Source organism: Bacteroides sp. 2_2_4, from assembly GCF_000157055.1.
Lineage (GTDB): Bacteria > Bacteroidota > Bacteroidia > Bacteroidales > Bacteroidaceae > Bacteroides > Bacteroides ovatus.
In genome coordinates this window covers 1-57,671 of record NZ_EQ973362.1, presented here as the reverse complement: position 1 = coordinate 57,671, position 57,671 = coordinate 1, and the positions used below count along the sequence as shown (strand labels likewise).

At 43.7% G+C, this 57,671-nt stretch carries 34 protein-coding genes (1 of these 34 running past the window's edge); 23 read left to right on the top strand and 11 right to left on the bottom strand.

Annotated features, from left to right (window positions below; all coding sequences use genetic code 11):
- Both BSCG_RS10770 and BSCG_RS10775 read right to left on the bottom strand, forming a co-directional pair.
- A protein-coding gene (locus BSCG_RS10770; protein ID WP_004313031.1) for an endonuclease/exonuclease/phosphatase family protein crosses the window boundary here: on the bottom strand, window positions 1–264 show its start. The gene continues 687 nt to the left of window position 1, outside the view; only the first 264 of its 951 coding nucleotides appear in the window; it begins with the start codon at window positions 262–264; its stop codon lies off the left edge, out of view.
- A 53-nt stretch (window positions 265–317) separates the two neighbouring features.
- The gene (locus tag BSCG_RS10775; protein ID WP_004313032.1) at window positions 318–2,600 is read right to left on the bottom strand and encodes a GH92 family glycosyl hydrolase; all 2,283 of its coding nucleotides are present in this window, start codon (window positions 2,598–2,600) and stop codon (window positions 318–320) included.
- Window positions 2,601–2,810: 210 nt separating this feature from the next.
- On the opposite strand from BSCG_RS10775, the gene BSCG_RS10780 reads away from it, so the two are divergent.
- The 7 genes from BSCG_RS10780 to BSCG_RS10810 all read left to right on the top strand — a co-directional run bounded on the left by BSCG_RS10780 (window position 2,811) and on the right by BSCG_RS10810 (window position 18,517).
- Window positions 2,811–6,851 (top strand): response regulator, encoded by a 4,041-nt coding sequence (locus BSCG_RS10780; protein ID WP_004313033.1) that lies wholly within the window; start codon window positions 2,811–2,813, stop codon window positions 6,849–6,851.
- A gap of 188 nt (window positions 6,852–7,039) precedes the next feature.
- Window positions 7,040–9,013, top strand: a complete 1,974-nt coding sequence (locus tag BSCG_RS10785) for a LamG-like jellyroll fold domain-containing protein (protein ID WP_032849582.1) — start codon at window positions 7,040–7,042, stop codon at window positions 9,011–9,013.
- Window positions 9,014–9,031: 18 nt separating this feature from the next.
- On the top strand, window positions 9,032–10,279 hold the full coding sequence (locus tag BSCG_RS10790; RefSeq protein WP_004299915.1) for a SusE domain-containing protein: 1,248 nt from the start codon (window positions 9,032–9,034) through the stop codon (window positions 10,277–10,279).
- Between the two features lie 14 nt (window positions 10,280–10,293).
- Window positions 10,294–11,685 (top strand): glycoside hydrolase family 76 protein, encoded by a 1,392-nt coding sequence (locus tag BSCG_RS10795; RefSeq protein ID WP_004299916.1) that lies wholly within the window; start codon window positions 10,294–10,296, stop codon window positions 11,683–11,685.
- A 36-nt stretch (window positions 11,686–11,721) separates the two neighbouring features.
- Complete coding sequence (locus tag BSCG_RS10800; protein ID WP_032849581.1) at window positions 11,722–14,967, top strand: SusC/RagA family TonB-linked outer membrane protein; 3,246 nt, start codon at window positions 11,722–11,724, stop codon at window positions 14,965–14,967.
- A 13-nt stretch (window positions 14,968–14,980) separates the two neighbouring features.
- Complete coding sequence (locus BSCG_RS10805; protein WP_008776384.1) at window positions 14,981–16,909, top strand: RagB/SusD family nutrient uptake outer membrane protein; 1,929 nt, start codon at window positions 14,981–14,983, stop codon at window positions 16,907–16,909.
- 36 nt (window positions 16,910–16,945) lie between these two features.
- Window positions 16,946–18,517 carry a LamG domain-containing protein gene (locus tag BSCG_RS10810; RefSeq protein WP_032849580.1) on the top strand — a complete coding sequence of 524 codons (1,572 nt, stop codon included), beginning with the start codon at window positions 16,946–16,948 and terminating at the stop codon, window positions 18,515–18,517.
- A gap of 119 nt (window positions 18,518–18,636) precedes the next feature.
- Here the strand turns inward: BSCG_RS10810 and BSCG_RS30025 are convergent, their stop codons facing one another.
- The 3 genes from BSCG_RS30025 to BSCG_RS10825 form a co-directional block, all read right to left on the bottom strand.
- The gene (locus BSCG_RS30025; protein ID WP_008776382.1) at window positions 18,637–18,903 is read right to left on the bottom strand and encodes a hypothetical protein; all 267 of its coding nucleotides are present in this window, start codon (window positions 18,901–18,903) and stop codon (window positions 18,637–18,639) included.
- Window positions 18,904–19,177: 274 nt separating this feature from the next.
- Complete coding sequence (locus BSCG_RS10820; RefSeq protein WP_008776381.1) at window positions 19,178–20,734, bottom strand: sulfatase; 1,557 nt, start codon at window positions 20,732–20,734, stop codon at window positions 19,178–19,180.
- Window positions 20,735–20,949: 215 nt separating this feature from the next.
- Window positions 20,950–22,323 carry a sigma-54-dependent transcriptional regulator gene (locus BSCG_RS10825; protein ID WP_032849579.1) on the bottom strand — a complete coding sequence of 458 codons (1,374 nt, stop codon included), beginning with the start codon at window positions 22,321–22,323 and terminating at the stop codon, window positions 20,950–20,952.
- An 86-nt stretch (window positions 22,324–22,409) separates the two neighbouring features.
- Here BSCG_RS10825 and BSCG_RS10830 point away from each other — a divergent pair, with 86 nt between their 5' ends.
- The 15 genes from BSCG_RS10830 to rodA all read left to right on the top strand — a co-directional run bounded on the left by BSCG_RS10830 (window position 22,410) and on the right by rodA (window position 48,029).
- On the top strand, window positions 22,410–23,249 hold the full coding sequence (locus BSCG_RS10830; RefSeq protein ID WP_004304934.1) for a peptidylprolyl isomerase: 840 nt from the start codon (window positions 22,410–22,412) through the stop codon (window positions 23,247–23,249).
- A 5-nt stretch (window positions 23,250–23,254) separates the two neighbouring features.
- Window positions 23,255–24,493 carry a M16 family metallopeptidase gene (locus BSCG_RS10835; RefSeq protein ID WP_008776379.1) on the top strand — a complete coding sequence of 413 codons (1,239 nt, stop codon included), beginning with the start codon at window positions 23,255–23,257 and terminating at the stop codon, window positions 24,491–24,493.
- A gap of 85 nt (window positions 24,494–24,578) precedes the next feature.
- A complete protein-coding gene (locus BSCG_RS10840; protein ID WP_008776378.1) occupies window positions 24,579–25,937 on the top strand; it encodes an MATE family efflux transporter in 1,359 nt (452 codons plus the stop codon).
- A 40-nt stretch (window positions 25,938–25,977) separates the two neighbouring features.
- Window positions 25,978–28,311 (top strand): hybrid sensor histidine kinase/response regulator, encoded by a 2,334-nt coding sequence (locus tag BSCG_RS10845; protein WP_008776377.1) that lies wholly within the window; start codon window positions 25,978–25,980, stop codon window positions 28,309–28,311.
- Window positions 28,312–28,425: 114 nt separating this feature from the next.
- Entirely contained in the window at window positions 28,426–32,937 is a 4,512-nt protein-coding gene (locus BSCG_RS10850; RefSeq protein WP_008776376.1) for a translocation/assembly module TamB domain-containing protein, read from the top strand.
- Between the two features lie 2 nt (window positions 32,938–32,939).
- Window positions 32,940–35,282: a BamA/TamA family outer membrane protein gene (locus tag BSCG_RS10855; protein WP_004310435.1), complete on the top strand. Its 2,343-nt coding sequence runs from the start codon at window positions 32,940–32,942 to the stop codon at window positions 35,280–35,282.
- Window positions 35,283–35,410: 128 nt separating this feature from the next.
- Window positions 35,411–36,322: an NDP-sugar synthase gene (locus tag BSCG_RS10860; protein WP_004299937.1), complete on the top strand. Its 912-nt coding sequence runs from the start codon at window positions 35,411–35,413 to the stop codon at window positions 36,320–36,322.
- A 142-nt stretch (window positions 36,323–36,464) separates the two neighbouring features.
- A complete protein-coding gene (locus tag BSCG_RS10865) occupies window positions 36,465–38,420 on the top strand; it encodes an ABC-F family ATP-binding cassette domain-containing protein (RefSeq protein WP_008776375.1) in 1,956 nt (651 codons plus the stop codon).
- A 209-nt stretch (window positions 38,421–38,629) separates the two neighbouring features.
- Entirely contained in the window at window positions 38,630–40,666 is a 2,037-nt protein-coding gene (locus tag BSCG_RS10870; RefSeq protein WP_008776374.1) for a M13 family metallopeptidase, read from the top strand.
- Between the two features lie 151 nt (window positions 40,667–40,817).
- Entirely contained in the window at window positions 40,818–42,341 is a 1,524-nt protein-coding gene (gene purH / locus BSCG_RS29450; protein WP_004310431.1) for a bifunctional phosphoribosylaminoimidazolecarboxamide formyltransferase/IMP cyclohydrolase, read from the top strand.
- Window positions 42,342–42,356: 15 nt separating this feature from the next.
- On the top strand, window positions 42,357–43,379 hold the full coding sequence (locus tag BSCG_RS29445) for a rod shape-determining protein (RefSeq protein WP_004299941.1): 1,023 nt from the start codon (window positions 42,357–42,359) through the stop codon (window positions 43,377–43,379).
- A 7-nt stretch (window positions 43,380–43,386) separates the two neighbouring features.
- Window positions 43,387–44,232 (top strand): rod shape-determining protein MreC, encoded by an 846-nt coding sequence (mreC, locus tag BSCG_RS10885; RefSeq protein WP_004299942.1) that lies wholly within the window; start codon window positions 43,387–43,389, stop codon window positions 44,230–44,232.
- Window positions 44,229–44,726, top strand: a complete 498-nt coding sequence (gene mreD, locus BSCG_RS10890; protein ID WP_004299943.1) for a rod shape-determining protein MreD — start codon at window positions 44,229–44,231, stop codon at window positions 44,724–44,726. Before mreC ends, mreD begins: the two co-directional genes overlap by 4 nt.
- Before the next feature lie 2 nt (window positions 44,727–44,728).
- A complete protein-coding gene (gene mrdA, locus BSCG_RS10895) occupies window positions 44,729–46,591 on the top strand; it encodes a penicillin-binding protein 2 (protein WP_004324644.1) in 1,863 nt (620 codons plus the stop codon).
- Window positions 46,572–48,029, top strand: coding sequence for a rod shape-determining protein RodA (rodA, locus tag BSCG_RS10900; RefSeq protein ID WP_008024621.1), 1,458 nt, complete (start codon window positions 46,572–46,574; stop codon window positions 48,027–48,029). Before mrdA ends, rodA begins: the two co-directional genes overlap by 20 nt.
- 2 nt (window positions 48,030–48,031) lie before the next feature.
- Here the strand turns inward: rodA and gldH are convergent, their stop codons facing one another.
- The 6 genes from gldH to BSCG_RS10930 all read right to left on the bottom strand — a co-directional run bounded on the left by gldH (window position 48,032) and on the right by BSCG_RS10930 (window position 55,137).
- Window positions 48,032–48,505 (bottom strand): gliding motility lipoprotein GldH, encoded by a 474-nt coding sequence (gldH, locus tag BSCG_RS10905; RefSeq protein ID WP_008024623.1) that lies wholly within the window; start codon window positions 48,503–48,505, stop codon window positions 48,032–48,034.
- Entirely contained in the window at window positions 48,483–49,997 is a 1,515-nt protein-coding gene (locus BSCG_RS10910) for a stage 0 sporulation family protein (protein WP_008776373.1), read from the bottom strand. Before BSCG_RS10910 ends, gldH begins: the two co-directional genes overlap by 23 nt.
- A gap of 15 nt (window positions 49,998–50,012) precedes the next feature.
- On the bottom strand, window positions 50,013–51,137 hold the full coding sequence (locus tag BSCG_RS10915; RefSeq protein ID WP_004304908.1) for an ATP-binding protein: 1,125 nt from the start codon (window positions 51,135–51,137) through the stop codon (window positions 50,013–50,015).
- A gap of 1 nt (window position 51,138) precedes the next feature.
- Window positions 51,139–52,092: a methylenetetrahydrofolate reductase [NAD(P)H] gene (gene metF, locus BSCG_RS10920; RefSeq protein ID WP_004304907.1), complete on the bottom strand. Its 954-nt coding sequence runs from the start codon at window positions 52,090–52,092 to the stop codon at window positions 51,139–51,141.
- Between the two features lie 190 nt (window positions 52,093–52,282).
- Window positions 52,283–52,795: a ferritin-like domain-containing protein gene (locus BSCG_RS10925; RefSeq protein WP_004304906.1), complete on the bottom strand. Its 513-nt coding sequence runs from the start codon at window positions 52,793–52,795 to the stop codon at window positions 52,283–52,285.
- A gap of 245 nt (window positions 52,796–53,040) precedes the next feature.
- Window positions 53,041–55,137, bottom strand: a complete 2,097-nt coding sequence (locus BSCG_RS10930; protein WP_008776372.1) for a BT4734/BF3469 family protein — start codon at window positions 55,135–55,137, stop codon at window positions 53,041–53,043.
- A gap of 643 nt (window positions 55,138–55,780) precedes the next feature.
- Between BSCG_RS10930 and BSCG_RS10935 the strand changes: the two genes are divergently transcribed.
- A complete protein-coding gene (locus tag BSCG_RS10935) occupies window positions 55,781–57,334 on the top strand; it encodes an ATP-binding protein (RefSeq protein WP_008776370.1) in 1,554 nt (517 codons plus the stop codon).
- Window positions 57,335–57,671 lie beyond the last annotated feature (337 nt).

The following is a 57,671-nucleotide window of genomic DNA, read 5'->3' as shown; positions in this document are numbered from 1 at the left end:
ATAACCGGGTAATGCCTCTTTTATATCTTTCAGTTGATGAATAAAGCACTCCTGCGTGCCGAAAATATCGAAATCGTGGTATTGCACTATTTGGGCAATGACCGGGTAACGTTGTCCCCAACCGTTTCCGTTGATTGAATCGCCACCGTTGGCGTTTCTCAAATTGTAGGAGGCAACGGTGATAGAAGTAGGCTGATAGTTACTTTGACAACCGCAAAAGACGATCGCAACAAGGGCAATTAGTAAAAGGTTTTTCAGTTTCATGTTTTTATAGTTTGTTTGGTAGATAATTCATTGATCTCCAAAAGTACAATATTTTATTCAAATGAAAGAGAGTAAGGTACATCTTTTTCTGTGGTTCCCCGTTGTTTATTGGGTACGGGGCTCATTTGAAATTGAATATTAGCACCTTTAATCAGCTGGTCATGTGTAAGGAAATTACGGGTTTGTGATTTCCCGTTTACTTTCATTTCCTTGATGTAGCGGTTGTCAAGCTGGTTGTTATCTGCCTTGATCGTGATGGTCTTTCCGTTCTCCAAATGTAACTTCGCTGATTTGAAGAGTGGGGTTCCAATGATATATTCATCCGTTCCCGGGCAAACCGGATAGAAACCGAGTGCGGAGAATACATACCAGGCGGAAGTCTGTCCGTTGTCTTCGTCACCGCAATAACCGTCGGGACCGGCGGTATATAGTTTGTTCATAATCTCACGTATCCAGTATTGAGCTTTCCAGGGCTCGCTCGAATAGTTGTAGAGATATACCATGTGCTGAATAGGCTGGTTGCCGTGCGCATATTGCCCCATGTTCATTACTTGCATTTCACGCATTTCGTGAATCATGCCGCGGCTTTCCATTCCCAGTTTACCCGGGATGACAAAGACGGAATCCATCATCGCGTTGAATTCTTTCTTGCCTCCCATCAGGTTGATAAGTCCTTGCGGGTCGTGGAATACGCAGAAGCTCCAGTGCCAGCTATTCCCTTCGCAAAATTCACCGCTCCAGTCCACTGCATCGAAATTCGGATTGAATACGCCTTTGTTGTCTTTGCCAACCATCAGTTTGCGTTCCGGGTGATAGACATTTTTGTAGTTCAGCGCGTGTTTCTTATAAATGTCGATTTCGCTCTCCGGTTTACCGAGTTTCTTGCCTAATGTATAAATTGCCCAGTCGTTGTAAGCATACTCCAATGTACGTGCAACGTTTTGTCCTATGCCGATATTGTTGGCAACATATCCCAGTTGGTTGTAAGACTCGTAACCGAGACGCCCCGAAGCAGTCCCGCGAAGATGTGCATTTGCTCCATGCTTCAATGCTTCCCAAAGAGTTTCGATGTTATACCCGCGCAACCCTTTGATGTAAGCGTCGGCCACTACGGAAGCCGAGTTGTTGCCTACCATACAATCCCGATGTCCCGGGCTAGCCCATTCCGGCAGGAAACCGCTCTCTTTGTAAGCGTTTACCAAACCTTCCTGCATCTTCAGGTTCATCGACGGATACATCAGGTTGAGGAAAGGAAACAGACAACGGAACGTGTCCCAAAAACCGGTGTCGGTAAACATATAGCCGGGACGCACTTCACCGTTATAGGGGCTGTAATGCATGATTTCTCCTTTAGCGTCTATCTCGTAAAAGCTACGTGGGAAAAGCATGGAGCGGTACAGGCAGGAATAGAAGGTGCGCAGGTTATCAATGTTATCGTCTTCCACCTCTATCTTACTCATTTCACGGTTCCACACGTCTCTTCCGTTCGTTACCAATTGGTCGAAACTGTTTCTGCCCAGCTCTTTGAGATTTAATTCCGCTTGTTCAGGACTGATAAAGGAGGAAGCAACCCGTGCGTGTACGATTTCTCCCTTTTTCGTGGCGAATCCGATTACCGCACCTGTGTGGTTTCCTTTCGCTTCGATCTCATTCGGAAGAATGTTGTTTTCGGAAACTGTGGAAACGAATGTGAACGGTTTGTCGAATTGAACTACAAAGTAGTTTTTGAAGTTTTCCGGCACACCGCCGCTATTCTTGGTTGAATAGCCGATAATCTTGTTTTCTTTCGGAATCACTTTCACATAAGAACCTTTGTCAAAAGCGTCTACAATCACGTAGGCATTCTTTGTCTCCGGATACGTGAAACGGAACATGACGGCGCGCTCTGTAGGAGCAAGCTCGGTTGTTACGTCATGGTCGGCAAGGTACACCTTATAATAATAAGGTTTGGCAACTTCCGCTTTGTGAGAGAACCAACTGGCACGTCGGTCTTGATCGAATACCAGTCCGCCGGTGATAGGCATGATGGCAAACTGCCCGTAGTCGTTCATCCAGGGACTGGGCTGATGTGTTTGTTTGAATCCCCGGATTTTGTCGGCATCATACGTGTACGCCCAACCGTCTCCCATTTTACCGGTCTGCGGTGTCCAGAAATTCATTCCCCACGGCAATGCCGTAGCCGGATACGTGTTTCCGGTAGACAGTTCAAACTTGGATTGAGTGCCTACCAGTGTGCTGACATAGTCTACCGGATTCTTAACGGCAGAAGATTGCAGGCTGTACAACACGGCACCTCCAAGAAATAGCAAGTGTTTAAATGAAAAATGTGTTTTCATGAACAAATGAATTTATAGATTTGAAAATAATTTCTACGACGAAAATAGGGAGAAAAGGAATGTGCTTCTAGTAATAGAGAGGTTAAATCGCCTCTTGTCGCTAAAATTAACTACTCTGGCACGGAAATTTACTTATATTCCGGTCAAAAAAAAGCTCGGAATGTTTTTTTGTTTACCTTTGTCATATAGCAAATCTAAGAATAATACACTATGGGAAAACAGTCGGTTTATATTCTATTATTTTTTCTTAATCTGTTGATACATAACGCTTATGCTTATAATTTGAAGCAAGTTGCAGATAAAGAGTATATGTCTAATAGTTCGATTACATCTCTGTGCCAGGATGAGCGTGGATTGATGTGGTTCGGGACCTGCGACGGACTGAATATTTATGATGGACAGGAGATTGAGGAATTTAAGACTCGTGACAAAGAGGATTACTTATCTGGTAATCTGATTGACAATATTGTGTATACGGGCGAAGATGTTTACTGGATTCAAACCTACTATGGGCTGAACCGTTTGAACCGGAAAACCAATACAATCACTCACTATAATGAATTTCAGAAACTCTTCTTTATGAATAAAGATAGTCATGGTAATCTGTTCATTATCCAGGATAGTAACTGCATTTATTATTATCATAAAAAAGAAGGAGTCTTCAAGAAAATCAATATCACGGGAATCCCGATTTCCGATATCGTAAACTTCTTTATCGACGGTAACAACCGGATGTGGGTAGTCATGAAAGGATATAACCGCTGTTATGATATACAGCAGGAAGCCGCATCGGGAGATATCACCCTGTTACCCCAGAAAACGAACCTGATTTATCAGACTTCCTTGATTTATTGTTTCAATGACGAGCAATCTCTTTATTACATAGACAAGGAATTTAATTTCTATGCTTTCCATATTCCGACCCAGAAGAATGAGTTTATTGCCAATCTAGGTAAGGAAATACAGGAACGTGGCAAAATTTCGTCCATTGTTCATTATCATAACAGCTATTTTGTGGGCTTTTTGATGGATGGCATTCTCCTGTTGGAAAAACAGAAGGAGACGGATCATTATCAAATTCAGTCGTTACCTATCAACAGCGGTGTATTCTGTCTCAAGAAAGACCGTTTTCAGGATGTTGTCTGGATTGGTACTGACGGACAGGGCGTTTATCTTTATTCGAACCCGCTTTATTCTATCAAATCAATGGTGCTTAGCAATTACACCGAGAAAATAGAACGCCCCGTGCGTGCCATCTATCTTGATGATGAATGTACTTTCTGGGTGGGAACCAAAGGAAACGGAATTCTTAAAATCTATGATTACGAATTCGATAAAAACATCTCCGACTGTCGGGCAGAGGTGTTGACTACCTCTAATAGTGCTTTGAGTAGTAATGCCGTTTATTGTTTTGCCAAGAGCCACCGGAATTTGCTTTGGATAGGAGACGAAGAAGGATTAACTTATTATTCATATCGGGAAAAACGTATCAAGAGTATACCAATACGGATCGGTAACGAAGATTTCAAATACATCCATGACATTTACGAAACAGCAGATTCCGAACTGTGGCTGGCGAGTGTCGGCATGGGAGTGGTGAAAGCTCGTATTGCCGGAACACCGGACAATCCGGTGATTGTGGATGCGCAACGTTACATCATCAATGACGGCGAACTGGGATCGAACTATTTCTTTACTATTTATGCGGAGAATGAAGCCAACCTGTTGTTTGGCAATAAAGGATATGGGGTATTCCGCTATAACGAAACGACGAATGGCCTGGAACCGGTGTCTACTCACAAATACGAAAACATGACCCTGAATAATATTCTCGCTATCAGTAAAGACAGCAGCAATAACTATCTTTTCGGAACGAGCTACGGATTGATAAAGTACACATCGGAAACCTCTTATCAGCTCTTCAATGCCAAGAATGGTTTCCTGAATAATACCATTCATGCAATTCTTAGAAACTCGTCCGACGACTTCTGGTTGAGCACCAATCTTGGATTAATCAATTTCGATACGAAAAGGAATGTCTTTCGTTCATACGGTTTTGGAGATGGTTTAAAGGTGGTAGAGTTTAGTGACGGAGCCGCTTTTCGGGATTCCCAGACTGGTACTCTGTTCTTTGGCGGAATCAATGGAGTCGTAGCTATCCGGGCGGATGGCCGTCCGGAGCAGCTTTATATGCCTCCTGTTTATTTTGATAAGCTGTCTATCTTCGGTGAACAATACAATCTGGGCGAATTTCTCACCCGGAAAAAAGAAACTGAAGTCTTGAATTTGCAGTATGACCAGAATTTCTTTTCTGTTTCATTTGCCTCTGTGGATTATCTGAATGGTAATAACTGTACCTATTTCTATAAACTGAAAGGATTGAGTGACCAATGGGTAAACAATGGTTCGGAAAGCGGAGTCTCTTTTACGAATATGGCTCCCGGCGAATATACCTTACTGGTGAAATATTACAATAGTGTCTTTGATAAAGAGAGTGATGTCTATTCTCTGGTGATTCGTATAGGTGATCCGTGGTATGCTTCCTGGTGGGCTTATTTGATTTATGCCCTGTGTCTGCTTTTACTGGCAGCCTTGCTGATACGTTCCTTTATCCTGCGCTCCAAACGTAAAAAGCAGGAATTGCTGAACGAGATAGAGAAACGCCATCAAAAGAATGTCTTTGAGTCCAAACTTCGTTTCTTTACTAATATCGCACATGAATTTTGTACTCCGCTGACTTTGATTTATGGTCCTTGCGGACGAATCCTTTCATCGAAGGGACTTAGTAAATTTGTCGTGGACTACGTACAGATGATTCAGACGAATGCGGAGCGTCTCAACAACCTGATTCATGAGTTGATCGAATTTCGTCGGATTGAAACGGGAAACAGGGAAGTGCGGGTTGAATCATTGAATGTGTCTTCCATTGTGAAAGGAATAGCCAAAACGTTTGTTGAAATGGCTAAATCCAGAAACATCACTTTCTTGAGCAAGATACCCGAGCAGGTGATGTGGAACTCGGACAAAGGGTTTCTGAATACGATTATTATTAATCTGATTTCTAATGCCTTTAAATATACTCCCGACGGACAGAGTATCAAGATTGAAGTGGATACGAGCCGGGAAAATATGCTGGCTCTTCGTGTAGCAAATGAAGGAAGTACCATCAAGGAAAAGGATTTTCAGTATATTTTTAATCGGTATGCCATTTTGGATAATTTCGAGAATCAGGATGAAAAGAACTTTTCACGGAACGGACTGGGGCTAGCCATCTCTTATAATATGGCAAAGTTGCTGAATGGTACGTTGAAAGTGGAAAATACTCCTGACGGATGGGTGATGTTTACACTAACCTTGCCGGTCGTGAAACTGACTACCGGAGTGTCGGAAACCAAGCGGCTCACAGCGGAATACATCCCTAAGATAGATACTCAATCGATACTGAAACTTCCCCAGTATGAGTTTGATAAGATGCGTCCTACGCTTTTGGTTGTCGATGATGAAATCGAAATGCTATGGTTTATTGGAGAAATCTTCTCGGCTGACTTCAATGTGGTAACCTTGCAAGATCCTGAACGGCTGGATCAGGTGATGAATGAGGTTTATCCGAATGTGATTATCTGTGATGTCATGATGCCGGGAATGGGCGGCATTGAACTGACCAGGCGGATCAAATCGGTGAAAGAGACAGCGCATATTCCTATTATTGTGGTTTCCGGACGGCACGAGATGGAACAACAGATGGAAGCTCTTTCTGCCGGTGCGGAAATGTATATCACGAAACCGTTTAGTGCGGAGTACCTTCGTATTTCTGTCTGTCAGGTGATGGAACGGAAAGAGGTGTTGAAGAATTATTTCAGTTCGCCGATCAGTTCTTTTGAAAAGTCGGACGGGAAGTTGACGCATAAAGAGTCGAAGAAGTTCCTTCAGTCGGTTTTGAAGATTATCAATGATAATATAACGAACAAAGATTTGACTCCACGTTATATCGCCGATCGGCTGGCAATCAGTCCCCGGAGTCTTTATCGGAAGATGGAAGAGATAGGAGAGGATAGCCCGACCGATCTGATTAAGGAATGTCGTTTGCACATAGCGAAAGATTTATTGCTGACCACTAAAAAGACGATTGATGAAATTGTATTCGATTCGGGATTCTCGAACAAAGTTACTTTCTTTAAGGTGTTCCGTGAAAAGTATGAGTGCACGCCAAAAGAGTTTCGGATGAAACATTTGGAAGAGGTTCAGCAGTAGCCTGTGGCGGGAATTTTTAAAGAAAAAGAAGAAGTAAATATCCGTGTTAATATAGTAAATATCCGTGCCAAAAGGTAAAAAAGGATAGTTAATTTTCTTTTGGTAGAGTTTAGTGATTTTATCTTTGTCTCATCGAAGTTTTTAAGTAGATAAACTTGAAAAGTATTAATTTATTAATCTTTAATCTAATGAAAAGGAAACTTAGTTTTTTATTTCTTTCAGCATTGACCATTCCATTTTTTATGGTATCGTGCAGTGATGATAAAGAAGAACAGGAAGTGAAACCGGCAACAGATCTGGTTGTCGATAATAATTCGGTGACACTACTACAAGGAGACGAAATTACGGTGAGTATCACCTCCGGTAATGGCGATTATTATGTGAAGCCATTTGATGAAAACGTGGCGACGGCTACAATCAATGGTAATAAGGTGACTATTAAAGCTACCGAAAATAGCCAGTTGGAAGAAAATAACCGTACGGAAACCACTATATTAATAGTAGATGGACGTAAGAAAGTGGCTAGAGTGCTGGTTCGGGTAGCAAAACTCTGGAATTTGACGGTAGATGCACCGGAAGAAGGTTTTGACCTTTTTATCGGTGAAAAGAGACTGGTGAAGATTTTGACCGGTAACGGAGATTATCAGATTTCCATACCGGAAGGTGCTGATAAGTTTTTGGAAGTGGGTGAACTATCCGGACAGGTTATTCCGTTGACTGCCAAGTTCGAGACTGGAGCCGATCCGGTAAATGTTACGATAACAGATAAGAAAGGTAAGACAATCACTATTCCTGTGGTAGTGAACATCGTGGATTTGACACTGAAAAGTAATGAAGCCACTTTTGCCGAACCGGATGCCGAATCTCAATATATCTCTATTGAGAGAGGTAATGGCGGATATCGTTTCACTTATCAGGTGGGAGACGGCGAGCCTACTACAGATGCAACGATTGTGGAAGCTACTGAAAAAGAGAACCTGATTACCTTGAAACCCAAAGCTAGAGGTGATGTGAAAGTGATTGTGACAGACCAGAAAGGTTCTGTGGAGGAGATTGCGGTGAAAGTGAATCCATATAACCTTAAACTGGAAAATGAAGCAACTTCTTTAATCATTGGTGGTTATGAGGCATCTACTGAAATAGCTATTACCAGAGGAAATGGTGATTATAAATTGGCACGACTCACGGATGATAATAAAACCTATTTGAAAACCGCTGAATTGATTACGGAAGACGGGGCTACCAAGTTAAAACTAACAGGAAAGAAGCTCGGGACTACCACACTGGAACTGTCTGATGCGGCAGGTCAGAAATTGACGTTACCAGTTTATGTGAATCCGGTATGTTATCGTATGGAATATGACGTATGCTTTAAAATTGATATTAAAAAGTATGCCGAATCACATTCAGAGGTGAAAAGTATGAATCAGCTTACTTTTGAGGTTGTGTTCTACCCGACTTATACTCGTTCTATGCAATCGTTTATAGGTTTGGAAAGTGTATTCCTGCTTCGTGCAGAAGCTAAGGATGTGAATCCGCGTTTTGAAATAGCCACTAAAATTAATGGTAAGAGTGATCCCCGTTTCCGTAGTCAGCAAACTATTTATTGCGATGATTCGGAAGGTGGACGTAAGACTCCGGGTAAATGGTATCATATAGCCATTGTATATGATGGAACGAAATCAAGTACTAAAGAGGCTTATAAAATGTATATAAACGGGGTGAGAGAAACGTTGACTCCTGCAGATAACTCTTATGAGGATTGTGCCCCTAATTCATCTCTCAATCTGACAGATGTAGGTGGAAATGATAAAGCACTGTTGATTGGACGTTCCGGAGATTCATATCGGGTAGGATATTGCAAAGTTTATCAGGCACGGATGTGGAAGAGAGCGTTGGACGAAAGTGAAATTAAAGCGAATATGTGCAAAATCCTTAATGCAGAAGAACACTCTGACTTGATGGGATATTGGGTATTCTCGAAAGGTGTCGGAGGTACTACAGTTTTTGAAAATTGGGGAAATGGCGGCAGCGGATTGGATGCGCAAGTTTGTTTGCAGAATATAAGCGAAAATAAACCTGCCTGGGGAGCGGAACTTCCTGCAACTTATAATGGAGATAAGAGCCGCTTTGAACCAATTGAATGTCCTCATTCATACTAAAACTAGGAATATAATAATATGAGAAACAATATGATAACAAAAAAACTAATCAAATTTGCCCTGCTGTTTTTTCTTATCGGACTGACGGCTTGTGACAATAAACTGAATCCGGGATTTGATCCGGATGATTATGAACCGATTGTTCCGCCTGAACCTGTTAGAACAATGGATGCAATGGCTAGTGGCGAGCGAGTAGTACTTTCGGGTGCTTCGTTGACGGATATTGTTCTGAAATGGACGCCTACCGAGAAACACGGAAATACAGTATATCGTTATGAAGTATTGATTGATACGATCGGGGGAGACTTTACCAAACCGGTAGAAACGATCTTTTCTGACAATAACGGTTTGGAATCACAGTTGACTTTAACCCATTATCAGGCAAACACAATAGGTAAACTGGCTAAATTCCGTTGCAATACCAACGGCACACTGCGTTGGAAGGTGCGTGCTTATTGCGGATTGGATCAGGCTCTTAGTAGTCTGGAAGGTTATTTCGTAATTTTTATGATGGACGGCATTGATGATATGCCTTCTGAAAACGAGCCGGTTTATATCACTGGCGTGGGTACGGAAGATGATGGTGATGAAGCGGAAGCACAACAAATGCTCCGTCAGAATGAAGGAATCTATCAGACTTTCACTCAATTGAAAGCCGACCAGCCATTTATATTTATGTCTACTGTAGAAGGTCGCAAATGCTATTATTATGTAGACGACAACGGAGTGTTGCGTGAGCGTAATGATGGTGAAGACTATACAGTTACGGTTCCTCAATCAGGCATCTACCGGATTACCATCAATATGGGTGAACAAACGATCAGTTACGATGAAATAGGAGCTGTATATCTTTATAACCATTCGGGTGGGTATAGACAGGATTTCAACTATCTGGGATATGGCAAATGGGGTGTGAAGAATTATACTGCCCGGAAACAAACGGAAAGTTGGGCAGGAAGCGGTGAAACCCGTCATAGCTTTAAGATGGAAATCAACGGAACAACCTACCGTTGGGGACATAAGGAGAAAGATAAAGGGCAACCGAATCTGACTACCGACAACAGCTATTATAATTTATATCAGCTGGCATTGGGCACAGATCCATGGGATTACAGTTTCCGTTTCTGCGACGAATTACTGCAATGGGGTGAAAAGCAGGGAAATGTCTATTATGCTACGGTGAAAACCGATGTAACCCTCTATTTCAATGCAGAGTTTGGAACGTACACCCACCGTTGGGTAGCTTCGGAAACGAATGAAGATTAAAACTGAATAATAATATGAAGAACTATATAGTATCATTATCAAAAAGAGCTTTGTTGTTAAGCGGTGCACTGGCAATATTTACAGCTTGTGACGACGGCGATCTGGGAGACATCTACAAAGGTAATTCATCCGGTGAATATGTGTCGGATGTGAACTGGACAGATGCAGCCGACAAAAGTACGGGAACTTATATCAAATATTTCTATGAGAATGCCAGCGGACGGGATACCTTTTGCGGAAGCATTTACTGGGAAAAACCGAATACACCGGAAACCGGAGAACCGGCAAGCACGGGCGGTAGCGGCGGATGGTCGCAGGGACATGCATTGGACATCGTGATCGATGCTTATATCCGTCACGCAAACAATCCCGAATATCAAGCTCATTTGTATGAAAACATCATGAAACCTTTCCTGCCGGCTTTTGATGACTGGAATGAACATTGCGGTTATGGTGGCAAAGACTTCTGGAATAACTTCTATGATGATATGGAATGGATGGCACTGTCTTGTCTGCGGGTTTATGAATTGACTGGCGATCAGGATTACTACAGTGCGTTGATGAAGATGTGGAACCATATCAAGGGAGCGAAGAATGACTATAAAGGGGTAGGAGGAATGGCATGGAAAACGGATGCGCCGGCTTCACGTATGTCTTGTTCCAATGGTCCCGGTTGCCTTCTGGCTATGAAATTGTATCAACTTACCGTTAAGGAGGCTAAAGATGGCTGGGAAGAGCAGGCTGCTTATTACCTGAACTTCGCCAAAGAGGTATACAACTGGATGACGGCTTATCTGTGTGATATTTCCACCGGACAGGTATATGATAATCTTAGTATTAAAGATGACGGAACACCGGGAGATCCTGATAAAGTAGCCTTGTCTTATAATCAGGGAACATTTATGGCGGCTGCCCTGGAGCTGTACAACGCTACCGGTGAGGATGAATATCTTCGTAATGCGGTTGCTTTCGGCTCTTACCAGGTGAATAAGAAGATGGATTCCAACTATCCGGTATTCAGTGGTGAAGGAAATTCGGGAGATAATCTTTTATTCCGTGGAATATTTGTCCGTTACTTCCTGGATATGGTGAAACAGCCGACTAACAGCCTTTATCCGGAAAAGACCAAGAATAAGTTTATCGCTGCATTGCGCAGCTGTTCTGATGTGCTTTGGACGTTGGCTCATCCCGAAGGCTATTATGTGTGGGAGTACGATTGGGCAAAAGCACCGACCTTCGGTAATCGTGACAACAGGGAAGATCGCCTGACAATTTCCTTGAATGCGGAAGTCCCGGGAGCAACAATGATTGAAATCCGTGCCCGTTATGAAGACTGGGTGCAAGGTAAAGCAACGGAAAAGGCCAACTGGGTCGGACCGGATTTCGGTAAGAAAGCAGAGGAATAAGATTGATTTATTACACATAGAAAATCGAAAAGAAAGATGATACATATAAAAAGAAATATTTGTCTGGTGGCTGTTTCTTGCACTCTTCTTGCAGGTATACCTTTGCAGGGTGTGGCGCAAACGGGAAGAACGGCAAAGGTGCAGACCACACAAAACCATAAAATAACAGTGTCGGGTACGGTATTGGACAAGACGACAAATGACCCGTTGATCGGTGTGTCTGTTGTCGTGAAAGGGGTGGCCAATGCAGGTACGATTACAGATATGGATGGTAAGTTTACATTGAAACTGCCTTATGCGGAAGCTCCGTTGGTGTTTTCTTACCTGGGTTACCAGCCGCAGGAAATTGTTCCCGGTGCAAAGAAGGAACTGACTGTCTTACTACAGGAAGATACGAAAGCCTTGCAGGAAGTGGTTGTGGTAGGTTATACCAAACAACGTAAAGAAACGATGATCGGTTCTGTTGCTACCATCACGACAAAAGATCTGACGCAAAGTCCTACTGCCAATATCAACAATGCGCTTGCCGGACGTCTGCCGGGGTTGATTGTAAACCAGTATGCGGGTGGTGAACCGGGTGTGGATCAAAGTGAATTGTTTATCCGTGGTAAGGCAACTTACGGTAACCAGAGTGCCATTGTCATTGTCGATGGAATCGAACGTGACATGAGTTACCTCGCACCGGATGAAATTGAAACATTCACTATCCTGAAAGATGCTTCGGCCACTGCCGCTTATGGTATCCGTGGTGCAAATGGTGTAATCGTTATTACTACCAAACGTGGTAAGGCAGCGGAAAAGGCAACCGTGAACCTGAAAGCCTCTATCGGTATTAACCAGCCGATCGGTTTCCCCGAATATTTAGGCTCTGCCGATTATGCAACTTTATATAATGAAGCCAGATTGAACGATGCCAAGATGACGGGCGCAGACATCAGCAGTTTGAACCTTTTCTCTCAACAGGCGATTGACAATTTCCGCCGTGCGAAAGGAGACAACTCCGATGGTTTGGGATATGACTGGGATTATTATGATTTTGCCTTCAAACCCGGTTTGCAGGAAGATGTCAGCCTCTCCATCCGTGGAGGTACGGACAAGGTACGTTATTATGTATTGGCCAATTACTTTTCACAAGGCGGTAACTACAAATATTCGAATGCCGGTGAATATGACTCGCAAACCAAGTTCACCCGTTACAACTTCCGTTCGAACATCGATATCAACATTAATCGTTATTTGAGTACCCGTTTGGATTTGGGGGCCCGTATTACCGACCGTAATGCACCGGGTACAACAGCCGGTCGCCTGATGACCATCTGTGCTACCCAGCCTCCATATCTGCCCATCCTGGTGGAAGAAAATGCGCATCCGCAGAATGAGGAATACATTCAGCAAAATCCTCGTGGAATGCTTTATGGTGACAATATCTACCGTTACAATCTTCTGGGTGAATTGAGCCGTACCGGTTATCTGAATGAAAAGAACACGTATCTGAATGGTAGTTTTGCCATGAATCTGGATATGGAATTTCTGACGAAAGGATTAAAAGCGGAAGTGATGTTCTCTTATGATGCTTCTGAAGGACGCTGGATTAATCGCAAACTGGATACTTACAAAGACGGTTATCGTGAATATCCGAAATATGCGACGTTTATGCCAATCGAAGGTTCGGATGCTTATATGGCAGGCGGACACTATACGGGTGCTTATAAAACGGGTAACAAATATGATATTGACCAGACTATTGGCAACGGATTCAGTCATAACGCTTCTGACGGACGTACTTATATACAGGCACGTTTGGATTACAACCGTTTGTTTAGCAACCGCCACGAAGTGACCGCCATGTTATTGGCAAACCGTGGTAACCGTACTGTTAACAATGAACTGGCTTATCATAGCCAGGGTATCACCGGACGCTTTGCTTATTATTATAATCAGAAGTATCTGATGGAATTTAACTTCGGTTACAATGGTTCCGAAAACTTCACTCCGGGCAAACGTTACGGGTTCTTCCCAGCTGGTTCAATCGGTTGGGTAGTCTCTGAAGAGGAATTTATGAAAAAGGCTTCCTGGATTGACTTCCTGAAAGTAAGAGCCTCCTATGGTTTGGTAGGTAGTGACAATGTCAGCAGCCGTTTCCCATATCTGGCTTTCTACGGTGGTGGCAGTGGTTATGATTTCGGTAATAACTTTGGTACGAATGTAGGCGGTACTTCCGAAGGTAATCTGGCTAATGCGAATCTGACTTGGGAGAAAGCCCGTAAACTGAATGTCGGTATTGACTTTACTACCCTGAACCAACGTTTGGCATTGACGATAGATGCATTTTATGAATATCGTTTTGACATTATTACAGATATGAATAGTGACGGTATCATAGGATATCCGGATATTGTAGGTAAAGATGCAGCTTTACAGAATCTGGGTGAAGTAAGCAACCGCGGTGTGGATATCGAATTGAGCTGGAATGATAAGATTGGAAAGGATTTCCGTTACTATATTCGTCCGAACCTGACTTTCTCCCGCAACCGTTTGGAATATAAAGCGGAAGTTGCCCGCAAGAACTCCTGGCGTAAAGAAACCGGTAAACGTTTATACGAAAACTTCGTTTATGTGTTCGATCATTTTGTAGCCGATCAGGAAGAGGCTGACCGTTTGAACAAGATCGGTTATCAGCCGTGGGGACAATTAATTCCGGGAGATGTTGTTTATAAGGATTTGGATCGTAACGGAGTGATTGATGATGAAGACCGTACAGCAATGGGAAATCCGCGTAGTCCGGAACTGATGTTCGGTATTCCTTTCGGTTTCCAGTATAAGAACTTTGATTTTAGTGTATTATTGCAAGGTGCGACAAAATCATCTATTCTGTTGAATGGGGCTGCTGTATTTGACTTCCCGCAATTTGAACAAGATAAGATCGGACGTGTGAAGAAAATGCATCTGGACCGTTGGACACCGGAAACGGCTGCTACTGCCAAATATCCGGCATTGCATTATGGAACACATGATAACAACAAGAATGGAAACAGTAGTTTGTTTTTGTATGATGCTTCCTACCTGCGTCTTAAGAATGTGGAAATTGGTTACAATGTATCACCCAAATTATTACGTAAATTCCATGTGCAACAGGCACGTATCTATGTACAAGGTCTGAATCTGTTGACTTTTGATAAACTGGGTGATGTGGATATAGATCCGGAAACGAAATCCGGAGACGGAGCTTCCTGGTATCCTATTCAAAAGGTATTCAATTTTGGTATTGATATAACATTCTAAATAAGATAGAAATATGAAAAAGTTATATAGATTTTCAGCAATTGCTTTATTGGTCCTGCCGTTGGTCTTTACTTCATGTAGCGATTACCTGGATCGGGACGATGATGATAATATTACGGAAGCGGACGTTTTTGCCCGTTACGAAAAAGTGAACGGACTGGTTTCCGACGTATATGCGGCTGCAAAGAAAGCAGACCGTCCGCTGGTGTTCTTCGAGCACTTCAGCAACAGTGCCATTACGGACGAATGTGAAGGAACCAACGTAGAGGGAAACATTACGAATAACTTCAATAACGGTGCCTGGAACCCGAATTCTTTGCCCGGTAGTGTAGGGCAATATTGGGAAGCTCTTTATGAAGGAATCCGTAAAGCGAACCTGATTATAGAAAATGTACAGAAGTATAATACGCCCGACAACCCACAGCAGGATGGTGATCTTCGCAACCGTATCGGTGAGATGTATTTCATGCGTGGTTATTTCCACATGCTGTTATTGCGTATGTATGGCGAAGCTCCTTATATTGACCGTGTGATTAATGCCGGAGATAATATGGACTTCAAGAAAGAATCTGTTCATTCGATGGTTGAAAAGATTGTGACGGATGCGCAAACTGCTTATGGCATGGTTCCTAATAAATATGTGAAAACTTCCGAGAATTTTGGGCGTGTGGATAAGGGAGCCTGTCTGGGATTGATTTCTTTTGTTCGCTGGGTAGCGGCTACTCCGTTGTGGAACGGTGCTTCTCAATATGGATACAACTTGCGTCGTGTGTTTGAAAATGAGTATGCTTATGATGCTACTCGTTGGAGAAAAGCCAAAGAAGCGGCTAAAGCCGTTCTGGATTTCGAAGTCGGCGGAACCAAGCGTTATTCTCTCTATACGAAACATGATGCAAATGATTTCAAGGATCCGGCTGACGGTAATCTGAATGACAGCCGTGTATATGCTCGTTTGTGGGATATGTTTTATGATATGGATGCCTTTGCCAATGAGTATGTGTTCTTTATGACGAAGAGCAAGGATCAGGCATGGCAGGGGGATATTTATCCGCCCAGCCGTGAGGGAAGTTCGCGCCAGCAACCGGTGCAGGAACAAGTGGATGAATATGAATATATCGTAGGTGATTATGGCTATCCGGTATATTCGGCAGAAGCTCGTAAAGGTGGCTATGATGATACTAATCCGTATATGAAAGGTACTCGTGACCCGCGTTTCTATCGCGATGTAATTTATCACGGAGCTCCTTATCGTAATAATAAGAACGAGTCGAAAACGATCAATACGGCGAGTGGTTCCGATAAGATTGGTGCTACCAATGCAACTACTACCGGTTATTATTTACGTAAATTCCAACAGGAGTCATGGAACAAATCCGGTAACTTCAGTATCAATGCGCCCGCCATCTGGCGTCTTCCGGAGTTTATCTATATTTATGCAGAGGCTTGTAATGAATTGGGCGAGGATATCGATGAAGCTTATAAATTGGTGAATACGGTTCGTGAACGTTCTTTTATGAAACCGATGCCGCCGGAAGTAAAGACTAATCAACAGTTGATGCGTGAATACATTCAGCGTGAACGTCGCGTGGAACTCTTTTATGAGGGAAAACGTCCGTGGACTTGCCGCTTGTATCTGGAGCCCACCAGTAAGGAAGAGCTGGCAAAGGAAAGCCTTTGGAAATCTAGCGGAAGCGATAACTCAAAACGTACGCAAAAATACTGGGCTGCCAATAACGGTGCATTACCCCGTTGCCAGCGAATGATTAACGGAATGCGTCCGGTGCAGGATGAGAATGGAGCGATTACGGTTGACGGTGTGAAATATAGAATGGAGCGTTTCTGCGTGGAAGAACGTACTTTCTCTATTCAGCATTATCTGTTCCCGATTCGCCAGAGTGAGTTGCAGAAGACACCGATCATTGAACAAAATCCCGGATGGTAAACCGGTAGGAATGTATAACTTTAAAAAGAAAATCAGATGAAACGAATCTATACATATATGTGTCTGTTGCTTTTGTCGGTATTATCGTTTGCTGTTACAGGTTGTGATGACGATGATGATGACGATGTGGCTAAAGACTTGATAGAGTTGGTTGTGAACAAACCGGTGATACGTATCGGGCAGAATGAGGAAGCCAAAGTGAATGTAGTGGTTGGAAACGGAAACTATACCGTGAGAAGTTTCAACACTGCTATTGCAACGGCTACCGTTTCCGGCGAATTGATAACTGTAAAAAGTGGCTCACAGAATGGAGCCACTACCATCGAAGTAATGGATGGAGAAGGAGTAGTTGCCAATATCTCTGTGAATGTAGGTGTATTTGAATTGGAAGTGAATGAGTCGGAGGTGATCTTGGAAGTTGCCGGTGAAAAGCAACTGATTGTCAGCATGGGAAACTTTTCCAGTAATGATGAATTGTCTTATGAGGTGGAGGATGAAACGGTTGTCAGCATGGTTAATACAGATCAGTTCCGCCCTTTCTATACTTTGACAGGTTTGAAGAACGGACATACAACAGTGACTTTTACAGACCATAAAGGAAAACAGGCGGTGGTTCAGGTGACGGTAAATCCGATTTCTATCGATGTCTCCAATCTGACACCGAGAGTGGGAGTCAACAATAAGATCATGATTACGGTAGAAAAAGGAAACGGAGGTTATAGTCTGACAGCAGAGAATGAAGAGATTGTAGCTATTCAGCAGGTGGATGACACTCGTTTCAATTTAATAGGTAAAAAAGCGGGTATCACTACCGTGTTTGTCAGAGACGAAGCGGAACAGGAATTAAGTCTGACCGTAACGGTGGTACAGGCAGATAAAGTGGCAAACCTGGGTAGCGGTAATTACTTTAAAGTACCGTTTGAATATAATGGTACGGCAGATGAATCGCTAAAGAATTTGAGTACGCTCACATTTGAGGCTCGTTTCAACATTGAGTCGTTGAATGGCAATGACAATGGAAATGCCCGGATTAATACGGTGATGGGTATAGAGAAGAAATTCTTGCTGCGTGTCGATGTGCATAAGGGAGGAAGCAATGATGAGGAACGTTTCCTTCAGCTTGCTGCAGATGATAAAGGTAGTATTCGCTATGAGGGCTCTACTAAGATAGAAACCAATAAGTGGTATGATGTGGCTGTGGTATTGGATAATAGTAAGAGCGGAAGCCAGCGGATTGCGTTGTATGTAAATGGTGTCAGAGAAACGCTTCAATTATCAAACGGTACGCCGGATGATTTGAAAGAGATCAATCTTACTTCTGATTTCTACATCGGCCAGTCTGATGGTAAACGCCGGTTGAACGGAGCTATCAGTTATGCCCGTATTTGGACAAAAGCCTTGTCGGATCAACAGATCTCCGAGCAGAGCGGTAAGTTGTTGAGTGAGGATAAGGATGGAATGGTAGCTAATTGGTTATTCAATAATGGAAATGGTAATACCAAGACATTTGTGTCCTTGGCAGGAAAGAGCTTCGAAGCAGAGGCGGCAAATATTGTTTCAAGTTGGAAAACTGATCCGATATTGGAAACAAGTGCTCCTACAGAATGATTGTAAGAAGATAGGATAATAAAAAAGCCATCCCCGGAATAGACGAAAGTAGGGATGGCTTTTTTTGTAGTGTGCTTACTATTCTTCGGCAGACTATGTCCTGCATGTTGTTGGCAAGGTTATTCCTTGACAGGCTCAGCCGGTTTGTCTTTTGATGTAGTGTCTGTGACAACTGTATCATTGACAATGGCGGCTAGTGCAACCAGTTCTGCCTTTGCAGGCGTGTCTTCTTTAGTTACAGTATCTTTAACTACTGTATCGTTGACAACTGTCGCATTGATTTCTGTCGGGGCTGTCACAGCTTCTGCAGAACTCTGAGCCTTTACAAGGAATGAACCACCACAAACAAACATAAACATTGCTACTACTAATACTAATTTTTTCATAATCGTTTGCTTTAATGATTATTAGACATATGTTTTCAATTCTCTACCTTTGTGTTAAGGAATCGGTTATTGCTTTTCGCTAACGTCTAATTAAAGATCAAAGCGCGTGCCAAAATTAGAGAATGTATGATAAGTGATTGATAAATAAAGGAATGAGGAAGATGATGCCAATTGGGATAGTGGGGAAGTATGTGTGGAGTGTGTGGAAACTGTGGCGGGGAGTGTGGAATTATTCCACACTCCCCGCCACCATTCTTTTATTTAGGTAATCTATTTACTTAATTTCATCCGGCCAGGGACAAGGTTTGCCTGTCGCTTTGAAAGTCGGTCGTTGTGCATCTACTTTTCTTAGATAGTTGCCCAGCTCTTTAGAAAGTTTCTTCACGATGTCCGGATGCTGTGCACTAAGATCGTTGCTTTCTCCTATATCATCAGGTATGTTGAATAACTCTTTCTTGCCTGTTCCATAGTAATAAATCAATTTCCAGTCGCCATTTCGAACGGCACAATTAAAGTTGATTCCGGGACCGTCATTTCCCCAGTTGTTAGGCATATTCCAGAAAAGACTCCGGCCTTTGGCCGGGTTGCCTGTCTGTTTCAGCAGAGGGATGAAACTGATTCCGTCTAGCGGCTGAACTGTCTGGTAGTTCTTGACACCTGCCATTTCAAGAATAGTAGGGTAGAAGTCTTCTATCAACAAGTAGTTGTTGCATTTGCTTCCCGGAGCTACTACTCCCGGCCAGCTGACAATCATCGGTTCGCGGATGCCACCTTCGTAAGTAGAACCTTTACCACTGTTCAACGGATAATTCTGTGTATGCAGCTTGCCGTCACGCCATCCGGATTCGGATGCAAGTCCTCCGTTATCACTCATAAAAATGATAATAGTGTTGTTGGCTTCTCCATTCTTTTCCAGCCAGTTCATTAAATCACCTAAACTTTTATCCATTCCTTCAATCAGTGTGGCATAAGCAGCTTCATGGTCTGTCATTCCTTTTTTCTTGTACTTTTCATAGAAGCGCATATCTTTGTTCAAAGGAATGTGGATGGCATATTGCGACATATACAAATAGAAAGGCTGATTATACTTTTTCGCTTTATCCAGTGCTTTAATGGCTTCCAACGTCAATGCTTCAGTTACAAATGTTTCCGTTCCCCAATATTTCTCTAATCCGGGAACAGACATCAGTGATACCGCTTTCCCGTCTTTGGTATGTCCGTAATTCTCTTCTCCCAGGTAACTGGCAAGTCCACCAGCCGCATGTCCGGCAATATTTACCTCGAATCCCCAATGATGCGGATCTTCCCCTGGAGTATCTATCGCTCCGAAATGGGCTTTTCCACAATGTATAGTATGATAACCACTATTCTTTAGCAGTTGCACGAAGGAGGTTCCTACGAAAGTATGATTAGTGCCGGACACTTGACTTACTCCATTGTAATTCCAGTCAGGGACTGCCAGAATGCTATCTTTACGGTCTGTCATTGTATTCTTTTGCAGCGTCCAGTTAGTGACTCGATGGCGTGCGGCGTTTGTTCCGGTGATGAGGCTGCACCGGGTAGGAGAACTGATACTGTTGGCATACGCTTGAGTAAACATCATTCCCTGTTTTGCTAACCGCTCCATATTGGGAGTCTCGTACAATTCGTTATAGTGTGTTTTCTGTGTCCAGAATGGGAGTGAAGTATCCTGCCATCCCATATCGTCTACCATAAAGAGAATGATATTCGGACGTTTGTCCGCGCGTTCTATTTGCATATTGCTTTGTGCTTGCAGATTGGTTGCTGCGAGTGGCACAAATGCAAGGGGTAATAATGTTTTTTTATTCATGGGGGATAATTTTATTCTATGAAATATGTGCTAAATTAATAATATCTGGTAATGCAATAGATTCGGTTAAAGATAAGTTCGAGTGCTACAAAAAGGAATCATTTCTCATACCTATGAGAATAAATACTCATAGTAATGAGAACTTTTTCTCATCGCATTGAGAATATTTTCTCATAGGCATGAGAACACTTGAGAAAATACAAGAACGTAACTCGTTACAAATCAATATTGTATAATTTCAATTTATTATATAAAGTCTTCCGATCAATATTCAGTAATTGCGCTGCTTTACTCTTATTGTTTCCTGTTTGGCGTAGTGCCTCCAAAATATGCTCTTTTTCAGTCTCTTCGTTGCGTAATGCAATGCTCGTATTGCTGGATGCAGGAGTTTCTAAAAGCTCGGTCCCCAATTCCAATAAAGTAATGAAACTGCCTTGTGCCAATAAAGTTGCTCTTTTGACGATGTTCTTCATTTGACGTAAATTTCCCGGCCAATGATAATTCATTAAAGCTTGCGATGCTTTTGCATCGAAACCAATCAGGTGTTTATCCAGTTCCTTGTTTGCCTGATCGAGGAAGAAATTGGCAAAGAGCAGAATATCTTCTTTTCGTTCTTTCAGATCGGGCATCCGGAGAGTAAATTCATTGATGCGATGATAAAGGTCTTCACGGAAAGTACCTTTTTCAATGGCTTGTTCCAGATTCTCATTGGTGGCAGATACCAGACGAATATCTACCGATATCTCCTGTGTAGAACCTACCGGACGTATTTTTCTCTCTTGCAAGGCACGAAGCAGTTGTATCTGCACTTCATAACTAAGGTTTCCGATCTCATCCAGAAAGATAGTACCACCGTTGGCTGCAACGAAAGCCCCCGTTTTATCTGTCAGAGCACCTGTAAACGAACCTTTCACATGACCGAAAAATTCGGAAGCAGCCAGTTCTTTGGGGATAGATCCACAATCTACGGCAATAAACGGTTTATCGTTTCGTTTGCTAAGTTGATGAATACGGTGCGCCACATACTCTTTTCCTGTTCCACTGGAACCGTTGATAAGTACGGACATATTGGTCGGAGCTACCAGACCTACATAATTGTAGAGTTGTTTGGCTGCATCACTTTCTCCTTCCAGATAAGCACGATGATTTTCTGTTGAATCTTTAGAGGAAGTAGAAGCACCTTTTTTAGAAGAAGATTTAGCAACGTTATGAGTAATAGGGATCTTTTCGGACTGCAGACATTCAGAAATTTTCTTCAGTAATTCTTCCGGATTTACCGGTTTGGCGATATAATCACGTGCTCCCAGTTTCATTGCCTGTACGGCGGATTGTATATCCGCATAGCCAGTCATGATGATTAAAGGAATGTCCATGCCTTGTTCATTCATCCATTTCAGCAGATCGATACCTTCGTGGTCGGGTAGTCGCAGGTCTGATAAAATCAGATCGACGTTTTGGCTTTCGATATGTTTTCGGGCGCGGGCAATATTACTCACTGATGATACTTCAAAGCCCTTTTTGCCTAGCCAGGTTTTTAGCATCATTCCAAAAGTGATATCATCTTCAACGATCAATATGGAGCTCATCATGTCAGGTTTTGATTCTTTTAAGTCACAAAGGTAAGAGGATTTAGGCGAAAGTGGTATATTGCAAACTTAAATTAAATAAAAGTGTTATGAAAAAGATTCTATTGATAATATTAACCATATCGTTTTGCGGACTTACTGCCTGCAAAACCGGAACAAAAAAAGGAGGAGACATGGATAAAGAAACGTTGGTAAAGATTGAAACAACTGTAGGAGATATCGAGGTGAAACTATATAATGAGACACCGAAACATCGTGATAATTTTATCAAACTGGTGAAGGACGGTGTTTATGAAGGCACACTGTTTCATCGTGTTATCAAAGATTTTATGATTCAGGCTGGTGACCCGGACTCAAAGAATGCACCGAAAGGAAAAATGCTGGGTACGGGAGATGTAGGTTATACTGTTCCCGCTGAATTTGTATATCCTAAATATTTCCATAAGAAAGGTGCCCTGTCCGCTGCCCGGCAGGGAGATAATGTGAACCCGAAGAAAGAATCTTCCGGTTGTCAGTTCTATATCGTGACAGGTAAGGTGTTCAATGACTCTACCTTGCTGGGTATGGAAAGCCAGATGAATGAGAATAAGATTAATGTTATTTTCAATACGCTGGCACAGAAACACATGAAGGAAATTTATAAGATGCGGAAAGCAAATGACGAAAACGGTCTTTATGATTTGCAGGAAAAGTTGTTTGCAGAGGCACAGGAAATGGCAGCTAAACAACCGGAATTTCATTTCACTCCGGAACAGATTGAAGCCTATACAACGGTAGGAGGAACTCCACATCTGGATGGTGAATATACCGTGTTCGGCGAAGTAGTGAAAGGTCTGGATATTGTGGATAAAATCCAGCAGGTGAAAACCGACCGTAGCGATCGTCCCGAAGAAGATGTAAAAATAACAAAGGTGACAATACTTGACTGAAATATATGAAAATCAACAGGCATATTCTTGATAATGGGTTACGTCTGGTACATTCGAAGGACGAAAGTACGCAGATGGTTGCCCTTAATATATTATATAATGTGGGAGCTCGCGACGAAGATCCCGAACATACCGGTTTTGCCCATTTGTTCGAACACCTGATGTTCGGAGGGTCGGTGAATATTCCCGATTATGATATGCCGCTTCAACTGGCGGGTGGAGAGAATAATGCCTGGACGAATAATGATATAACCAATTACTACCTCACTGTACCTCGTCAGAACGTAGAAACCGGCTTTTGGCTGGAATCCGACCGGATGTTGAGTCTTGATTTTAGCGAACGGAGTCTGGAGGTACAGCGGGGAGTAGTAATGGAAGAATTCAAACAGCGTTGTTTGAATCAGCCTTATGGGGATATCGGACATCTTTTGCGTCCTCTGGCTTATCAGACGCATCCTTATCAATGGCCTACTATCGGAAAGGAGTTGTCGCATATTGCCAATGCTACGCTGGAAGAAGTGGAGGCATTCTTTTTCCGTTTTTATGCTCCTAATAATGCTATATTAGCTGTGACCGGCAATATCTCTTTTGAAGAGGCGGTTGCTTTGACGGAAAAATGGTTCGGCTCTATTCCTCGTCGGGAAGTTCCTCAACGGAACCTGCCACAGGAGCAGGAACAGACGAAAGAGCGCCGGCTGACGGTAGAGAGAAATGTTCCTCTCGATTCTTTATTTATGGCATACCACATGCCTGCCCATTGCCATCCGGATTATTATGCATTTGATATCCTGTCGGATGTGTTGAGCAACGGGCGTTCGAGCCGTTTAAGCCAGCGTTTGGTACAGCAGAAACAATTATTCTCAAGTATAGATGCTTATATTTCCGGCAGTGTCGATGCGGGGTTATTCCATATTAGTGGTAAACCTTCGGCAGGTGTCACCCTGGAACAGGCGGAAGCGGCAGTACGGGAAGAACTGGATTTGTTGCAACAAGAATTGGTTGACGAACAGGAACTGGAAAAGGTGAAGAATAAATTTGAGTCTACCCAGATATTCGGCAACATCAATTATTTGAATGTGGCAACCAACCTGGCTTGGTACGAATTACTTGGCCGGGCGGAGGATATGGAAAAAGAAGTCGATCGTTATCGGTCTGTCACAGCCGAACAATTGCGGGCGGTAGCTCAATCTGCTTTCCGTAAGGAGAACGGAGTAATACTTTATTATAAGAAACAACAAAATTAAATTCTCCCTTTTTTATAATCTATCAGTGAAAGGGGAAAGTCCCTTTGCCTGAAAATGGAGATACGTTTAGGTAACGGAAAAGTAAATGAGACATATTTATAGTACATATAAAGAGCATTATAAAGCACTAATTTTTCTCGGACTGCCCATTGTGATCGGTCAAATAGGAGTAATCATTCTTGGATTTGCTGATACGTTAATGATCGGACATCATAGTACGATTGAGCTTGGAGCAGCTTCCTTCGTCAATAATGTGTTCAATCTGGCGATTATTTTCAGTACGGGTTTTTCGTATGGGTTGACTCCGATTGTGGGAGGTTTGTATGGAACCCGCCAGTATGCCCCTGCGGGACAGGCTTTACGCAACAGTTTGCTGGCAAACCTGATGGTTGCATTGCTGCTGACTATCTGTATGACTGTTCTTTATCTAAATATAGAACGTCTCGGACAGCCGGAAGAATTGATTCCCCTGATTAAGCCGTATTACCTTGTTTTGCTCGCTTCACTCGTGTTTGTCATGCTTTTCAATGGATTCAAGCAGTTTACAGACGGAATTACGGATACAAAAACCGCTATGTGGATATTGCTTGGTGGAAATGTCTTGAATATCATAGGAAACTATATCCTGATTTATGGAAAGCTCGGATTGCCCGAGTTAGGTCTGTTGGGAGCAGGTATCAGCACGCTGTTCTCGCGTATCGTGATGGTGATTATATTTATCATCATCTTTATGCGTAGTCCGCGTTTTGTCCGCTATAAGATTGGCTTTTTCCGTTTGGGATGGTCACGAGCTATATTTGGACGTTTGAACGGCCTCGGATGGCCGGTTGCTTTTCAAATGGGAATGGAGACAGCCTCTTTTAGTCTAAGTGCGATCATGATCGGTTGGCTGGGTACTATCGCTCTGGCTTCCCATCAGGTTATGCTGGCTATTTCACAGTTTACATTTATGATGTATTACGGTATGGGTGCCGCTGTGGCTGTTCGTGTCAGTAACTTCAAAGGTCAGAATGATATCATCAATGTACGTCGTTCTGCCTATGCAGGTTTTCATCTGATGATGACATTGGGCGTTGTGCTTTCTTTGATTGTCTTCCTTTGCCGGAATTACTTGGGAGGCTGGTTTACCGACAGTCAGGAAGTGGCTGCTATGGTGACCTCTCTAATCTTCCCTTTCCTCGTTTATCAGTTTGGCGACGGACTGCAGATTACTTTTGCCAACGCTTTGCGTGGAATTTCAGATGTAAAACTAATGATGGTGATTGCCTTTGTCGCCTATTTCATTATTTCCCTTCCTGTAGGTTATTTCTGTGGCTTTGTGATGGGATGGGGAGTAGTAGGTGTCTGGATGGCATTCCCTTTTGGTTTGACAAGCGCAGGATTGATGCTTTGGTGGCGTTTTCACCACATGACGAAACTCCCCGAACCTCATCCCAAAACCTGATACTAAATACTTGATACTTAAAACTTAATACTTAACCCCAATGGCTTCCTTCCGTTTTACAAAGTTGAAAATAACCGCCGGTTACACTTTGTTGCTGGCGATCCTCCTTTTCTCGCTGGTGTTTGTACATCGTGAGATGGAAGCGTTGTCGGCCGCCGACGATCAACAGAATTTAAGAACAGACAGTCTATTGACCCTTCTCCATGAGAAAGATCAAAACACGATTCAGATGTTGCGGGTGCTAAGTGAGGCAAACGACAGTCTTCTCTCTGCTTCGGAAATCGAAGAAATCATTTCCGAACAGGATTCAGTTATTACCCAGCAGCGGGTACAACATCGGGTCATTACCAAGCGTGACTCTTTAATCACTACTCCTAAAAAGAAGGGATTCTTTAAGCGACTCGCCGAAGTGTTTTCCCCTTCTAAACAAGACAGTGCCGTATTAGTAAATACATCGTTGGAAGTTGCTACCGATACCATTCTTCAACCGACCACTTCCAAAGACTCTCTTCAGCAGAAAATTCGCATGGCTACCGAAGAAAAACGACTGCAACGGAGGAAAACAATCCGGCGTACCAGTACAAAGTACCAGCGGATGAATACGCAGTTGACGGCACGGATGGATAGCCTGATTAAACAATATGAAGAAGAAATGACCTTGCGTGCCCGTCAGGATGCTGAACTTCAGCAGGAAGTGAGGATGCGGTCGGCACGTATCATCGGCGGTATCGCGGTTGGTGCCGTACTATTATCTGCTTTTTTCCTGATATTGATTATGCGGGATATCTCCCGTAGCAACCGTTACCGCCAGCAATTGGAGGTGGCAAATAAACGGGCGGAAGATTTGCTGATCGCCCGTGAAAAATTAATGCTTGCCATTACCCATGATTTTAAAGCTCCGTTAGGCTCAATTATGGGGTATACCGAACTCCTGTCCCGATTGACAGAAGATGAACGGCAACGATTCTACCTCGACAATATGAAAAGTTCTTCAGAACATTTATTGAAGTTAGTCAGTGACTTGCTTGATTTCCACCGGCTTGATCTCAATAAAGCGGAAGTGAATCGCGTAACCTTTAACCCTTCCCAGCTATTCGACGAAATTTATGTCAGTTTCGAACCTTTGACCGCTGCCAAAGGTTTAGCCTTGCAATGTCACGTCGTCCCGGAACTGAATGGAAGATATATCAGTGATCCTTTGCGACTCCGGCAAATTGTGAACAACCTTTTGTCCAATGCCGTAAAGTTTACTCAAAAAGGAGAAATTAGCCTGACAGCCAGTTATGATTCTTCTAAGTTAACCATCGCCATTGCCGATACAGGAAAAGGAATGGCATCAGAAGATCGTGAACGTATCTTCCAAGAATTTACACGTCTTTCCGGTGCGCAGGGGGAAGAAGGTTTCGGACTCGGACTCTCTATTGTGAAGAAATTGGTAACTTTGCTTGAAGGAACCATTGACGTGCAAAGCACATTAGGAAAAGGGAGCTGTTTTACTGTAACTTTACCTCTTTATCCGGTAGGTAAATCCATTGCGGAAAGCGAATCTCCGGAAAATGAATCTTCGGAGGACGAAAGTCCATACGCTCCCAAACAGTCGGTTGCCATTCCTCCCATGAAAGTCATTCGTGTGCTTTTGATTGATGACGATAAGATTCAGCTGAATCTGACTGCTGCCATGTTGAAACAGCATGGTATTGATGCCGTATGTTGTGAACAGCTGGAACAGCTGATTGAACAACTTCGCTCTTCCGTCTTCGATGTATTGCTGACAGATATACAAATGCCTGCCATTAACGGGTTTGATCTGGTAAAACTATTACGGGCTTCTAATATACCACAAGCAAAAACAATTCCTGTTATTGCTGTGACTGCCCGTAGTGAAATGGATAAAGCCGCTTTACATGAACATGGTTTTGCCGGTTGTTTGCATAAACCGTTTACAGTAAAGGAATTGTTGCTAACAGTAAATGAAGGTCAACTTTCGGCCGATGAAGCGCATATAACAGAAGATATGGGAACTGTCGGGATCAACTTTTCTGCACTGACTGCTTATTCTGAAGATGATCCGGAAGCAGCATACTCCATCATTCACACTTTTATTGAAGAGACAGGCAAGAATGTCGAACGGATGCAACAAGCATTGAATGAAAAAGAAGTGGACGGGATAGCTGCCATGGCGCATAAACTTCTCCCTCTTTTCACAATGATCGGAGCGGAGGATACTATCGCCCCATTAAAATGGTTGGAGGCTTGTCGTGGAGAAGAATTTTCGGAAAAAATAGAAGAAACAACATTCAATACATTAGAAGCTGTCCGTAAAATAATTAGTGAAGCGGAGCATTATTTGGAGGTAATGAAGAATACCCAATAAGCCGTTTTCTTCTACTCCTTGGCTACTATCTGTATCTTTCTTACTATTACCCAAACCTTTTTTCGGAATAATTTGTTTACTTTGTGTCACCTTATTTACACTGACACATTTTACATGAAACGAAAATGGATACGTTGGGTAAGCTGGATACTGCTTACTCCTATAATACTCTTTGTAATACTAATGGTATTGCTTTATGTTCCTCCCGTTCAGAATCTTTTGCGTCGGGAGGTTACTGCATACGCCTCTAAAGTAACCGGCATGCAGATTCAGGTGGAGCGGATAGACCTTCGTTTCCCACTTAATCTGTTGGTACGTGGCGTGGAGGTCATTCAACAGCCGGACACCCTTTTGTCTTTAGAAAGCCTCAATGTCCGTGTACGGGCATGGCCGTTGATAAAAGGAAAAGTTGAAGTGGATGAAGTGACTTTGAGCCGGGTAGCCGTTAATTCAGCCGATTTGATGGAGGGAATGAAGATTAAAGGCGTTTTGGGACGTTTCTTCCTGCAAAGTCATGGCGTCGATCTGTCTAATGAACTAGCGGTAATCAATCAGGTCGAACTATCCGACACTCACATGCAGCTACTGATGAATGATACCACAACTACGCCCAAAGATACCACAGCTTCTGCTCCGATCAACTGGAAAGTAGCTCTTCATCAGTTGAAATTGAAAAATGTATCGTTCGGCATGCAACTTCCTGCTGATTCCATGCGTATGACGGCCCATATTGGAGAAGCGGCCATCAATAATGCTCAAGCAGATTTGAAGAATCAATACTACGACTTGAAGAAGTTCTTATTATCGGGAACCTCCGCCAGCTATGATACCGGAACTGCTCAACCGACAGAGGGCTTCGACGCTTCTCATATTGCCGTTCGGGATATTCGCATCGCTCTGGATTCCTTGCTGTATAAAGGGAGGGATATGAACGCAGTCATTCGTGAATTTACCATGAACGAACGCTCCGGATTGAGCGTCACTGCCCTGACGGGTAGAGCCTACTCCAATGATTCTGTTATCTGTGTTCCCAGTTTGAAACTGAACACTCCACATTCTGAAATCGATTTATCTGCACATACCTATTGGGAACTGGTCAACATCCCGACTACGGGCCGCTTATCTGCCCGTCTCAATGCCTATATTGGCAAAGAAGACGTCATGCTATTTGCCGGTGCTCTACCTGAAAGCTTCAAAGAAGCCTATCCATTCCGCCCGCTCGTCATCCGTGCCGGTACGGATGGCAATCTGAAAGAAATGCAGATTTCCCGCTTTACAGTAGACCTGCCAGGGGCTTTTGCATTGGAGGGCGGTGGTCTTTTGGAAAACCTCGCCGACAGCCTCACACGCACCGGAACCATCGGTCTGAAAATGACCACTCAAAACCTAAACTTCCTGACCGCTCTGTCGGGAGAAGCCCCTAATGGCACGCTTGTTATTCCTGACAGTATGAATCTGGTGGCGAAAGTGGATATCAAAGGTCCTGAATATAAAGCAAATCTCCGTTTGAAAGAAGGACAAGGAGCTATGGATGTGAATGCGGCCTTAAATACCGCTACCGAAGTCTATAAGGCTGATCTGAAAATAGACAATCTGCAACTTCATAGTTTCCTCCCGAAAGACTCTATCTATGAACTTTCTCTCTCGGCTGCAGCTAATGGTCGTGGATTAGATGTCATGTCCTACCATTCATTTGCCAAATTGAATCTTGCATTAGATCAACTTCATTATGCTAAATACCATCTTTCCGATCTTGATCTGACGGGAGAACTTAAAGGCGCATTGGTCACTGCACATCTGACAAGCGATAATGCTTTATTGAAAATGATAACAGATGCTGAATATAATCTGGCACACAGTTACCCCGACGGTAAAATAACGATTGATGTTACTCAACTGGATTTGCATGAACTGGGAATTATGCCGCAGTCAATGAAGCGTCCGTTGACTTTTAACTTAGTTGCCGAAGCCCGTCGGGATTTAGTTTCGGCACATTTAATCTCCGGTGATATGAAACTCGACTTGAGCGCACGCTCCGGTGTTAATCCTTTAATTCGCCAATCTACTCATTTTGTGGATGTATTGATGAAGCAGATTGATGAGAAAGCATTGAATCACGCTGAATTGCGTAAGGCGTTACCGACGGCAGTTTTCTCTTTCTCTGCAGGACAAGAAAACCCTTTGGCATATTTTCTGGCTACTAAAAAGATAGCTTACCATGATGCTTCTGTGAAATTCGGAACAGCTCCTAATTGGGGAATTAATGGAAAAGCCGCTATTCATGCTTTGAAAGTAGATACCTTGCAACTGGACACGATTTTCTTTACAGTCAAACAAGACACTACACTCATGAAATTGCGTGCCGGTGTTATTAACGGACCGAAGAATCCGCAATTCTCTTTCTCTACTACACTAACAGGAGAGATTCGTGACCGGGATGCGGAACTACTGGTAGATTTTAAGAATGGAAAAGGAGAAACGGGCGTACTGCTCGGTGTCAATGCACGTCCTTTGTTTGAAGGGCAAGGAAAAGGCGATGGATTAGCTTTCACATTAATCCCGGAAGAACCGATTATCGCCTTCCAGAAATTCCATTTTAATGAGAATCACAACTGGATTTATGTGCATAAGAATATGCGTGTATACGCTAATGTAGACATGTGGGACGATGAAGGAATGGGATTCCGTGTACATTCGGTGCGGGGGGACACTGTTTCTTTACAGAATATTGATGTCGAAATCCGAAGAATCAGTTTAGCCGAATTGAGCAAAGTACTGCCTTACTTCCCGGAAATAACCGGTTTATTCTCTGCGGAAGCACACTACGTGCAGACTGAAAAAGATCTTCAACTCTCGGTTGAATCATCTATTGACGAGCTGACTTATGAACGTCAACGAATTGGTGATGTAACATTAGGAGCTACCTGGTTGCCGGGCGAACAAGGGAAACAATATCTTAACGCTTATCTGAATCATGACAATGTGGAAGTGATGGTGGCAGATGGCAAATTGGTTCCAACCCGGACAGGAAAAGATAGCCTGGAAGTAAATGCCACTTTGGAGCACTTCCCGCTCCGTGTAGCGAACGTATTCATTCCCGATCAGATGGTTACATTAGCCGGTGATATGGATGGTAATCTGAACATTACCGGTAGCACCGAACAACCTTTGATTAATGGCGAACTGATATTGGATAGTGTTACTGTCCTTTCCCGGCAGTATGGTGCTAACTTCCGGTTTGATAACCGCCCGGTGCAGATAAAGAATAATCGTTTGGAATTTGATAAATTCGCTATTTATACAACAGGAAAGAATCCATTTACGATTGACGGATCTGTCGATTTCAGAGATATGTCCCGGCCGATGGCAAATCTGAATCTGCTGGCACAGAACTATACGCTTCTGGATGCCAAACGTACCCGTGAAAGTCTGGTTTACGGAAAAGTATATGCTGATTTCCGGGCAACGGTGAAAGGGCCGTTAGACGGATTGAATATGCGTGGAAACATGAGTTTGCTGGGCAATACAGATGTTTCTTATATATTGACCGATTCACCGTTGACTGTGCAGGACCGTTTGGGAAGTTTGGTAACCTTTACTTCATTTAGTGACACCACTACGGTTGTTCAGCAAGAAGTGCCGACCGTTTCTTTAGGCGGGCTGGATATGGTGATGATGGTACACATCGACCCGTCCGTTCGTTTGAAAGTCGATTTGGACGCAAGCAATGACAATCGTGTTGAACTGGAGGGAGGAGGTGACCTCTCAATGAAATATACTCCGCAAGGTGATCTGACATTGACCGGACGCTATACATTGAGCGGCGGTTTGATGAAATATGCTTTGCCTGTCATCGCTGCCAAAGAATTTGCTATCGACAACGGCAGCTATGTGGAATGGACGGGAAATCCTATGGACCCGATGCTGAACTTCAAAGCAACCGACCGTATCCGCGCTTCTGTCTCCGAAGGAGAGAATGGCGGAACACGTATGGTTAATTTCGATGTGTCTATCGTCGTCAAGAACCGACTGGATAATCTTTCTTTCGCCTTTGACGTATCTGCCCCCGAAGACGCAACCATACAAAATGAATTGACGGCTATGGGCGCGGAAGAGAGAGGTAAACAGGCTCTATATATCATGGTTATGAAAACCTACCTTGGCACCGGACCGATTGGTGGCGGAGGTGGTGGACTGGGTAAACTGAATATGGGTTCTGCATTGAACTCCGTATTAAGTAGCCAAATCAACTCATTGATGGGGAACCTGAAAAATGCCAGTGTTTCTGTCGGTATCGAAGACCACGATCTGTCGGATACGGGTGGTAAGCGTACGGATTACAGTTTCCGTTATTCACAACGTCTCTTCAATAACCGTTTCCAGATTGTAATCGGAGGTAAAGTTTCTACGGGTGAGAATGCGACGAATGACGCGGAATCTTTCATCGATAACATCTCTCTGGAATATCGCTTGGATAGAACCGGAACCCGTTATGTCCGTCTGTTCTACGATAAAAACTACGAGAGTGTACTCGAAGGCGAGATTACGGAAACCGGAGTCGGTCTGGTACTTCGCAAGAAGCTGGATAAACTTAGCGAACTGTTCATCTTTAAGAAAAAGAAGTAAACATGAAAGGTATATATAGTAACATATTAATAAGTTGCCTGATGGGTCTCATCTTATTTTCGGGTTGTTCGGTGACAAAGCATCTGCCCGAAGGGGAGGTACTTTATACAGGAGGAAAAACTGTTATACAGAATAAGTCGACAACACCGGTAGGAGGGACGGCTCTGACAGAGATTGAGGCGGCCCTTGATAAAACTCCCAGTACGAAGATGTTGGGAGGGCTTCTGCCTATTCCTTTTAAAATGTGGATGTATAACGACTTTGTGAAATATAAAAAAGGATTTGGAAAGTGGATGTTCAACCGTCTGGCTGCTAACCCTCCGGTATTTATTTCCACTGTCAATCCGGAGGTCCGCATCAAGGTGGCTACAAACTTGCTCCGTGATTATGGTTACTTCAATGGGAAAGTGACTTATGAAACATTGGTCGATAAGAAAGACAGCCTGAAAGCAAGTATTCTGTATACGGTAGACATGAAGAATCCTTATTTTATAGATACGGTTTATTATCAGCGTTTCACTCCTCAAACGTTGCGCATTATGGAACGGGGACGTCGAATGTCTTATATAAGTCCCGGCGAGCAGTTCAACGTGGTCGATCTGGATGAAGAGCGTACCCGTATCAGTACGCTGTTGCGTAACCGGGGATATTTTTACTTCCGTCCCGATTATATGACTTATCAGGCAGATACGACATTGGTTCCCGGTGGACATATCAGCCTTCGTCTGATTCCCGTTCCGGGATTACCCGCTGCGGCACAACGTCCTTACTATGTAGGAGATGCCTCTGTTTACCTGTTTGGCAAGAATGGTGAGGCGCCCAATGACAGCATGATGTATAAGAATCTGAATATACATTATTATAAGAAATTGCAGGTACGTCCGAATATGCTTTACCGTTGGTTGAACTATCAACAGTTTGTGCGGAATGCACAGATGCGGGCTTCCAATCGCACTCGTCTTTACAGTCAGTATCGACAGGAGCAGGTGCAGGAGAAACTTAGCCAGTTGGGAATCTTCAGTTATCTGGATTTGCAATATGCCCCGAAAGATACGACAGCTGTTTGTGATACGCTGAACGTAACCATGCAGGCCACATTTGCCAAGCCGCTGGACGCCGAACTGGAATTGAATGTTGTAACCAAAAGTAACGACCAAACCGGGCCCGGAGCATCATTCGGTGTCACCCGGAACAATGTATTTGGAGGTGGCGAAAGCTGGAACGTGAAGCTGAAAGGCTCTTATGAATGGCAAACCGGCGGAGGAGAAAAAAGTTCTTTGATGAACAGTTGGGAGATGGGAGTTTCCACCTCTCTGACTTTCCCGCGCGTGGTTTTCCCGCATTGGGGGAAAAGGGAGTTTGACTTTCCGGCTACCACTACATTCCGTCTATACATCGACCAGTTGAACCGTGCCAGGTATTATAAACTGTTGTCATTCGGCGGAAATGCTACCTACGATTTCCAGCCGACACGTACAAGCCGACATAGTATCACCCCTTTTAAACTGACATTCAACGTCCTTCAACACCAATCAGAAGAGTTCAGGGAAATTGCCGATGCCAATCCTGCATTATATATCAGTTTGAAAGATCAGTTTATTCCTGCTATGGAATATACCTATACCTATGATAATGCTTCCGCACGCGGTATTAAAAATCCGATTTGGTGGCAATCGACTGTAACCTCTGCCGGTAACCTGACCTCGGTGATTTACCGTGCTTTCGGTCAGTCTTTCAGCAAAGAGGACAAACGTTTGCTGAACGTTCCTTTCGCGCAGTTTGTGAAACTGAATACGGAATTCCGCCATTTGTGGAATATGGACAAGAATAATAAGATTGCTTCCCGTGTAGCTTTGGGCGCTCTCTTCGCCTACGGTAATGCAACGATAGCCCCTTACAGCGAACAATTCTATGTGGGTGGTGCCAACAGCATCCGCGCTTTTACAGTACGTAGCATCGGCCCGGGCGGATACCATCCGGCGGAAAGCCGCTATTCTTACCTCGACCAGACGGGTACTTTCCGTTTTGAGGCAAATGTAGAATACCGTTTCCGTATCTTTAAGAGCATTTGGGGAGCCACTTTCCTGGATGCGGGAAACGTTTGGCTGATGCGAAAGGATGAGGCCCGTCCCAATTCACAACTCGAACTGAAAACTTTCCCGAAACAAATCGCCTTGGGTACTGGTGTCGGTATTCGTTATGATATGGATATTCTGGTGTTCCGTCTCGACTTCGGTATACCTTTGCATTTGCCTTACGATACAGAACGAAGCGGATATTACAATGTCACAGGATCCTTTATGAAGAATCTGGGAATACATTTTGCTATCGGTTATCCCTTCTAATGAATGATTTTTGTACGATTTTGGTAAATAATGATTGATATTTGTCCTGTTGGATTCAACTATTTTTGTAATTTTGCAACGAAATCTGATGCCGTTGACATCACTAACCTTTTAATATTACACAATTTATGAAACCAACTTTATTCTTATTGGCAGCCGGTATGGGTAGCCGTTATGGAGGCTTGAAGCAATTAGACGGACTGGGTCCTAATGGCGAAACTATTATGGATTACTCAATCTATGATGCTATCAATGCCGGATTTGGCAAACTTGTATTTGTAATCCGCAAAGATTTTGAACAAGATTTCCGTGATAAAATTATTTCCAAATACGAAGGTCACATTCCTTGCGAACTGGTATTTCAATCAATCGACGATCTTCCGGAAGGCTTTACTTGCCCGGCAGACCGTACCAAACCTTGGGGTACTAACCATGCAGTAATGATGGGTGCTGATGTGATTAAAGAACCGTTTGCAGTGATTAACTGCGATGATTTCTATGGTCGTGATTCTTTCCAGGTAATGGGCAAATTCCTTTCTGCTCTTCCTGAAAATTCAAAGAACGTTTATTCGATGGTAGGTTTCCGTGTAGGAAATACATTGAGCGAAAGCGGTACGGTATCTCGTGGTATCTGTAGTACAGATGCTAAAGGATTGTTGACTTCTGTAGTAGAACGTACGAAGATTCAACGTCTGGACGGTGAAGTGAAATATATCGGTGATGATGGCGAATGGACGGCTACTCCCGACACGACTCCGGTAAGTATGAACTTCTGGGGCTTTACTCCTGATTACTTCGCTTACAGCCAGGAATTCTTCAAGACTTTCCTAAGCGATCCGAAGAATATGGAAAACCTGAAGAGCGAGTTCTTCATCCCATTGATGGTAGATAAATTGATTAATGACGGAACTGCCACTGTTGAAGTACTGGATACTACCAGCAAGTGGTTCGGCGTCACTTATCCGGAAGACCGTCAGAGCGTAGTAGATAAGATTCAGGCATTGGTAGATGCCGGTGAATATCCTGCTAAGTTGTTCTAAAGAAGAGCCATTGATTAAGATAAAGAGCAGTCATTCATAAGAATGACTGCTTTTTTTGTTTTTCATAACGTATCATACTAAGTAGTATCTAATAAATATTCAGTATCTTTGCAGTCCAAAATGTTATAAATCAGAAGCAGAAGTGATTTCAGTAGAAGGATTATCAGTAGAATTTAATGCGACGCCGCTTTTTGAGGACGTCAGCTATGTAATTAATAAGAAAGACCGCATTGCATTGGTCGGCAAAAATGGTGCCGGCAAATCAACCATGCTGAAGATATTGGCAGGTTTGCAGTCATCGACACGCGGAGTGGTAGCTACTCCGAAAGATGTAACCATCGGATATTTGCCACAAGTCATGATTCTTTCCGACAACCGGACGGTGATGGGAGAGGCAGAACTGGCATTCGAACATATATTTGAGCTTCAGGCGAAGTTGGAACGGATGAATCAGGAATTGGCCGAACGGACAGACTATGATTCGGAAGAATATCATCAGTTGATAGACCGTTTCACGCATGAAAACGACCGGTTTCTGATGATGGGCGGTACGAACTTTCAGGCGGAAATCGAACGGACACTTCTTGGATTGGGATTCAGCCGGGAAGATTTTGAACGCCCTACTTCGGAGTTTTCTGGTGGATGGCGTATGCGTATCGAATTGGCAAAATTGCTTTTACGTCGCCCGGACGTGCTTTTGCTCGATGAGCCGACCAATCACCTTGATATTGAAAGTATCCAATGGTTGGAAAACTTTTTGTCTACACGTGCCAATGCAGTCGTATTAGTCAGCCATGACCGTGCTTTCCTGAATAACGTAACTACCCGTACCATCGAAATCACTTGCGGTCAGATTTACGACTACAAAGTGAAGTACGATGAGTTTGTAGTCCTGCGTAAAGAACGCCGTGAACAACAGCTCCGTGCTTACGAAAATCAGCAGAAACAAATACAGGATACAGAAGACTTCATCGAACGCTTCCGCTATAAAGCAACGAAAGCCGTACAGGTGCAAAGCCGTATCAAGCAACTGGAAAAGATAGACCGCATCGAAGTGGACGAGGAAGATAATTCCGCCTTGCGTTTAAAATTCCCTCCAGCCAGTCGTAGCGGAAACTATCCTGTGATTTGCGAAGATGTGCGCAAAGCGTATGGCAGCCATGTCGTTTTCCATGATGTCAACCTGACTATCAACAGGGGAGAGAAAGTGGCTTTCGTCGGGAAGAACGGAGAGGGTAAGTCTACCTTGGTGAAATGTATCATGGACGAGATTGATTTCGAAGGCAAACTAACGATCGGACATAATGTACAAATCGGTTATTTTGCGCAGAACCAGGCACAAATGTTGGATGAGAACTTGACTGTATTCGATACGATTGACCGGGTAGCGACAGGAGATATCCGTCTGAAGATACGTGATATACTGGGAGCTTTCATGTTTGGAGGCGAAGCTTCGGATAAAAAGGTGAAAGTCCTTTCCGGAGGAGAACGTACGCGATTGGCGATGATTAAACTTCTGCTGGAACCCGTAAATCTACTGATTCTGGACGAACCGACCAATCATTTGGATATGCGTTCGAAAGATGTTTTGAAGGAAGCTATCCGCGAATTTGACGGAACAGTGATTCTTGTCAGCCACGACCGTGATTTTCTGGATGGACTTGCGACTAAAGTATATGAGTTTGGTGGTGGACTTGTAAAAGAACACCTTGGAGGTATCTATGAATTCTTGCAAAAGAAAAAGATAGATAGCTTGAACGAGCTTCAGAAAGGAGCGGGATTGTCGGCTTCTCCCACGGCTTCAGCTAAAGGTAATGAACCTGAAACCGTTCAGCCTTCGGAGAATAAGCTCTCTTACGAAGCCCAGAAAGAACTTAATAAGAAGATTAAGAAACTCGAACGCCAGGTGGCGGACTGTGAAGCTTCAATAGAGGAAACCGAATCCGCGATTGCTATCGTAGAAGCGAAGATGGCAACTCCCGAAGGAGCTTCGGATATGCAGCTCTATGAACGGCATCAAAAACTGAAGCAACAGTTGGATGGCATTGTTGAAGAGTGGGAGCGGGTTTCGATGGAACTGGAAGAAGCGAAAAACTAGAACAAAACGCATACTTCCGGGCACTATGTGAGAGAAATGCTATACCTCGGTAGAAGGTATTCCTGGCGGGTATCTGTTTCTCGGTGTCGAAACAGGTGTTTCTCGTTGAGGAACGAGGCGTTCCTCGGTGTCGGTCACCTTCTTCCTCGGTGTCGGACTGCGGGTAGGATGATTGTTGATTAGAGAGACTATTTAATTATTTATACAATATGAAAGTAACCAAGTATTTACCAATTCTTGCCGTATGCCTTATGACAACAGGATGTAACAGTAAGAAAGAGGCTGTGCTGACGTCCGGTATCGACCTTGCTAATCTGGATACCACGGCTATGCCGGGTACAAGTTTTTATCAATATGCCTGTGGAGGTTGGGTGAAAGATCATCCGCTGACAGACGAGTATTCACGTTTCGGTACATTCGACATGTTGCGCGAAAACAGTCGTGAACAACTGAAAGCATTGATTGCCGAATTGGCAGCGAAGAAAGATAACGCACCGGGCAGTGCTGCGCAGAAAGTAGGTGATCTTTATAATATCGCAATGGATAGCGTGAAGCTGAATCAGGAAGGTGTAGCTCCGATCAAAGCAGAACTGGCAGCCATTGACGCTCTCAAGGATAAAGGAGAAATCTACGCATATATCGCAGAGAGCCAGAAGAAAGGCATCCGTCCTTACTTCACCATGTTTGTAAGTGCGGATGATATGAACAGTTCCATGAATATCGTACAGACCTATCAAGGTGGTATCGGAATGGGACAGCGTGACTATTATCTGGAGAATGACGAGCAGACTAAAAATATCCGTAATAAATATCAGGAACATATCGCCAAGATGTTCCAATTAGCAGGTTATGATGAGGCTACTGCACAGAAAGCGGTGAAAGCAGTGATGAACATCGAAACTCGCCTGGCGAAAGCGGCTCGTTCACAAGTGGAATTGCGTGATCCTCATGCTAATTATAACAAGATGGATAGGGCGACGCTGAAAAAGAACTTCCCGACTTTTGACTGGGATACTTATTTCACCGTTTCCGGTTTGAAAGATTTGGAAGAAGTGAACGTAGGTCAGCCTGCTGCCATGAAGGAAGTAGCCGATGTGATTAATACCGTATCACTGGACGATCAGAAATTGTACCTCCAATGGGGATTGATAGATGCTGCCGCTTCTTATCTAAGCGATGATTTTGAAGCACAAAACTTCGACTTCTACAGTAGGACAATGTCTGGTAAGAAAGAAATGCAACCTCGCTGGAAACGTTCCGTGAGCACCGTAGATGGTGTACTTGGCGAAGTGGTAGGACAGATGTATGTAGAGAAGTACTTCCCGGCTGCTGCCAAAGAACGTATGGTTACACTGGTGAAGAACCTGCAAACTTCTTTAGGAGAACGTATCAAAGGTTTGGAATGGATGAGTGAACCGACCAAGGAAAAAGCGTTGGAGAAACTGGCAACCTTCCATGTAAAAATAGGTTATCCTGATAAATGGAAAGATTACTCCGCACTGGAGATCAAAGATGATTCTTACTGGGCAAATATCGAGCGTGCCAACGAATGGGATTACAACGAAATGATTGCCAAAGCCGGCAAACCGGTAGACAAGGATGAATGGTTGATGACTCCTCAAACAGTGAACGCTTATTATAACCCGACTACCAATGAAATCTGCTTCCCGGCAGCTATCCTGCAACCTCCGTTCTTCGATATGAATGCGGACGATGCTATGAACTACGGTGCAATCGGCGTGGTAATCGGCCATGAAATGACTCATGGATTTGACGATCAGGGACGTCAATATGACAAAGACGGAAACCTGAAAGACTGGTGGACAGAAGAAGATGCTAAAAAGTTCGAAGAACGGGCACAGGTGATGGTTAACTTCTTTGACAGTATTGAAGTCGCTCCGGGCGTACACGCAAACGGTAGCCTGACACTTGGAGAGAACATTGCCGACCACGGAGGTTTGCAAGTTTCTTTCCAGGCATTCAAGAATGCAACAGAAGCCGCACCGCTGGAAATTATTGACGGATTTACTCCGGAACAACGTTTCTTCCTAGCTTACGCTAATGTGTGGGCAGGAAATATCCGTCCGGAAGAAATTCTCCGATTAACCAAACTTGATCCTCACTCATTAGGCAAATGGCGTGTGGACGGTGCTCTTCCTCATATCCAGAATTGGTATGAAGCATTCAAAATCACCGAACAGGATTCGATGTTCGTACCTAAAGAAAAACGAGTATCTATTTGGTAATAGTTTTTGAATAGAGAACATATATGCGAAGAGGCGTTGATTTTCCGTTGAGGAGAGTCAACGCTTTTTTTTATTAATTCACACCTTATTTATTACGTACGATAAACAATATTTCGTAACTTTGCACACCAAATACTTAATAAGCAATTCAATGTCAGAGTCTAAAAGAATAAAAACTGCATTGGTATCTGTATACCATAAAGAAGGTTTGGATGAAATTATTACCAAACTTCATGAAGAGGGAGTAGAGTTTTTGTCAACAGGCGGAACTCGTCAGTTTATTGAATCATTGGGATATCCTTGCAAGGCAGTGGAAGATTTGACCACTTATCCTTCTATTCTCGGTGGTAGAGTAAAGACATTACATCCGAAAATTTTCGGAGGTATTCTTTGTCGTCGTGGTCTGGAACAGGATATGCAACAGATTGAGAAATATGAAATTCCCGAGATAGATCTGGTTATTGTTGATTTGTATCCGTTCGAAGCTACTGTAGCTTCCGGTGCATCTGAAGCAGACATTATTGAAAAAATCGATATAGGCGGAATCTCACTGATTCGTGCCGCAGCCAAGAACTATAACGATGTAATCATCGTAGCTTCTCAAGCTCAATACAAACCATTATTGGATATGTTGATGGAGCACGGCGCTACTTCTTCACTTGAAGAACGTCGCTGGATGGCTAAAGAAGCATTTGCCGTTTCTTCTCACTACGATTCGGCTATTTTCAATTATTTCGATGCCGGCGAAGGTTCTGCTTTCCGTTGCTCTGTTAATAGCCAGAAGCAACTTCGTTACGGTGAAAACCCACATCAGAAAGGTTATTTCTACGGAAATCTGGAAGCAATGTTCGACCAGATTCACGGAAAAGAAATCTCTTATAACAATCTTCTCGACATCAACGCAGCCGTTGACCTGATCGACGAATTCGATGACCTCACTTTCGCTATCCTGAAACACAACAACGCTTGCGGATTAGCTTCCCGTGCTACAGTTTTAGAAGCTTGGAAAGACGCATTGGCCGGTGATCCGGTTTCTGCTTTCGGCGGTGTATTGATTACGAATGGTGTCATCGACAAAGAAGCTGCGGAAGAAATCAACAAGATTTTCTTCGAAGTGATTATCGCGCCGGATTATGATGTGGATGCACTCGAAATCCTGGGACAGAAAAAGAACCGCATCATCCTCGTTCGTAAAGAAGCTAAATTGCCTAAAAAGCAATTCCGTGCTTTACTGAATGGCGTATTGGTGCAGGATAAAGATACTAATATTGAAACGGTAGCTGACCTGAAAACCGTGACAGACAAAGCTCCTACTCCGGAAGAAGTAGAAGATATGTTGTTTGCCAACAAAATTGTAAAGAACAGCAAATCCAACGCCATCGTATTGGCAAAAGATAAGCAACTTCTTGCAAGCGGTGTAGGACAGACTTCGCGTGTAGACGCATTGAAGCAAGCAATAGAAAAGGCCAAATCATTCGGTTTTGATCTGAATGGTGCAGTGATGGCTTCCGATGCTTTCTTCCCGTTCCCCGACTGTGTGGAAATTGCAGATAAAGAAGGTATTACGGCTGTTATCCAACCGGGAGGTTCGGTAAAAGACGATTTATCCTTTGCTTATTGCAATGAGCATGGTATGGCGATGGTAACTACCGGTATCCGTCATTTTAAACACTAAAAATAAGAATTAAGAATGGGATTATTTTCTTTTACACAAGAGATAGCAATGGACTTGGGCACAGCCAATACTATCATCATCACGAACGGAAAAATCGTGGTGGATGAGCCTTCGGTTGTAGCTCTGGATCGCCGTACAGAAAAGATGATTGCCGTGGGGGAAAAGGCGAAGTTGATGCATGAAAAAACCCACGAAAACATACGTACCATCCGTCCGTTGAGAGACGGAGTGATTGCCGACTTCTATGCTTGCGAGCAGATGATGCGCGGTTTGATAAAGCAGGTGAATACTCGCAACCATTTGTTTTCACCTTCTCTTCGCATGGTGATTGGCGTTCCTTCGGGGAGTACGGAAGTTGAACTCCGTGCTGTCCGTGACTCTGCGGAACATGCTGGCGGTCGTGATGTTTATTTGATTTTCGAGCCGATGGCTGCGGCAATCGGTATCGGCATCGACGTGGAAGCTCCGGAAGGAAACATGATTGTCGATATAGGTGGTGGATCTACGGAAATTGCCGTTATCTCTTTGGGAGGTATCGTTTCCAACAACTCCATCCGCACAGCCGGTGATGACCTGACAGAGGATATTCGCGAATATATGAGCCGTCAGCACAATGTGAAAGTCAGCGAGCGTATGGCAGAACGTATCAAAATCAATGTAGGTGCTGCTTTAACCGAACTGGGTGATGATGCTCCGGAAGATTATATCGTTCACGGGCCGAACCGTATCACAGCTCTTCCGATGGAGGTGCCTGTATGCTACCAGGAAGTAGCCCACTGTCTGGAGAAATCAATTTCAAAGATCGAAACTGCTATCTTGAGTGCATTGGAAAATACACCTCCTGAACTGTATGCTGATATTGTGCACAATGGTATCTATCTCTCCGGAGGTGGTGCATTGCTTCGTGGACTGGATAAGAGATTGACCGATAAGATCAACATTCCTTTCCATATTGCGGAAGATCCTTTGCATGCAGTTGCCAAAGGTACAGGAGTGGCATTGAAGAACGTAGACCGTTTCTCTTTCTTAATGAGATAAACCGGGGATGAGGAATTTATTAAACTTCCTTCTGAAATACAATTACTGGTTCCTCTTCATCTTATTGGAGGTAGCCAGTTTTGTTTTGTTATTTCGGTTCAACCGTTATCAGCAGAGTGCATTCTTCACTTCTGCCAATACGGTTGTGGGGGCGGTTTATGAAGTTTCGGGAGGGATTTCCTCTTATTTTCATCTGAAATCGGTCAATGAAGATCTATTGGATCGCAACATGGTGCTCGAACAACAGATCACTAATCTGGAAAAAGCATTGAGAGAGCAGCAGCTCGATTCTATGGCAATCAACAGCATCCGGCAGGTGCCGCAAGCGGATTATCAGTTGTTTAAAGCGCATGTGATAAAGAACAGTTTGAATCTGGTTGATAATTATATCACGCTCGATAAAGGTTCCTCTTCCGGTATTCGCTCCGAAATGGGAGTGGTGGATGGTAATGGGATTGTAGGGATTGTTTATGAAACCTCTCCTTCCTACTCGGTGGTGATTTCGGTACTGAACAGCAAGTCGAATATCAGTTGCAAGATTATCGGCAGTGATTATTTCGGTTATCTGAAATGGGAACATGGAGATTCGCGCTATGCTTATCTGAAAGACTTGCCTCGTCATGCAGAGTTTAATTTGGGAGATACAGTCGTTACCAGTGGTTTCTCCACCGTCTTTCCCGAAGGTATAATGGTGGGAACGGTGGATGATATGTCCGACTCTAATGACGGACTTTCCTATCTGTTGAAAATCAAGCTGGCTACTGATTTCGGTAAGTTGAGTGACGTTCGGGTGGTAGCTCGGACAGGTCAGGAAGAACAGAAGAAACTTGAAAACAAGGTGATGAAAGAATGATTATTACTTATATACATAGAATCGGATGGTTTATCGGCTTGGTACTTCTTCAGGTGCTAATCCTTAATAGTGTACATATTGCCGGCTATGCTACTCCTTTTCTCTATATCTATTTTATTCTGAAATTCAGCTCCGGTACTTCCCGGAATGAACTGATGTTGTGGGCTTTTTTCTTCGGGCTGACCATTGATATATTCTCCGATACTCCGGGAATGAATGCGGCAGCTACCGTATTGCTTGCCTTTCTCCGTCCTTCTTTGCTTCGTCTGTTCATGCCCCGTGATAATCCGGACAGCCTTATTCCCTCTTTCAAGACGATGGGAATCAGTCCTTTCTTAAAATATACTACTGCAAGTGTTTTTGTGCACAGTCTGGCATTACTCTCCATTGAGTTCTTCTCATTTACCAGCATTTGGCTGTTACTGTTGCGAGTGCTTCTTTGCACTATTCTGACTGTAACCTGTATCATAGCTATAGAAGGGATTAAGAAGTAACGATGGCAAAAGATTATATCTTAGAGAAGCGCAAATTTGTAATCGGAGGCATTGCTATCTCCATTGTTTTGATTTATCTGATACGTCTTTTTGTATTGCAGATCACGACCGATGACTACAAGAAGAATGCTGACAGTAACGCTTTTTTGAATAAGATCCAATACCCCTCGCGTGGTGCTATTTATGACCGGACCGGTAAATTGCTGGTATTCAACCAGCCGGCATACGACATAACGATCGTGCCAAAGGAAATAGAGAATCTGGACACACTCGATTTATGCCAATCGTTGAATATCACCCGTGCGCAGTTTCTCAAAATAATGAGCGACATGAAAGACCGTCGTCGCAATCCGGGCTATTCCCGCTATACCAACCAGTTGTTTATGTCGCAACTTTCGGCGGAAGAATGTGGTGTCTTTCAAGAAAAGCTGTTTAAGTTTCGTGGTTTTTATATCCAACGGCGTACCATCCGCCAATATTCGTACAATGCTGCCGCCCATGCTTTGGGAGATATCGGAGAAGTCTCCGCAAAAGAAATGGAAGCGGATGAAGAAGGATATTACATCCGTGGGGATTATGTCGGCAAGTTAGGAGTCGAGAAATCGTATGAAAAGTATCTGCGTGGCGAGAAAGGAATTGAGATTCTGCTTCGCGATGCGCACGGTCGTATCCAGGGACATTATATGGATGGTGAATATGACCGTCCTTCCGTTCCCGGCAAGAACCTGACATTGAGTTTGGATATTGACTTGCAGATGCTGGGCGAACGTTTATTAAAGAATAAGATTGGAAGCATTGTGGCTATCGAACCGGAGACCGGAGAAATCCTTTGTCTGGTATCCTCTCCCAATTATGACCCGCATTTGATGATTGGCCGCCAGCGTGGCAAGAACCATCTGGCCTTGCAACGTGATATGACCAAACCGCTTTTGAATCGTGCCCTGATGGGAGTGTACCCTCCGGGATCTACGTTCAAGACAGCGCAAGGACTGACGTTCCTGCAAGAAGGAATTATCACCGAACAAAGTCCGGCATTCCCTTGCTCACATGGGTTCCATTACGGAAGATTGACAGTAGGCTGCCATGCTCACGGATCTCCCTTGCCATTGATTCCGGCTATTGCTACATCGTGCAACTCCTATTTCTGTTGGGGACTGTTCCGTATGTTTGGCGATCGTAAATACGGTTCACCGCAAAACGCTATTACGGTCTGGAAAGACCACATGGTTTCGCAAGGATTTGGCTACAAACTGGGAGTTGATTTGCCGGGAGAGAAACGGGGGCTGATTCCGAATGCGCAGTTCTACGATAAAGCTTATCGCGGACATTGGAACGGACTGACAGTAATCAGTATCTCTATCGGACAGGGGGAAATTCTATCCACTCCCCTTCAGATTGCTAACTTGGGAGCAACGATTGCTAACAGAGGATACTTTGTGACACCGCATATTGTAAAGGAAATCCAAGATAATCAGTTGGACAGCATCTATCGCGTACCACGTTATACCACTATTGAGAAAAGACATTATGAATCAGTCGTAGAAGGGATGCGTGGCGCAGCCACCGGAGGAACTTGCCGTATGCTGTCAGTGATGGTTCCGGATTTGGAAGCCTGTGGAAAAACGGGTACTGCGCAGAACCGCGGACACGACCACTCGGTATTTATGGGCTTTGCGCCGATGAACAAACCGAAGATAGCTATTGCCGTCTATGTAGAGAACGGCGGATGGGGTGCTACTTACGGAGTTCCTTTCGGCGCACTGATGATGGAACAGTATTTGAAAGGCAAGCTCTCGCCGGAGAACGAGTTGAGGGCGGAAGAATTTAGTAACAGAGTGATATTATATGGTAACGAGGAACGATAGTTTGTGGAAAACGCTGGACTGGGTAACGATTTTTATTTACCTGCTCCTGATTGTTGGCGGATGGTTTAGCGTCTGCGGAGCCAGCTATGACTATGGCGAACGCGACTTCCTCGACTTCTCGACCCGTGCCGGCAAGCAGTTTGTGTGGATTATCTGTTCCTTTGGACTCGGATTCGTGCTGTTGATGCTGGAAGACCGTATGTATGATATGTTCGCGTACATTATATATGTGGGGATGATTCTCTTGCTCATTGTTACCATCTTCATAGCACCGGACACCAAAGGATCACGCTCGTGGCTTGTCATGGGGCCTGTGAGCCTGCAACCCGCCGAGTTTGCCAAGTTCGCTACGGCCTTGGCGTTGGCTAAATACATGAACTCTTATTCATTTAGTATCAAGAAAGAAAAGTGTGCCTTTATCCTGGGATTCATCATTCTTCTTCCGATGTTATTGATTATCGGTCAGCGGGAGACAGGGTCCGCATTGGTTTATCTTGCTTTTTTTCTGGTTCTTTATCGTGAAGGAATGCCGGGGGTAGTGCTTTTTGCGGGCGTATGTGCGGTAATCTACTTTGTGGTCGGCATCCGTTTTGATGAAGTCTTTATCGCCGATACTCCTACACCACTGGGAGAATTTATCGTATTACTATTGATCTTATTATTTGCCGGTGGTATGGTGTGGGTATATCGTAAGAAATGGTCTGCCACCCGCAATATCATTGGTGGAAGTTTGGCTATATTACTGATTGCTTATTTAATATCCGAATATTGGGTGCATTTTAGCCTCGTTTGGGTGCAATGGACGCTTTGTATTGTGGTGATAGGCTATCTGATTTATTTGGCATTAAGTGAGCGGCAGCGTACTTATTTCCTGATTGCCCTGTTTACAATCGGTTCTGTCGGCTTCCTGTATTCCAGCAATTATGTATTTGATAATGTGCTCGAACCTCACCAGCAAGTCCGTATCAAAGTAGTGCTCGGTTTGGAAGAAGATTTGACCGGTGCCGGATACAACGTGAATCAGTCCAAGATTGCCATCGGTTCCGGTGGGTTGACAGGAAAAGGGTTCCTGAATGGTACGCAAACAAAATTAAAGTACGTGCCCGAACAGGATACCGACTTTATATTCTGTACAGTGGGTGAGGAACAAGGATTTGTCGGTTCGGCTGCTGTCTTGTTGGCTTTCCTGATTTTGATCTTACGATTAATCTTCCTGTCCGAGCGGCAGACTTCCAACTTTGGGCGGGTTTATGGATATTCGGTCGTCAGTATTTTCCTTTTCCACTTATTTATTAATATCGGTATGGTGCTGGGATTAACCCCGGTTATCGGTATTCCATTGCCTTTCTTCAGCTATGGAGGTTCTTCTTTATGGGGATTTACGATATTGCTGTTTATCTTCCTGCGCATTGATGCAGGACGTGGCAGAAGACTTTAATCTTACTGCTTCTCAATACGGATACCTACATCGCTCAATCCTTGTAACTTTTCATCTTTCATTCCGCTCATAATTTTAATAGTATAATTTGCAGGATGTAAAGGGCGGACAGATGTAATAAAAGTTTCCGATTGGTAAATGCTTCCCCATCCGTGTCCCGTCCATCTTCCGGTAGAGTCAGCCAGGCAGAAAGCAATGGTATCAGTGCGCCATACCGTAGAATCCTGTAGATTCTGACTGATAAATAAATGGAGGTCATGATAAGGATATTCGATACTGTTGCGGACTTCCGCAAAAAGCCGGAGAGTAGTGGGAACGCTGTCAGTTATGGGAATATGAAAAGAGAGTGTATCACTCTTTCCCCATCCCTTGTTGGGAAGGGATTGATAAGAGTGATACACTGTATGTTCATTGCAGGCTGTCAGTAAGCAAGCGCTGAATAGACTCAATATACTATTCTTGAGTAGGCTTTTCATTAGTTGACTGTTTCTCCTGATTCTGATTTCTTTCCGGTCTGGAAGGACGCTCGTGGTTGGGACGACGTTCTTGACGTTCCTGTCCTTGCTGTTCGCGTTGACGGTCTTGCTGTTGCGGACGTTCCTGATTCGACCGTTCCTGTCCTTGTGGACGTTCCTGATTTGATCCTCTTTCCGGACGTCTGTTTTCGTTGTTCCGTCCCTGGTTCTGTCCTCTGTTCCGGTTGTTGTTATTGTTATTTCTCGGGCGGTTGTCTCTTTCCCCTCTGTTGCCGTTTTCTGACTGCTGCGGGCGGTTTTCATTCTCCCGTTGAGGTTGTTGCGGACGATTGCCGCCTTCTGCTTGCTGTTGCGGGCGGTTTCCGTTATTATTGTTTCCTTTCTTCTTCTTTTTATTATTCCGGTTAGCATTATTGCCGCCCTCTTTATTATTCCGGCTGCGGTCGAAACGGGTAACACTTTCCTGTTCCAGCAAGTCAACAGGTTTTCTCGGTTCCGGTTTCTTTTCTTCTTCGAGCAAGCTGTCCGGTTTCATCCCTTTCTTATTCATGGAGATTACTTCAAACGCACGTTTGCCGCTGATGGTGACCAGGTTGGCAGGGAAGTTTTTATCCGTAGAATAAGAAACCTGATTGCTTAGAATATCTGCTTTGAAGAAATAGAAAGTACCATCCTTCGTTTCCAGTTCTATCTCTCTCGAAGGGAGACGTTTTTGAGCTTCCACGTAACAGTCCACCTCATAATTCAGGCAGCATTTTAGCTTGGCACATTGTCCGGCAAGTTTCTGCGGATTTAATGAGATGTCCTGAAAACGGGCTGCACTGGTAGAAACAGAGACGAAGCTCGTCATCCACGTAGCGCAGCAAAGTTCGCGTCCGCAAGGACCGATCCCGCCGATGCGTCCTGCTTCCTGACGGGCACCGATTTGTTTCATTTCGATACGTACGCGGAATGCTTCGGCCAATACTTTAATCAGCTGCCGGAAGTCTACTCGCTCATCGGCAATATAGTAGAAAATAGCTTTGTTGCCATCCCCCTGATACTCCACGTCTCCGATTTTCATATCCAGATTGAGATTCAACGCAATCTGACGCGCACGAATCATCGTAGCGTGTTCTTTGGCTTTGGCTTCGTTGAACTTTTCCATATCTACCGGCTTGGCTTTCCGATAGACACGCTTGATTTCCGTATCTGCTTTGAAGTTTGCTTTCTTCATTTGCAGGGGAACGAGTCGGCCGGTCAATGTAACCACGCCGATGTCATGGCCGGGAGCCGCTTCAACGGCAACTACATCTCCTTTTTCCAGTTTAATCTTGTTGCTGTTTCGAAAATATCCCTTCCGGGTATTTTTGAATTGCACTTCCACCATGTCACTCTCTTCCGCATTGCCCGGAATGTCCGCCAGCCAATCGTAGGTGTTCAGCTTTTTATCTTGTCGGGAGCATCCTTTGCAGCAAAGGCCACCGCTTCCATTATGAAGTTTATATTCCATAAGTTTATATATTTATTATTGCTTCAACAGTACAATCATCTTCAGCGAGAAGTCGAAGAATACCATTTTAGCATTTACATTCTGTTCTATATGTAGTTGCGCTTCGCTTAATTCGTCCATGATCCCCATCACATTCCGTTCGTTGACAAAAGGCGCAAAGCGGGTTGCAAAATTCTGTTCATTAATCGTCATATACGTCAAATTGCGCTGGTGCAGGTTGAAGATAAAATTCTCCCGAATCATGCGCTGGCAATATTCCAGGAAGTTCTTCTGACGTTCACGTCCCATGCCCGCCACTTGCTCGCTCCACATTTTCATCTCCCTGATTTTCCGTTGGTAAGACAACCGCATCAGGCTGACAAACAAGTCAAAAAACAACTGGTTCTCTTCATTCAGATGAATTGTTTCGAGTGCCTTGATAAAATTCCCGTTTGCCAGATGGGCAATGGAAATACTGTCGGCAGGCAAAATGTTATATTTCGTCTGTAATACCCGGTCGATGCTGGCTTCATCAATCTTCCGTACATTCATGCGCTGGGTACGGCTTAGGATAGTGGGCAGAATCATGTCCGGCGCTTCCGATACCAATAAGAAAACCGTTTTTTCGGGCGGTTCCTCAAGCAGCTTCAGCAGTTTGTTGGCACACACCGGATGCATTTTTTCCGGCAGCCATACAATCGTAATCTTAAATCCCCCTTCACTGGATTTCAAACTAAGTTTTTTCAGAATCTCGTCACTCTCTTTGGCATAGATCAATGCTTGTGAGTTCTCCGCATCCATCTCTCCTAACCAGTGATTGAGATTAAAGTAAGGATGATTGATAACAAACGGTCGCCAGTCGGCTATATAATCATCGCATACTTCCTTTTTCCCCTTTGCGCTTTTCACGATAGGGAATACGAAATGTACGTCGGGATGCACCAATTTATTGAATTTCACGCAGGACGGACACGTTCCGCAGGCATCAGTCTCCCCCCGATTGGTGCAACTGATGTAACGTGCGTATGCAATAGCCAACGGCATTTTCCCGACCCCTTCCGGGCCGCAAATAAGCTGGGCATGTGGAATACGCCCCTCATTCACTTCCTGAATGAGCCGTTGCTTGATTTCTTCTTGTCCGATTACGTCTCTGAAAAACATATCAATAAATGATTTTGGCTACTTCTTTGATACTGTCTACTGCTCCGATAGAGTAGAAATGAATACTCGGCACTCCGTGAGCCATCAACTCCTTGCACTGGGCTACACACCATTCGATACCTACTTGCTCGGCTTCCGCGTCATTCTTGCACTTCAAAGCCTCTTTCACCAAGTCTTCCGGCAAGTCCACTTTGAAAGTCTTTGGAATCATGCTTAATTGAGACAGCTTCTTGAACGGTTTGATTCCCGGAATGATAGGTATATTGATACCTGCCGCCTTCGCCTGCTCCACAAATTCAAAATATTTCCTGTTATCGTAGAACAACTGTGTCACGGCATATTCCGCCCCGTTCTCCACTTTTTTCTTCAGCCAGTAAAGGTCAGTCTCGATATTAGGCGCTTCTTCGTGCTTCTCCGGATAACAAGCCACCCCGTAAGAAAACGGCGTACTGCTGACTTTCATCTCCGAACCGTCCACAAAAATACCTTTATTGAAATTATTGATTTGTTCCTGCAACTCGATAGCATGATGGTATCCGTCACCTTCCGGTGTAAATACTGACTCATGTTTCGCTTTGTCACCACGCAACACCAGTAATTCCGTGATATTCAGAAATTGCAGGTCGAGCAACACATACTCGGTTTCTTCACGTGTGAATCCGCTGCACAAAATATGCGGGACTACCGTAATATTGTATTTGTTCTGAATGGCAGCAGCCACGGCAACCGTTCCCGGACGCCTTCTCAAGCGGTTTCTCTGAAACAATCCGTTACCGAGGTCTTTATACACATATTCGCTGCGGTGGGTAGTGATATTGATATATTTCGGGTCAAATTCCCGAAGCGTATCGATTGTCTGATATAACTTTTCTATTCCCGTTCCTTTCAGCGGTGGAAGGATCTCGAAAGAAAAAGCAGTTTTCTTGTTGCTATGTATTAAATCAATTACTTTCATTCTTTTTTTTGCTAATGTTCGTTATCTACTTGGATTAAACGTGCATATTGGGACAAAAATACGAAAAAAGAAAGATTTCTTCTTGATTTACTCTAAAATAGTTTTGTTTTTATCGTACTATAATAGATAAAAGAGGGAATATCCCCTGCAGGATACACCCTCTTTTACCTAATCACTATTATATTAGAATTTACTTGTCGAGGAATGATTTCTTCATTCTGGCGATGTCCGTCAGATAGTCTTGTAAATCCTGTTCATGTTCTTCCTCTTCGGCAAGAATATGTTTGGCGATGTCGCAGGTAGTGAAATCTTTCCCATTGGTAAAATCTGCAATTTCCTGATAACGAAGGATTGCGCAGCGTTCGGAAGCTACATTATCTTTCAGCAAACTGACAGAGTCGAATCCCTGCGGAGCATCATATTTGCATCTTGCCAACTCGAACCATTGCTTAGGGTCGAGCACCGGAACTCCTTCCAGCTCGATGATACGGTCAGCGAGCAGTTGCGCATGTCTGCGCTCTTCTTCGGCATGTTCCTCAAATTCACCCTGTACATCGGCACGCATGGCACCTTCCACTACTAATGCACCTACCCAATATTGATAGTATGCCAACCATTCTTCAGCTAATGCTGCGTTCAACTGTGCGATTAAACTTTCTACATCTAGTTTCCCTTGTAGAATTTTTACACTTTCTCTAGCCATAATTTTTATGTTTAGGTTACTATGTTTAAGTTGTCTATGTAACAGGCAGGGGAGATTTTTGTTTATGGCTCATTGAGAATTTAACAGAAAGATAGCTTTACCTACACATAAGTTTGTAAAGTGCTGTTTTATCTGCCACCTGCAACGAAATTGAATTATCTTATTGAGAATAACTGTATTACAGCGTTGCAGATACCTGTTGCAGATACGTTGCAGATGTAGTATCTGCAACGTATCTGTTGGTCTTATAAAACTCGTACAACATGGTAGACAGTACCTCTGTGTACACGTTTCGATGGGATTTCGTGTTTACGGAGAACTCGCCCGAACACACTTACCCGCTTGTTTGATAACGGTATGGCACTGTTTTTCTTTATATCTTCCAAAATCTCCGCCGGTGAGAGCCATTCGCCATCCTCTTTCTCTTTGGCCGGACGGAAATAACGGTAAAATAACTGTTCTTCGAGTGAAACTTGCTCAAATTCACGGTTGCTTTTGGTCATAATCTGTTCTTCGGACTGGTCGAACCAGTAACGTTCGCCATGATCGAGCTCATACATGGCCTGCGTGTAAAGCTGTTCATAATCTATCGCCTTGTTTGTATCTATCGTTCCGGTTACTTCGATACAGATAAAGCGGCGGCTGCCCGTAGGGTCGGTCAGCAAGTCTTTTTGGTTGCTCGTCGCGATGAATGAAGCATAACGGCGCATTTCAAGCACGGCGTTTCCATAAGGTTTGCGCATATTTACAATCGGTTTTTGCAGGATATGTTTCAGGTATCCTTGTTGGGTGGCGCTGATCTGGTCGAACTCGTCAATGTTGATGAGCGCAAAACGATTGAGATACAATTCGGCATCCGCCTTTCGTGAGAAATCGATGCTGTCCGTATAGTATGCACGCATGGCGGGCGGGATGAGGCTGCGGCAGAATGTCGATTTACGGCAACCTTGCGGGCCTACCAGCAGGGGCGAAACATTATTCGCATATTTCTTATCTGTCCCACGCCAGTGCATGACCATGTTGAGAAACCAGCGGTGAAACAAGTCTACCCAATGCTTGTTTTCGCAGGGAACGGTTTGCGCCAGTCTGCGGATACGGTCTTTGCCGTCCCAGATGGGAAGATGGTAGAGGAAATCTTCCAACGGATTGAATACGGGGATGCGGTTGGAGTAGATGTATCGGCTTATGTCCCTGTCCCATAGCGGAATCCCTTCGGCCTGCGCATCTAGTGCGATACTGTTCAGCACCCGTTTGTTGATAGGATTGAAGTAGAAATGGAATGAGTTCCGTTCGCGGTATTCCACTTCTCCCACTTGGGTGTTGTAACGGAATTCGTAGCGCCTGTTCATAAACTCCTCTGTCTGGAGTGACAGGTACTGTTCTTTCCCTAAGCTGCTCTTCTTTCCGAACCCTTTTTGTTCTTCATATACATTCTTAATCAGCTGGCGGATGAGCACCTCTTGCCGGCGCAGGTAATAGTGGAAAATAGTACGTTTCACCGTTTCCTCTTCGGGAATGCCCGAATGGAAGCAGTTGACAGCCAGTTGTGTCACCATAGCCTGAAAGTCTTCCCCTCTTTCGGGTGCACCTTCATCTTCCGCTTCGTAGATTTCTTCATGGGTCTTTCTCAAAGCTGCTTCGAAAAGCATAAATACAGCGCGCTCCGTGTCATATCCCGGTACGGCCCGTGTCAACGGTGACTTTTCCGAGCGTACTGCTTCCCGATAGGTCAGTTCTTCGGGCATCCCTGACGGTTGCGACAGATAAAACGGAACGGAATCCGGTCTGTACATAAGTTCCGGGTCGTATGACAGCCGTGAGTACTGTTCCAGACTAGGCTCTTTGGGTAAAATGCTGAACGGGATTTGCGGCTGATAGCATTTAACGGCCAAACGATAGGCATGTGCGTGAAATATCTCCGCTTCTTCTCTTTTCTGTGGAAGCGAATTGTCTGGGCGGGTAAATTTCGCCCATATTTTTACTGTCCGTCCGCTCGAACCGGTAAAAACACAGTGAGTCTGCGGCTGTTCCCATGCCAATTGTTTTACCAATGTAATCTCCGGGCCGCCTGACAACGGTCCGACGGTCAGTTCTACTATTCCGTTATAACTTTTCATTTGTTTTCCACCTTCGGCCCTGCGGAATTCCGCAGCCGGAAGAATCTTCGGTAGCTTGTCTGCTTCGTAGCAGCGTGAGTCGGGCAGGGAATATCGCAACACTTCTCTGAAGGCGGACACAGGCCGTGTCTTTGTTTCTGTCCGTGTTTTTCCTATCCACGTTTCCATATCCATTGTAGTCAGCGCAGTAGTTTTGTCCTTGTCTCTTAATTGAGTAATTTTCATCTTTTGTTTTGTTAATAATATTCTGCTAAGTTAGTCATATTTGTCCGCTCTTGCAAATAAACATGGATATTTTATCTGTTTATCCTTTTTATCCGTACATTTGTAGAATTTAATAACAATAAAACCGATAAACAGCAATGAAAGAACCATTCGATTATTCCATCGTTCCTTATACTTTCGGCTACGGTTTCGCTGTCGTTTCTCTATATGGAAACTCCAGTGTCTCTAGCGGGAAACGCTAGTATCTCTGGCTGGAAACGCTCGTTTCCATGCGCGGAAACTGTAGTTTCCCGCCTGGGAACCGGAGTTCTGACGCTGGAAACGAGCGCTTCAATGATAGGAAAATAAACTTTGATGCTTGGTGTGCAATATTTCTTCTTACCGCTGTGTTGCAGATACTTTATCTGCAACGTATCTGCAACGGTATCTGCAACGCTATAATTGTTTATCAGTCAGTTTATTATTTCGATTTTGTTGCAGGTGGCAGATGTTTTTTTATTTTTCAAACTTTATTGTAGGGAAAATTAGAGGTAATAGTGGCTTGAGGAAAAGAATCTTTTAACCTTGCGTGAGAAGGAGTTCTATTAAAAATATATATCTTTGCAAGACAGGTGACTGGCGTTAATTTATAAAAGCAGAGATTATGAGCAATAAAATTTATCCTATCGGCATTCAGAATTTTGAAAAGATTCGTAATGACGGTTATTTCTATATTGATAAAACGGCATTAATGTATCAAATGGTCAAGACCGGAAGTTATTACTTCTTGAGTCGTCCGCGCCGTTTTGGAAAGAGTCTGCTCATTTCTACCTTGGAGGCTTATTTCCAAGGGAAAAAGGAACTGTTTGAAGGATTGGCTGTGGAAAAGTTGGAAAAGGATTGGATAAAGCATCCTATACTGCATCTCGACCTTAATATTGAGAAGTATGACACGCCGGAAAGTCTGGATAAAATATTGAATGATAATCTTGAATATTGGGAAAGCCAATACGGCACCCGTCCGTCTGAAACATCCTTTTCCCTGCGCTTTGCCGGTATCATTCAGCGTGCTTGCGAAAAGACGGGGCAACGTGTAGTTATTCTGGTAGATGAGTATGACAAACCTATGCTGCAAGCCATCGGCAATGAAGAACTTCAAAAGCAATTCCGAAATACCCTGAAGCCATTTTATGGCGCTTTGAAAACGAAGGACGGGTATATAAAGTTCGCTCTGCTCACCGGCGTGACAAAGTTTGGCAAAGTCAGTGTATTCAGTGACTTGAATAATCTGGATGATATTTCAATGTGGAATGAGTATGTCGAAATTTGTGGTGTCAGCGAGCGTGAAATCCATGAAAATCTGGAAGCGGAACTACATGAATTTGCAGCAGCACGTGGAATAACGTATGATAAACTCTGTGAAGATTTGAGAGAGTGTTATGATGGCTATCATTTTACGCACAATTCAATCGGCATGTACAACCCGTTCAGTTTGCTGAACGCTTTCAAGCGTAAAGAGTTTGGTAGTTATTGGTTTGAAACGGGTACGCCTACCTATTTGGTGAAATTGCTAAAAAAACATCATTATGACCTGGAGCGGATGGCACATGAAGAGACCGATGTCCAAGTGTTGAACAGTATAGATTCTGAATCCACCAATCCCATCCCGGTAATTTATCAGAGTGGATATCTCACCATCAAGGGGTATGATGAAGAATTTGGAATGTATCGCTTGGGTTTCCCCAATCGCGAAGTGGAAGAAGGTTTTATCCGCTTCCTGCTTCCTTTTTATGCGAACGTAAACAAGGTCGAGTCGCCTTTTGAGATTCAGAAGTTTGTCCGTGAAGTGCGTTCCGGTGATTATAACTCTTTCTTCCGCCGCCTGCAAAGTTTCTTTGCAGACACTACTTACGAAGTGATTTGGGATCAGGAACTACATTACGAAAATGTTCTTTTTATCGTTTTTAAACTGCTAGGCTTCTACACCAAGGTAGAGTATCATACGAGTGAAGGGCGCATTGATCTTGTCTTGCAGACTGATAAATTTATTTATATAATGGAATTTAAACTGAATGGCACAGCAGAAGAGGCTTTGCAACAGATTAACGATAAGCATTATGCTTTACCTTTCGAGACGGATGGGCGAAAACTTTTTAAAATAGGAGTAAATTTTAGCGCAGAAACTCGTAATATCGAAAAGTGGATCGTGGAATCTTGAATGTATATAGAATTTCTGTTAGGTATAGGAAAATAGAACTTACATTTGGGTATACTATATAATAATGTATAGGTGTTCCATATAAGGATGTGTCTATCTGAAAAAATATACTCTATGACATCGTTATCAATCAATGAGTTACAAAAAAGTTTCAAGAAAGAACCGAAAAATAGTCAGATATATTTGGATGTTATTGATAAGTTATCTACTTTTGCACCCGCTTTGCTAGAGAGACAGAGCCTAATGATTGACATTCTGTTACAAGATTAAGGTATCAGAAAATAAAAACAAAAAAACTTCGAAAAAAGTTTGGAGGTTATCTGAAAAAGTCCTTATC

Bases quoted from the DNA above. Each gene is read 5' to 3' on its own strand.
- BSCG_RS10775 (WP_004313032.1), bottom strand. From the start codon at position 2,600: ATGAAAACACATTTTTCATTTAAACACTTGCTATTTCTTGGAGGTGCC.
- BSCG_RS10780 (WP_004313033.1), top strand. From the start codon at position 2,811: ATGGGAAAACAGTCGGTTTATATTCTATTATTTTTTCTTAATCTGTTG.
- BSCG_RS10785 (WP_032849582.1), top strand. From the start codon at position 7,040: ATGAAAAGGAAACTTAGTTTTTTATTTCTTTCAGCATTGACCATTCCA.
- BSCG_RS10790 (WP_004299915.1), top strand. From the start codon at position 9,032: ATGAGAAACAATATGATAACAAAAAAACTAATCAAATTTGCCCTGCTG.
- BSCG_RS10795 (WP_004299916.1), top strand. From the start codon at position 10,294: ATGAAGAACTATATAGTATCATTATCAAAAAGAGCTTTGTTGTTAAGC.
- BSCG_RS10800 (WP_032849581.1), top strand. From the start codon at position 11,722: ATGATACATATAAAAAGAAATATTTGTCTGGTGGCTGTTTCTTGCACT.
- BSCG_RS10805 (WP_008776384.1), top strand. From the start codon at position 14,981: ATGAAAAAGTTATATAGATTTTCAGCAATTGCTTTATTGGTCCTGCCG.
- BSCG_RS10810 (WP_032849580.1), top strand. From the start codon at position 16,946: ATGAAACGAATCTATACATATATGTGTCTGTTGCTTTTGTCGGTATTA.
- BSCG_RS30025 (WP_008776382.1), bottom strand. From the start codon at position 18,903: ATGAAAAAATTAGTATTAGTAGTAGCAATGTTTATGTTTGTTTGTGGT.
- BSCG_RS10820 (WP_008776381.1), bottom strand. From the start codon at position 20,734: ATGAATAAAAAAACATTATTACCCCTTGCATTTGTGCCACTCGCAGCA.
- BSCG_RS10825 (WP_032849579.1), bottom strand. From the start codon at position 22,323: ATGATGAGCTCCATATTGATCGTTGAAGATGATATCACTTTTGGAATG.
- BSCG_RS10830 (WP_004304934.1), top strand. From the start codon at position 22,410: ATGAAAAAGATTCTATTGATAATATTAACCATATCGTTTTGCGGACTT.
- BSCG_RS10835 (WP_008776379.1), top strand. From the start codon at position 23,255: ATGAAAATCAACAGGCATATTCTTGATAATGGGTTACGTCTGGTACAT.
- BSCG_RS10840 (WP_008776378.1), top strand. From the start codon at position 24,579: ATGAGACATATTTATAGTACATATAAAGAGCATTATAAAGCACTAATT.
- BSCG_RS10845 (WP_008776377.1), top strand. From the start codon at position 25,978: ATGGCTTCCTTCCGTTTTACAAAGTTGAAAATAACCGCCGGTTACACT.
- BSCG_RS10850 (WP_008776376.1), top strand. From the start codon at position 28,426: ATGAAACGAAAATGGATACGTTGGGTAAGCTGGATACTGCTTACTCCT.
- BSCG_RS10855 (WP_004310435.1), top strand. From the start codon at position 32,940: ATGAAAGGTATATATAGTAACATATTAATAAGTTGCCTGATGGGTCTC.
- BSCG_RS10860 (WP_004299937.1), top strand. From the start codon at position 35,411: ATGAAACCAACTTTATTCTTATTGGCAGCCGGTATGGGTAGCCGTTAT.
- BSCG_RS10870 (WP_008776374.1), top strand. From the start codon at position 38,630: ATGAAAGTAACCAAGTATTTACCAATTCTTGCCGTATGCCTTATGACA.
- purH (WP_004310431.1), top strand. From the start codon at position 40,818: ATGTCAGAGTCTAAAAGAATAAAAACTGCATTGGTATCTGTATACCAT.
- BSCG_RS29445 (WP_004299941.1), top strand. From the start codon at position 42,357: ATGGGATTATTTTCTTTTACACAAGAGATAGCAATGGACTTGGGCACA.
- mreC (WP_004299942.1), top strand. From the start codon at position 43,387: ATGAGGAATTTATTAAACTTCCTTCTGAAATACAATTACTGGTTCCTC.
- mreD (WP_004299943.1), top strand. From the start codon at position 44,229: ATGATTATTACTTATATACATAGAATCGGATGGTTTATCGGCTTGGTA.
- mrdA (WP_004324644.1), top strand. From the start codon at position 44,729: ATGGCAAAAGATTATATCTTAGAGAAGCGCAAATTTGTAATCGGAGGC.
- rodA (WP_008024621.1), top strand. From the start codon at position 46,572: ATGGTAACGAGGAACGATAGTTTGTGGAAAACGCTGGACTGGGTAACG.
- gldH (WP_008024623.1), bottom strand. From the start codon at position 48,505: ATGAAAAGCCTACTCAAGAATAGTATATTGAGTCTATTCAGCGCTTGC.
- BSCG_RS10910 (WP_008776373.1), bottom strand. From the start codon at position 49,997: ATGGAATATAAACTTCATAATGGAAGCGGTGGCCTTTGCTGCAAAGGA.
- BSCG_RS10915 (WP_004304908.1), bottom strand. From the start codon at position 51,137: ATGTTTTTCAGAGACGTAATCGGACAAGAAGAAATCAAGCAACGGCTC.
- metF (WP_004304907.1), bottom strand. From the start codon at position 52,092: ATGAAAGTAATTGATTTAATACATAGCAACAAGAAAACTGCTTTTTCT.
- BSCG_RS10925 (WP_004304906.1), bottom strand. From the start codon at position 52,795: ATGGCTAGAGAAAGTGTAAAAATTCTACAAGGGAAACTAGATGTAGAA.
- BSCG_RS10930 (WP_008776372.1), bottom strand. From the start codon at position 55,137: ATGAAAATTACTCAATTAAGAGACAAGGACAAAACTACTGCGCTGACT.
- BSCG_RS10935 (WP_008776370.1), top strand. From the start codon at position 55,781: ATGAGCAATAAAATTTATCCTATCGGCATTCAGAATTTTGAAAAGATT.